Source organism: Thauera sp. AutoDN2, from assembly GCF_051280715.1.
Lineage (GTDB): Bacteria > Pseudomonadota > Gammaproteobacteria > Burkholderiales > Rhodocyclaceae > Thauera.
Genome location: NZ_JBNCAR010000016.1, coordinates 1 through 57,671 on the forward strand (window position 1 = coordinate 1; position 57,671 = coordinate 57,671).

A 57,671-nucleotide genomic window follows, 5' to 3' on the forward strand; every position below is an offset into this window, starting at 1 on the left:
CTCGCCCGAGAACGCGATGTATGGCTTCGCGGTGTTCTACGCCATCTGCGTGGTCATCAACTGGTGGTTCTACCTGCGCAAGGACGCGTATATCAAGAATCCTTAAGGAACAAATCCGTAGTTTGGACTTCGTACAGCAACCGATTTTCTGCACCAGGAAAGGAGCGGCAAGATGAGTCACTTCCTCGATCGACTGAAGTACTTCACGAACCCCAAAGAAGCCTTCTCGGGCGACCATGGCCTCGTCACCGGCGAGGACCGCACTTGGGAAGATGCCTACCGCAACCGCTGGGCGCACGACAAGATCGTGCGCAGCACGCACGGCGCAAACTGCACGGGCTCCTGTTCGTGGAAGATCTACGTCAAGGGCGGGATCGTCACTTGGGAAACCCAGCAGACCGACTATCCGCGTACGCGCCCGGACATGCCCAACCACGAGCCGCGGGGTTGCCAGCGTGGCGCGTCGGCGAGTTGGTACCTGTATTCGGCCAACCGGGTGAAGTACCCGATGGTGCGCAACCGCCTGGTGCAGATGTGGCGCGATGCGCGCCGCACGATGGACCCGGTCGAAGCCTGGGAGAGCATCGTCACCGACGAAGCCAAGCGCCGCGACTACCAGAAGGTGCGCGGCATGGGTGGTCTGGTACGTTCCACCTGGGACGAGGTGAACGAGATCATCGCTGCGGCCAACGTCTACACCATCAAGAAGCATGGCCCCGACCGTATCTACGGTTTCTCGCCGATCCCGGCGATGTCGATGGTGTCGTATGCCGCGGGCTCGCGTTACCTCAATCTGATCGGTGGCGTGCCCGGCAGCTTCTACGACTGGTACTGTGACCTGCCGCCGGCCTCGCCGCAGGTGTGGGGCGAGCAGACCGACGTGTGTGAATCGGCCGAATGGTTCAACTCGAACTACATCATGGCCTGGGGTTCGAACATCCCGCAGACGCGTACTCCGGACGCCCACTTCTTCACCGAGGCGCGCTACCGCGGCACCAAGACGGTGGCGGTCACACCCGACTATTCCGAAGTGGCCAAACTGTGCGACGAGTGGATGCACCCGAAGCAGGGCACCGATTCGGCGCTCGCGATGGCGATGGGTCACGTGATCCTGCGTGAGTTCCACTTCGGCGAGAGCCGGTCGGAATACTTCGACGACTACTGCCGCAAGTACACCGACCTGCCCATGCTGGTCCGTCTCGACGAGCGCGAGATCGAAGGCGGACGCAAGGTGCTGGCCGCTGGCCGCTACCTGCGTACCAGCGACTTCGAGGACCGCCTCGGCCAGGAGAACAACGCCGAGTGGAAGATGGTCGCCCTGGAGGAGGACGGCAAGATCGCCGTGCCGAATGGCTCGGGCGGTTTCCGCTGGGGCGAGCAGGGCGACATGGTCGGCAAATGGAACCTCGAGCAGCGCGACGCGCGTGACGGCAGCGAGTTCAAGCTCGCGCTCACCCTCATGGACATGCAGGACGGCGTGGCCGATGTCGGCTTCCCGTACTTCGGCGGCGTGCCGGCCGATTACCATCCGGGCAACGTGCAGGACGACGTCCTGGTGCGCAAGGTGCCGTATCGCACCATGCGCCTGGTGAACGAGAAGGGCGAGGCGGAGGAGGTGAAGGTCGCCTCGGTATACGACCTGATGGCTGCGCACTACGGCATCGATCGCGGCCTGGGCGAGGAGCCCAACCCCTGCGCGAAGAGCTACGACGACAACGTGCCTTACACGCCTGCCTGGCAGCAGCCGATCACCGGTGTGCCAGCCGAGACCGTGGTTCGCATCGCCCGCGAGTTCGCGCTCAACGCCGATCGCACACATGGCACCTCGATGGTCATCCTCGGCGCTGGCCTGAACCACTGGTACCACATGGACATGCATTACCGCGCCATCATGAACATGCTCATGATGTGCGGCTGCATCGGCGTGCCTGGTGGCGGCTGGGCACACTATGTGGGTCAGGAGAAGCTGCGTCCGCAGACGGGCTGGACCGCGCTCGCCTTCGCGCTGGACTGGGGCCGTCCGCCGCGCCAGATGAACTCGACCAGCTTCTTCTACGCCCAGACCGACCAGTGGCGCTACGAGAAGCTCGGGGTGGACGAGATCCTCTCGCCGCTCGCCGACAAGGCGGCGTTCGGTGGCAGCATGATCGACTACAACGTGCGCGCCGAACGCATGGGCTGGCTACCGAGCGCCCCGCAGCTCCGCACGAACCCGCTGCAGATCGCCCGCGACGCCAAGGCCGCCGGCATGGAAGCCAAGGACTACGTCGCCAAAGGCCTCAAGGATGGCACGCTGCAGATGAGCTGCGAGGATCCGGACCATCCGGACAACTGGCCGCGCAACATGTTCGTGTGGCGCTCGAACCTGCTCGGCTCTTCGGGCAAGGGTTCGGAGTACTTCCTCAAGCACCTGCTGGGTGCGCAGAACGGCGTGATCGAGACCGAACTCGGTCCCAACGACGCACGTCCGCACGAGGTCGTTTGGCACAACAAGGCGCCCGAGGGCAAGCTCGACCTGCTGGTGACACTCGACTTCCGCATGAGCACGACCTGCCTGTACTCGGACATCGTGCTACCGGCGGCAACCTGGTACGAGAAGAACGACCTCAACACCACCGACATGCACCCATTCATCCACCCGCTCTCGGCGGCCGTGGATCCGGCCTGGGAAGCGCGGACCGACTGGGAAATCTTCAAGGGCTTCGCGAAGAAGTTCTCCGAGGTATGCGTCGGACATCTGGGGGTTGAGGAGGACGTGATCCTCACGCCGATGATGCATGACAGCCCGGAGGAACTCGGCCAGGCGACCGATGTGCGTGACTGGAAGCGTGGCGAGATCGACGTGATTCCGGGCAAGACCGCACCACGCGTCAGCGTGGTGGCGCACGACTACCCGAACACCTACAACCGCTTCACCTCCCTCGGTCCGTTGATGGACAAGGTGGGCAACGGTGGCAAGGGCATCGCCTGGAACACCGAGGACGAGGTCAAGCTGCTCGCTGCGCTCAACGGCACCGTGCCCGAGGGCGAACCGATGGCGGAGCGTCCGCGCATCATGAGCGACATCGATGCGTGCGAGACCATCCTGATGCTCGCGCCCGAGACCAATGGTCACGTGGCGGTCAAGGCGTGGAAAGCGCTGTCGAAAATCACCGGTCGCGACCACACGCACCTGGCAATCCCGAAAGAGCACGAGAAGATCCGCTTCCGCGATGTGCAGGCCCAGCCGCGCAAGATCATCACCTCGCCCACCTGGTCGGGCATCGAGGCGGATGAGGTCTGCTACAACGCCGGATATACCAACGTGCACGAGCTGATCCCATGGCGCACGCTGACCGGTCGCCAGCAGTTCTACCAGGATCACCAGTGGATGCTGGCCTTCGGCGAAGGCTTTGCGAGCTATCGCCCGCCGGTCAACCTCAAGGCGGTCAAGCCGGTGCTCGGCAAGTACAGCAACGGCAACAAGGAGATCGTGCTCAACTGGATCACTCCGCACCAGAAGTGGGGCTTCCACAGCACCTACACCGAGAACCTGATCCTGCTCACGCTGAGCCGGGGCGGTCCCTGCGTGTGGATCTCCGAGGACGACGCCAGGGTCGCCGGCATCGAGGACAACGACTGGATCGAGGTCTTCAACGCCAACGGCGCGATCGCTGCGCGTGCGGTGGTGAGCCAGCGGGTGAACCCGGGCATGGCGCTGATGTACCACGCGCAGGAGCGCATCGTGAATACGCCGGCCTCCGAGGTCACGCATGCGCGCGGCGGCATCCATAACGCGGTGACCCGCATCGTCACCAAGCCGACCCACATGATCGGCGGCTATGTCCAGCAGGCGTACGGCTTCAACTACTACGGAACCGTGGGTGCCAACCGTGACGAGTTCTGCGTGGTCCGCAAGATGAGCAAGGTTGACTGGATGGACGGCGAAGCCGCCGCCACGACGTCGCGTTGAGCCGAATCCGACTGATTGGAGAGAAACGATGAAAGTACGCGCACAAATCGGCATGGTGCTCAACCTCGACAAGTGCATCGGCTGCCATACCTGCTCCGTGACCTGCAAGCAGGTCTGGACCAACCGTCAGGGTATGGAATACGCCTGGTTCAACAACGTCGAGAGCAAGCCCGGCATCGGTTATCCCAAGGAGTGGGAGAACCAGGACAAGTGGGATGGCGGCTGGGTGCGTCGCTCGGACGGCAAGATCGAGCCGCGCCAGGGCGGCAAGTGGAAGATCCTGATGCGGATCTTCGCCAACCCGGGCCTGCCGACCATCGATGACTACTACGAGCCCTTCACCTTCGACTATCAGCACCTGCACACCGCGCCGGAGCTGCCCGCCGCGCCGGTTGCACGGCCGCGCAGCCTGATCACCGGCGACCGCATGGAGAAGATCGAGTGGGGCCCGAACTGGGAAGAGATTCTCGGGGGCGAGTTCGCCAAGCGCTCGAAGGACAAGAACTTCGACCAGATCCAGAAGGACATGTACGGTCAGTTCGAGAACACCTTCATGATGTACCTGCCGCGCCTGTGCGAGCACTGCCTGAATCCCGCCTGCGTGGCGAGCTGCCCCTCCGGCTCGATCTACAAGCGCGAGGAAGACGGCATCGTGCTGATCGACCAGGACAAGTGCCGCGGCTGGCGCATGTGCGTGTCGGCCTGCCCGTACAAGAAGATCTATTACAACTGGAAGAGCGGCAAGGCCGAGAAGTGCATCTTCTGCTATCCGCGCATCGAGGCGGGCCAGCCGACGGTGTGTTCCGAGACCTGTGTGGGCCGTATCCGCTACCTCGGCGTGCTGCTCTACGACGCCGACCGCATCGAGGCCGCCGCCAGCGTGCAGCACGACCGTGACCTGTACAAGGCACAGCTCGACATCTTCCTCGATCCGAACGATCCGAAGGTCATCGCGCAGGCGCGTGCCGACGGCGTGCCCGACGCCTGGCTCGAAGCCGCGCGCAAGAGCCCGGTGTACAAGATGGCGGTCGAGTGGAAGGTCGCGCTGCCGCTGCACCCGGAATACCGCACGCTGCCGATGGTCTGGTACGTACCGCCGCTGTCGCCGATCACCACCGCCGCCAACGCCGGCCAGATCGAGAGCAAGGGCGAGCTACCCGACGTCAAGCAACTGCGTATCCCGGTCAAGTACCTTGCGAACCTGCTGACCGCGGGTGACACCGAACCGGTCGTGACCGCACTCGAGCGCATGCTCGCGATGCGCACCTACCAGCGTGCCAAGCACGTCGAGCGCCGCAAGGACGCGAGCGCGCTGGAGCAGGTGGGCATGAGCGTAGCCGCTGCCGAGGAGATGTACCGCGTAATGGGCATCGCCAACTACGAGGATCGCTTCGTGATCCCGACCACCCACCGCGAGTACGCCGAGAACGCCTTCGACGTGCGCGGCAGCTGTGGCTTCAGTTTCGGCAACGGGTGCTCGGACGGCATGGGCGAGACGAGCCTCTTCGGCGCGCCCAAGAAGCGCACCATCCCGATCAAGCTGGGGGAACGCGCATGAGCACGCGAAACGCAAGCCTATCGCTGCGTGTGCTCGCCCGGCTGCTCGACTATCCGACCGACGACCTGCGGAGCAACCTCTCCGAGCTCAGGGCGGCCCTTGACGAGGAGGGTGCCTTGAGCGCAGGGCGTCGCGCCGAGCTCGGCCGACTCATGGACGAGATCCGGCGCAAGGATCAGCTTGACGTGGAGGCCAGCTATGTCGACCTGTTCGACCGCGGCCGCGCCACCTCGCTGCATCTGTTCGAGCATGTACACGGTGACTCGCGCGAGCGCGGCCAGGCGATGGTCGATCTCCAGCAGACCTACGCGCAAGGCGGGCTGTACTTTGCCGACCGCGAACTGCCCGACTACCTGCCGGCGGTGCTGGAATTCGCATCGACGCAGCCGCCCGAGCAGGCGCGCGCCTTCCTCGGCGAGATCGCCCACATCATCAACGCACTGTTCGCTGCGCTGGAAAAACGGCGCAGCCACTACGCGGCGGCGATGGGGGGCTTGCTCGATCTTGCCGGTGAAAAGGCGACGCCGCTCGTGCTGCCGCAGGAGCCCACGCTCGACGAGGCCTGGGTCGAGCCCGACCCCTTCGGTGGTTGTTCCATCGACGGTCAGTCCAAGCCGGACCAGCCCCAGCCCATTCATTTCGTGCGCCACAGCGCGTCCCTGACATCCGGAGCCGCAAAATGAACGCCCTCGACAACTTCCTCTTCGGGATCTACCCCTACATCTGCCTCGCGGTATTCTTCCTCGGCAGCCTGATCCGCTTCGATCGTGACCAGTACACCTGGAAAAGCGATTCGTCGCAGCTCCTGCAACCGGGGCAGCTGAGGCTCGGCAGCAACCTGTTCCACGCCGGCATCCTGTTCCTGTTCTTCGGGCACTTCATCGGCATCCTCACGCCGCATGCGGTGTATGAGCCCTTCATCAGCGCCGGGGCCAAGCAGGTCCTCGCGATGGTGAGCGGCGGCATCGCTGGCCTCGCCGGTATCGTCGGCCTGACCATCCTGCTGCGTCGTCGCATGACCGAGCCGCGCATCCGCAAGAACTCGAAGACCAGCGACATCGTCATCCTGTTCATGCTGTGGGCGCAGTTCGCGCTCGGCCTGCTCACCGTCCCGCTGTCGGCGCAGCACCTCGACGGCAGCATGATGATGAAGCTCGCCGAGTGGGGTCAGCGCATCGTCACCTTCCGTGGCGGCGCGGTCGAGATGCTCGAAGGCGTGGGCTTCATCTTCAAGATGCACCTGTTCCTGGGCATGACGATCTTCCTCGTGTTCCCCTTCACTCGCCTCGTGCACATCTGGAGCGGTTTCGCCGCGCTCGCCTACGCGGCGCGTCCGTTCCAGCTCGTGCGTAGCCGCAGGCTGAACCTGCCGGCCAGCAACAACGAAGCCGGTCGTCCGTGAGGGCATGGTGATGGATGAGCGAAGCATTATTGCGATGCCGGTGGCCCGCGTGAATGGGATCGCACTGCATGTCGAGGGCGAGCAACTGCCCGCCGAAGCGCTGCGCCAGCGCGCCTGCACCGAGTTGCTGCGCCAGGCGGCGCAGCGCGAGGGCTTGCTGGGCGCCGAGGACACGCCCAGCAGCGATGGCGTGATCAGCGAGGCGGCAGCGAAGGCGATCGAGGACTTGCTGGAGCGTGAGGTCAAGCTCCCGGAGCCCTCGGACGAGGCGCTGCGGCGCCACTTCGAGGCACACAAGGCGCGTTTCGCGAGCGGGGAGAAGGCGCACCTGCGCCACATCCTGTTCGCGGTTACGCCGGGTGTCGATGTCGCCGCCCTGCGCGAGCGGGCCGAGCATGTCCTGCTCGACGTGCGTTGCCACGACGACAAGGAAGAGGGCGGTTTTGCCGCGCGCGCGCGCGAGTTCTCCAATTGCCCCAGCGGTGCGCAGGGCGGGGATCTGGGCGTGCTCACCGAGACCGACTGCGCGCCCGAGTTCGCGCGCGAGGTCTTCGGTCACGCCGAGGTGGGCGTGCTGCCGCGCCTGGTGCACAGCCGCTTCGGGCTTCACGTGGTCGAGGTGCTCGAGCGCACGCCCGGCGTGGTGCCGAGCTTCGAGGCGGTCAGGGGCGCGGTGCTGCAGTCCATGCACCAGACCAGCTATGTGACCGCCTTGCGCCAGTACCTGCGCCTGCTGGCCGGCCAGGCCGAGGTCGTCGGGGTGGATCTGGAAGCCGCGGAGACGCCGCTCGTGCAGTGATCACGCCACCGCGCGGACGCGCCCACGGCGGGCGCAATCGAAAAGGGGCATGACGCGGCTGTTGCGCGCCATGCCCCTTTTGCCTTGGCCGTGTCCTCAGGCCTTGAAGGTATCGGGCATCTGCACCGCGACGACCTCGCCGCGCGCCGTCATCACGTCGCCGGCCCACACTTCGGCTTCGACGACCACCTTGCGGCCCTTGATCTCCTTGACGCGGCCGCGCAGCACCAGTTCCGGCCCCATCGGCGTGGGCTTGAGAAAGTCGACGTGCAGCGATCCGGTCACGAAGCGGAAGGGCGGTTCGCTGTCCATCTCGCGGTTCTCGGCGCGGTAGGCAGCGGCGGCGGCAGTGCCGGTGCTGTGACAGTCGATCAGCGAGGCAATCAGGCCGCCGTAGACGAAGCCGGGAATTGCGGTGTGCTCGGGCCTCGGGTGGAAGCGGGTGACGGTTTCGTCGCCTTCCCAGAACGTCTTGATCTGGTGGCCGTGTTCATTGAGGCGGCCGCAGCCATAACAGTGGGCGACGTTCTCGGGGTAGTAGTCCTGGAATGCGTGCACGGGCTTGCTCCTTCAAGGGTCAGAATCGTGCGTGCATCTTAGGCCGGCTGCAGAGGCATTCCCATTGCGCGTTCCGACATCGATCGTGCAAATTGCGCCAGCTTGATGCTTGGTGCGAAAGCACCGTCTATCGGGAAGGGTGGCTCCGGTACAGCCCGATCAGGGCAAGCGTGCTGCTGTCGTGCTGGTCCGTTCGCGGCGGCGCCGTGGCGGGGTCGAGCTCGGCGAGTACGCGGGCAGCCAGTTGCTTGCCCAACTCGACGCCCCATTGGTCGAAACTGTTGATGCCCCAGATCACGCCCTGAACGAAGCAGCGGTGCTCGTAGGCGGCGAGCAGGGCACCCAGCGTGCGGGCGTCCAGCCGGTCGAGCAGCAAGGTGTTGCTCGGGCGGTTGCCAGGAAAGCTGCGGTGTGGAACCAGCGCGTCGATCCGCGCTGCGGAAAGGCCGGCAGCTTGCATCTCCGCGCGAGCCTCGGCGTGGGTGCGGCCGCGCATCAGGGCTTCGGACTGTGCGACCATGTTCGCGAAGGCGATCCGATGCAGGGCCGGATCCTCTTCGCCGGGCTCAAGGACGCCGATGAAATCGACCGCGACCGTCTGCGTGCCCTGGTGCAGCAGCTGGAAATAGGCGTGTTGGCCGTTGATGCCCTGCTCGCCCCACACGACCGGACTCGTGGGGTAATCCACCGCGGTACCGTTTTCCCGGACCGACTTCCCGTTCGATTCCATCTCGAGCTGCTGAAGCCATGCTGGCAGCCGGTGCAGGCGCTGGTGATAGGGTGCGATCAACTGGCTGGGCACCTCGAGGAAGCTGGCGTTCCAGATGCCCGTCAGGGCCATCAGCACGGGCAGGTTGCGGGTGAACGGCGTGCTGCGGAAGTGCTCGTCCATCGCCCGTGCGCCGGCGAGCAGGGCATCGAAGCGCGCCGGGCCGAGGGCGAGCAGGATGGACAGCCCGACGGCACTCCACAATGAGAAGCGTCCGCCCACCCATTCCCAGAAGCCGAACATGTTTTCCGGGTCGATGCCGAAGGCCTGCACAGCCTGCGCGTTGGTCGACACGGCCACGAAATGGTGCGCAACGGCGTCCGCGGCGCCCGCCTGCGCAAGCAGCCATGCGCGTGCCGCGCGGGCGTTGGCGAGCGTCTCCTGGGTCGTGAAGGTTTTGGACACGACCACGAACAGCGTCGTCGCAGGCGTGCAGCCTGCGAGCACATCGCCGAGCTGGACGCCGTCGACGTTGGAGACGAAATGCACGCGCGGCCCTGCTCTCCCACGTTCGCGCAGCGCCTCGCACACCATCGCGGGGCCGAGGTCCGAGCCGCCGATTCCGATGTTCACCACGTCGGTAATGGGACGGCCGTCATATCCGCGCCAGTGCTCCCCGCGCACGCGGCGCGCGAAGTCATCCATGCGTGCACGCACGCCGGAAACCTCGGCGGCGACATCTGTGCCGTCCGCCATCCAGCGGGCGTGGGGTTCGCTGCGCAAGGCGACATGCAGGACGGCGCGGTCTTCCGTTCCGTTGATGTGCTGCCCCGAGAACATGGCCTCGATGCGCTCGCCCAGCCCGGAAGCCTCGGCAAGCGCCCCGAGCAGCGCCAGCTCCTTGTCACGCAGCAGGTTCTTGGAGAAGTCCAGGGTGAGGCCGCAGGCCGATACCCGCATGCACCGACCGCGATCAGGCGCTTGCTCGAACAGGTCGCGCAGGGTGTGTGTGGCGAGCTCGCGCCGGCAGTCGCGCAGGGCCTGCCAGATCCGGTTGTGCTGCGGGGCGTGCATGAGGGGACGGGGTGCGAGGGAGCGGAGAGCGGGCAGGCCGCGGATGGAGAATGCCGATGGGGCGAAAGCGGCGATCTTACCGGCCCCGCCGGGTGTTGTGTGCACCGCCTGCACCGCCGTCACAGCTCGGTACAGCGGCCGAAACGGCGCGCATGCCGCCCCAAGGCCTGCGCTATACTCGCGCTTCGAGCAATCATGCGAGATGCACGCAGGCATGCCGCAAAACATCCCCAATGCGCTGACCTGGGCGCGCATCGTTCTGATCCCCATCTTCGTCGGCCTGTTTTACCTGCCGGACGCGCTGATGCCGGTCGCGAGCAAGAATCTGATCGCAACCATTCTCTTCGTCGTCGCTGCGATCACGGACTGGTTCGACGGCTACCTCGCGCGTGCGCTGGGGCAGACCTCTGCATTCGGTGCCTTCCTCGATCCGGTTGCAGACAAGCTCATGGTGGCCGCGGCGTTGATCCTGCTCGTGCAGCTCGGGCGGGCAGACGCGCTGATCGCGGTGGTCATCATCGGGCGCGAGATCACGATTTCGGCTTTGCGTGAGTGGATGGCCCGGGTGGGGCAGTCGGCAAGCGTGGCGGTTGCCTACGTCGGCAAGCTCAAGACCGCGGCGCAGATGGTGGCGATTCCGATGCTGCTGTTCAATGCATCGCTCTTCGGTGTCGATGTGCGCGCGATCGGAAATGTGCTGATCTATGTCGCCGCCGCGCTCACGCTGTGGTCCATGGGCTACTATCTGCAGCGGGCAATGCCCTTGCTGCGCGAGAAGGAGTGAGATCCAGGGGTCGGGTGGCCACGATTGTGGTGTGCACCGTGGTTTCGAGGCAGGCGGCTCCGTGCGCAGCTTCAAGAAGTCGGGGTCAAAAGTTGGCGCTAAAAGTTGACGTCCTGAAAAAACTGCCTATAATGGCGGTCTTTCCCGGGCGGGAATAGCTCAGTTGGTAGAGCGCAACCTTGCCAAGGTTGAGGTCGCGAGTTCGAGACTCGTTTCCCGCTCCAAAGAATTCGAAAGGTCAGGCTTGGGCCTGGCCCGGAGGCTCCGGAGCCCGGGGCAGCCGGCCGAAACGGTCGTGGCGCGATGGCAGAGTGGTTATGCAGCGGCCTGCAAAGCCGTGTACCCCGGTTCGATTCCGAGTCGCGCCTCCAGTAGTTGAAGCAGTTTGCAGTATTGCGTCAGGGTGCTCGAGTCGATATACTTCGCGCCCTGTCGTCAAAGCGGGAATAGCTCAGTTGGTAGAGCGCAACCTTGCCAAGGTTGAGGTCGCGAGTTCGAGACTCGTTTCCCGCTCCAGATTACGAAGCCGGATGAATGCTCAGCGTTCATCCGGCTTCTGCTTTTGAGCGCCGCTTCCATGCAGACGCCTTCCATTCCCTTCCCGCTTCCGGCTGAAACCGTGCTGCCCGATTACGGTGCGGGCGGCATTTTTGGGTTCGCGCGGGGGTTGCGCAACTGGTTGCACGACCGGGATGCCGCTTGGCCTGCCGGTGGGGTTCCATCCAGCAGCGGCACCCTCGTGGTTGTACTCGTCATCGATGGCCTGGGCGACCGCTTCCTGTGTAGCGAAGGCGTCGGCTCCGCGCTGCATTCTGCACGGCAGGGGGCGCTCACATCGGTTTGCCCGAGCACGACGGCGAGCGCCGTGACGACATTGCTCACCGGCGTGGCGCCTGCCGAGCACGGTCTGAACGGCTGGTTCATCCACGACCGGCGCTTTGGCGGTGTGATTGCACCGCTACCGCTGGTACGGCGTGATGGAGAGGCGGTGGAGGCGTTTCGCCTGCTGCCTCGCCTGTGCCCGGTGCCGCCGATGTTCTTCCATGCTTGTCGGCCGGTGAACCTGATCTCCCCGGTCGAAATCGCGGGCTCGCGCTTCACCCGTCATCATGCGCGGGGGGCACATGTCGAGCCCTACGATGGTTTGGCGGATCTTGGCGCAGCAATCGTCGACATGGCGGACGCCCTCGCTGGCAGCGGGGGGCTCATTCATGCCTACTACCCTGGATTCGATGCCGTGAGCCATGTGCATGGCTGCCGTTCGCCCGAGGCGCTCGCGGAATTCTGGCGGGTCGATGCGATGTATTCCGCGCTCGTGCGCAGTCTTGCCGGGCGGGGCGTACATCTGGTGGCCACGGCCGACCACGGCTTCATCGACGCACCGCCCGAGCGCCGCATCGACATCGCACCGGAGGGCAGCTTGGCGCAGATGCTGGCGGCACCCTTGTTCGGTGAGCGTCGGCTTGCGCTCTGCTGCGTCCGCGAGGGCGCATGGGGTGAATTCGAGGCTTGGGCGGCCGAGGCGCTCGCAGGCCGGGCGGTGGCGGTCTGCGCGGCGGACTTCCTGGCGGCGGGGCTGCTTGGGCCGGGTAGGGCGCATCCGCGCCTCGCCGAGCGTGCGGGCAGTCATGTGCTGCTGATGGAGCCCGGCTGGACGATTGTCGATCACGTGTCTGGCGAGCGCGTCCATGACATGGTCGGCGTGCACGGCGGACTCAGCGCGGACGAAATGCTGGTGCCGCTGATCACGACGTACTGCTGAAGCCGCCTCGTCCTGCGCTCATGACGCGGTTGCGGCGACCGCAAGGGCCCGTAGATCAATGAACGACTCGGCTTGCCTTTATTTCCTTTCAGCTTGCTCGACGTTTTCCGGCGCGTTCGGGAGGATGGCAGCGCACATGGGCCGGTGCGGCGCCAGCGCTGCTTGGCGTTGTTCGGTGTCCCGCGAGCGCTCACCGTGGACGCTGCCGCGGTGGCCGCGCTCGGCGATCCTCAATCCTTGAACATTGCGCGGAGTTGCTCCACGTTTCGATGCCAATCGCCCAGTGCATCCGGATCATCGACGAGGTCGACGATCGTACGCCTGGCTTGGATGGGCTGCTGTTCCTGTGCGACATGCGGTGCGGGTGGATTGCCGGACACGCTCGGAACAGTGCCCGTGGCCTTCGGGTTCATCGTGGAAGTGGTCCAGACGGGATGGGTTGGCGGTGTCGGTCTTGTCCGCACGAATCAGGTTCACCACGATCTTCTTGAGCAGCGAGAGGTTCTGCGGCGCGTTGTCCTTGCGGATCATGCAGTCGTCTTCACTGAAGCAGACGTCGAGCATCCAGTGCAGGCGATTCTCGATGGCCCAGTGCGCGCGCACGGTCTTGGCCAGTTCTTTAGCGGTGAGTTTGCGCGAGCTGATGTAGTAACGCTCTTCGAGCTCAGCGGCCCTGTCGCCGACCACGCGTTGCGAGATGACGCAGCCGACCGTCTTCACATCGCCTCTGGCACTTTCCCATAGTTGCCTTCGCCATTGGCTGCTCTTTCCAGTCGATCCGCGGTGTATTTCTCGCCTCCCAATCTTGCCTGCTCTTTCGACAACGTAGGCGAGCCCGCCCCCTCGGTCGTCTTGACTTCCCAGACCTTGACCTCGCCAGTCTGGCTGTTGCGCCCGATCAGATTAGCGACTCGCCGCACTTGCCTTTCTCGACCGTGTTCTTCGGCTTCCCCTTGTCCTTCCCGCCGCCGCTACCCCGGGCCTTCTTCGCCCCCGTCTCGGAAGTCTGCTGGGCGGCTTCCTTGCCCGCGGTCTGCGCAACTTCCCTGCCGGCTGTCTTTCCCGCCGCCTCGATGGCGGCCCCGGCGGCCTTCCTGCCGAGCTTGGCCCCCGTGGCGGCCATGCCGGCGCCGGGGATCATCGCCGCGGCACTGATGGCCGCGTTGACAGTATCACCCTCTGCAAGATCGATCAGCGCATTGGCCCCGTCGGCGATCTCGCCCAGGCCGGGGATGAGGCCCACGACATCGAGGCCGGTGTGCGCCGCTTCGCCCCACTTGCCCCACCAGCTCTTCTCCTTGGGCGTGGGGGTGATCGGCGGCGCGCTGTTGCCGTGGGGGTTGGGCACGGTCTGCGGGACGATGATCCCCTGCGTGTTGCCGATCGGCCCTGGCTTGGGCGGGTTGTTGGGCTTGACCTGGGCGGAGACGGTCGAACGCGGGGCGCTCATGGCTCTTTCCAGTCCATCCACGCGGCCTGGCCTGTGTGCATGATCTTGACGAAGTCAGAAAAATTCTTGTCGTGCCGCGGCTATTTCCGGATTGCCGGGGTGGATGATTCGGACCGGTGTTGGAGAAATGCGAGGTCTCATCGCTTGTGACCGGGCGGCACCGCCGGCGTAAGGCCCTGGGCGCGCATGCGCTCGCGCACCACCTCCGGCGGGTCGGGCGGCCACTTCGCGCCCCTGGCGACCGTGAGGTCGCGCAGTTGTTCGAATTGCGAACGGAGTGGACTTGGTTGAAGCCCGTCCAAAGCTGTGTGGACAGACCATGTAACCGATACGCCGTTTGTACGGTGTGTCTCGACGTCAGCTCCTCGGCCGACCAGATACAGTGCTATCTCCGGCAGCCGAGTGTTGATAGCTTCGTGTAACGCCGTGCCGCCAATGCTGTCCCTGGCATTGATATCCGCGCCGCGCTGCAGCAGCAGCTTGACATGCTCGAGCGTGCCGCCGGGGCCGGCGGCTCTTTGCAATAGGGTTGAGCCATGGGGTTGCAGGTAATTGGGCGACAGCCCCCCGTCGAGCATGGCCTGCAAGAAGAGAAGGCCGGTTCGATCGTCGGGATCGCTGCGGGTGATGAAGGTGTATTCAAGTGCGCTGCCGATGCCTTGCGCGATCTGCGTCTCCGGATCCACCCCCAGCGACACCAGCGTCCTGACCGCTTCGTAGTTGGGGTGGCCGGGTGTGCCGGGCAGCATCGCGAACCACATCAGGGTCATGTTTCGGTTTCCCGGCGCGGACAGGTCGACACCGGGCGCGAGGCTGCGCACGGCGGTCATGTCGCCCGCCTCGATGGCGCGGGCGATTTCGAGTTTGCGCCCGACGAAGAAATCCTCCGCCCGGTAGCGCTTGATTCCGATCATGCGCGCGACTCCTGTGTCGTTGCACGCCGCCAGCGCCAGGCCGCCGATGACCAGCAAGGCGCGCCGCCGTGTGAGAGAGAATAAAGAATCGAGTGTCATCCGCAGTGTTTTCCCGTGGCCTGTGCGAGTACTTCCTGGTCGACGCGCTTTTGCGCCTCGATTGCCTCGATGACCTGGTCCATGCCATGGCGATCGAGCGGGGTGCCGTGCCCCGGCAACTCCAGAGGCAGCCCTGCGGCGTCCGGCATCACGCTTGCCAGGCCGACCTTGACGGCGGCGCCCAACGCGCCGAAGAGCCCGGCCGCCACGAGCGTGGCCCCGATGCCCTGCTCCTGGGTGCCTGTGAGCACATCGCCCTCGATGCGGTGGGCGATGATGTTCTCCCGAGCCGGAATATGGGGCGTGCCGCCGTAGCGGGCCACCGTCTGCGGATGCAGCCCGGCGGCGTTGAAGGTGTTGGCGGGCAGGCCGCTGGCGCGTGAAGCCGCCGAGGCCAGGCCGCCGCCCAGCGAGTGGCCGGTGATCGTGGCGTTGGAATTGGCGTCCTTGAGCTTAGTCCCGATACCCACCGCCCGATCGTAGTACGGGGAGTGCCGGTTCAGGCCCTGGGCGAGGTTGTTGTCCCAGTCTTCCGCGTTCTGCGTGCCCTTGAAGGCGATGGTCGGCTTCAGGTCGTTGCCGAAGACGGTGGGGTCGGGTTCATACACCTGTGCGCCGAAATTTGAGCCCTTGATACGCAAATCCTTCGATTTCAGACCATGCTGCGCCAGCTTTTGTGGATCGTTACTGATGTTCTTCCAGCCGGGGGGCGCCTCCCCCGGGCGGTAGGCGCTGTCGGACAGTCGTGCATGCTCGACGGCGACGTTGTTGCGCGCGAAGCGTCCGGTCGCCGCCGCCAGCCGGTCGCGCCCGGCCCCGGACGGCATCTGTGCGAGCTTGTCCCGGGCCGCGGCGATCTGCGCCTGGCGGCATTGCCAGCGTCGGGCCTTGGCCGCATCCGCGCCGGCTTCATCGGGTTTGTTCCAGTTCATCCACATCGAGTCGCCGGTACGCACGATCGGCTGGCCATTGACAAAGACATTGCTGCTCTTGCCGATGTTGTGGCTGATCTTCACGTGGGTGCGCGAGACCACGCCCTTGCCCGCGCCCGCCTCGTCGCCCGTGACGTGGTCGACGTAGCTCTCGTTGTGCAGATAGACCGGCTTGTCCTGCAGGAAGACGCTGGGCGAGCACTGGCGGCTCTGGTCCATCGTGTGGGTGATGGGGTAGGGGACGGGCTTGCCCTTCTTGCTGGGGGTGATGCACACATCGGGGGCGAGGCTCACCAGCCGAAAGCGCGCGTCCTGGGCGACGATGTTCTCATCGGCCATGGGGGCGCTCCGGGGCGAGGCTCGCGCGGGTGCCGGGCGGCCAGGTGCCGAGCTCGAGGGCGCGCAGCCCGGTGCGCGCGCTGACGGTGGCGCGGCGCACCACGGTCAGGGTGGCCGCTTCCGGGTCGATGATGACCGTGTCGATGTGCATGGGCGCGAAGAGGAGCGGCCCGGCTGAGAGGCGCAGCAGCAGCTGCAGATCCTGCCTGGGCAGCGCGAAGCGCATCGTGTCCCCGCCCGATCCGGCCGGGGGCGTGAGGTGGATCAGGGCGACGGTCTCCCCGCCCTGGGGGTAGGCGATCTGCTGGTCCTCGGGGGCGCAGTTCCAGTAGCGGTAGTCGTGATCGCGCGGCGAGCGCGGCCACTGGGTGGCCTTCCAGGCCTCGCCGTGGGTGCCCGTGAGCGCCAGGCGGGGTTGCCACCAGCGGCCCATGGGCCCCAGGCCGACCACCGGGTAGTCCGCCTGGCCGATGAAGGGGGTGTCGAGCGCCTCGATCTGGGGCGCGGCCCGGTAGGTGCGCTGCACCTGGGCCCAGTCGAGCCCGCGCTGGGCCTCGAGCAGCGCACGCACGCCCTCCAGGGCGCGCAGCAGCGGCTCCGGGTCGCGGCCGCGGCCGATCGGATTGTTGGGCGCGTGCTCGGGCAGCTCCTCGATGGCCTGGGCGACCCGGGCCTCCTCGGCCGGCCCCAGGTGGGGTGCCGCCGCCAGCTCGTCGAGCGCCTGCTGCGCGCTGACCGTGTTGGGGCCCCCGAACGCCAGCTCATACACGATGGGGACCTGGGTCACCGGCTCGGGAGCGCTCAGCTGCCAGCCGAGCAAGCCCTTTGTGCGCTCGCGCGGGCCGGTCACCTGAAACACCTTGCGGATGGCCTCGCCGAAGCCGAAACCCGCCTGCCAGCGCGCGCTGGGGCGGCCCTTCGGGCTGTAGGCGCGCGCATTGACCACCAGCACATCGCACTTGGGCTTGTAGGGGGCGAGGTCGCTCTCCTGGATCACGCTCGAAGCGTTGATGGCCGCGCGATACTGGTCCGCCTCGCACAGGGGCGGCTGCTCGCCCGGCGGCAGGAGCACGGGCTCGAAGGCCTCGCCGTCCGCGCCACCGCGCTGCGCGAGGCGGTAGGTCGTGCGGCAGACCATGACGTGGAAGATCTCGTCGAAGGGATCGACGTGCTGGAAGTACTGGCTGGGCCACGGGGTGTGGTTGGTGACTTCGGGCAAGGGGGCCGCTTCGAGCGGCGCGGGCAGCGGCAGGTCGGGGCCGTTCATGCGGGCGTTCTTTGTGGGGGTTCAGTTCAGGTCGATGCGCTCGGACTCGACCCCGACGTGCTGGCTGCCGACGATGTCGATATTGGCGCCATTGACGGTGACCGTGCCGTCGGCCTTCATCACGAGTACGCTGGCGCCCACCCGCAGCGTGATGCTCTCGCCGGCCTCGAGGGTGTAGTGCTGGCCCACGGTCGTGCGCTTGTTCTGTCCGACCTGGGCCGTCTGGCTCATGCCTACCACGGTGTTCATGGCGAGCCCCACGTTCAGGCTGTAGCCCAGGCCCACGTTCTCCATGCGGCCCATGCCCACGTTCTGCATGTAGGCCATGGCGATGGTCTCGGTCTTGAACTTGCCGACCTTGACCGACCAGCTCGATCCGATGCGGTCGGTCTCGTTGCGGTCGATGGTTTTCCTGCGGCTCTTGTGGACGGTGACCGCCTCGTTGCCGTCCACGGCCTCGGTGCGGTTGCCGTGGATGGCGATGGTCTCGTTGCGATCCACCGTCTCGGTCCGGTTCTGGTGGATGGTGATGGTCTCGTTGCCGTCGACCGTCTCGGTGCGGTGGCGATGGACGAGGGTGGTCTCGTCGCGGTCGATGGTCTTGGCGCGGTCCTGGCCGACCCAATGGGTCTCATCAACTTCCACCTCTATGTCCTGGTTGCGCTCGGCGTGGATCCACAGCTGCTCGGCGCCCTTGAGGTCTTCGAAGCGGATGGCGTTGGCGTTGGCCGGCCCGCCCCCCTTGCTCGAACGGGTGAGGATGCCCGACTGGGTCTTGTTGGCCGGCAGCGCCCAGGGGGGCATCTGCGCCGCGTTATAGACGCGCCCGGTGACGATGGGCCGGTCCGGGTCGCCGCCCTCGTGGTCGACGATCACCTCCTGGCCGATGCGCGGCAGGTGGATGGCCCCGAAGTTGGCCCCCGCCCAGGGCTGGGCCACCCGGATCCAGCAGGTGTCGGTGCCGTCCTTCTTGCCGTAGCGGTCCCAGTGGAAGTGGACCTTGATACGGCCGTACTCATCCGTGTAGATCTCCTCGCCCGGCGGGCCCACCACCACGGCGGTCTGCACGCCGCGGGTGCGCGGCACGGGGGTGACCAGCGGTGCGCGCCAGGGGCGGTCGGCGGGCACGGTCTCCACCGCCACCCGGAAGACGCTCTCGTTGGCACCCGAGGCGGCCTCGTAGTCGTTGTCGGCGATGTCGTAGGTAGCGGCGACCACGACGAACTCGCGGTTGAGCTCGGCGCGCGGGTGCTCGGTGAGCGCGAAGCGGTAGCCGGGGGCGGCCCCGCGCACCCGCCCGGCCAGCTCGATCCGCTCCTGCTCGCGCTGCAGCCGCTCCAGCGTGTCGGCCGCGTAGTGCTTGCCGTCGGCCGTCTGCACGTAGTTGCCCGGCCAGGCGAAGCGGGCGTAGTGGTCGAACAGATGCCCGCGCGGGTCGTTGTGCTCGGTGGTCAGATCGGCCGCCGGGCGCTTGAAGTCGTAGTCGGTGTGGGTGATGCGGCCCGTCTCGACCTGGCGCGACAGGCGCCAGAAGTCGAAGTGGTCCGCGTCGGCGCGGGCCTCGGTGCCGTCGTAGTAGGGCACCGAGGCGTAGCCGGGAAAGACCGGGTGGCTGGTGAAGTGGTCGGCCAGCACCATGGTCTCGCCGTCCGGGCCGTGCTCGAACCAGAAGAAGATGCCTTCGTGCTCGAGGCGGCGGCAGATGAAGTCGAGATCCGTTTCGCTGTATTGCGTCAAATATTCCCAGCGCTTGTACGTAGCCTTCAGGCGCATGTCGAAGCGCACCGCGTTCTCCCCGAGCACCTGGTAGAGGATCTCGGGCACGGTCTTGTTCTGCCAGATGCGAAAGTCCGAGCGGCGCGAGGCGTGCCACAGCTTCGGGGCCACCGTGGCCTCGTACACCCAGTGCCGGCCCTGCCGCCCGATGGCCGAGAAACGCACCATCTGCCCCGCCAGAAACCGCTTGCCGCGCCGGTCGGCTTCCAACTCGATCGCGCAGCGCTCGCCGATCATCGCCTGGCAGTCCAGGTTCGGGTCCAGGGACTTGAAGCGCACGTCGAACCCGTACAGCGAGGACATCGCCTCGCGTCCGGCGAGGCTCACCGCCCACAGGGCGTCGCCCAGGGGGGTGTGGGCTATGAGAAGGCGGTTCATGATCGAGTCGTAACTGTCATCAGAGCATTGCTGGGACGCGCGGGCAGGGACACGAGGTCACTGCGCGGGGAGGATGAGGATGTCCACGCGGCGATTCACTGCACGCCCCTCGCGGGTGTCGTTGGAGGCGATGGGTTCGGTCTGACCGCGCCCTTCATACTGGACGCGCGACGGATCGAGCCCGGCCTGGATCATCTGGCGGGAAGCCGCTTTTGCGCGCGCGGTCGATAACTCGACGTTCCGAGCCGCGCTGCCGCTGGTGTCGGTGTGGCCGACGGCGCGCACGATGTAACCCTCGTGGTTCCGCATTACTCGGGTCACGTGATGGAGAGCAGCCTTGAGATCGTCACTCGGGGTGGCACGTGCCCGAGCGAAGGCATCGGCCGAGCGAATTTGGACGAGGATGGTGGCGTCCTCCTTTTCGCTGACGCTCAGGAAGGGGCTCGTGCGCAGGGCCGAGATCATCTGGGCGCGTATGACGACCGTTAGGTCGGGAGTCGGGGCCTGGGGCGCGGCCGGGTCGGTCGGGGCGTCCGGCACCGTTGCGCAGGCGGAAACGAGCAGGCAGGCAAAGCCGGCTAGAGCGACGGTGGTGAACTTGTAAAGGTAGTGCATCAGAGGGCTCCTGGTGGGGTGCTAGGGGCGTCGGGGGCCCCGTTACGGGGGAAGGGCGCAGGCGCAGGTGCGCGCGTTCGCGGAGGGGAACTGGGCCTGGCAAGGGCACGGCTCAGTGTCCGCACCCTGACGTTCCGGGCGGCGCAAAGTCCGCTGGGGTGCCAGTCTCGATGCCGGGCGTGCCGCCCGGGGGGGGGGCGAGGTCAACGAAGCGCGCGTAGTGGAAGCGCGTGTTGCATTCGAGACCAGTGCTGTAGGCTTCGAGCGTGACGACGCCAGTGGCCCGGTAAGCGATGTCCCGGTCCTGGATGTTGTTCAGGGCGGCCGGGCCGAAGACGGTGGTGATGGCCTCGGCCTGAGTATCGTCGAGGTAGTCGAGTTCGATGGCTATGGTCATGGCGGGGGTTTCGTCCGAGACGAGCACCTTCGGCAGACGGCCGATCTGGTCGGGGGCGGGGATGAGCACCAGGTGGAGGTGCCGCTCGGTATCGCCGTCGATGGTGGAGGTGGTGGCGAACGCCACCAGTTCGCCGGCCAAGCTCACCCGGCCCTTGAAGGCCGTGAGGGACTCGTACCGGGGGGTGGCGTCCCGTTCCAGTGAGTAGCCCGGCGGCAGCACCACGGACTGCTCTGCGGCGCAGCCGGCGAAGGGCAGCGAGAGGGCCAGGGCGGCGAACAGCGCCGCCGCGGTTTGCCAGGCTTTGCGCACTATCGGAAGTCCTCCTCGATGACCAGCGAAACGTTCTCGATTCCCCTGGACCTGAAAAACTCGATGAGTTCGGCCAGCATGGCCCGGCTCGAGCCGACGCTGTCCTTGGTGAAGGTCTTGCCGGGCAGCAGGCAGCCCTCGGTGTCGGCGGCCGTGTTTCCGGCGTGGATCAGGATGTAGCGTTCTCTGGGGACCTGCTCGTTGTACAGGTGGGGAAGGGTGGCGCGGAAGCGCGGGCTGGTGTGCCAGCGCAGCGTGTAGGTGCCGGGGGGGATCCGCCGCTCCTGGTTCGGGATCCGGGTGGACGGGCCCCTTTCCTCGAGGATGTAGCCCGTGAGCGTGTTGTCGCCGGCGGTGAACTCGGAGACCGTCGAGACGACGCTCTCGGTCCGGCGCACAATCTTGATGACATTAGAGTCAAGTGACATGTCGACTTCCTCGAAGGCGGGATGGGGGCAGGCGACCGCCTGCCCGCGCCCTGCGGCGACTTAGACCATGTTCTTCTTGACGTCCCAGGTGCCGGTGACTGCGGCGCCCATGGAGCCGTCTGCGTTCTGCTCCTTCACCTCAACCTTGATCTTCGAGTACGAGATGCCAACCGACTCCGTGACCCGGGCGTCGGAGGTGGAGCCGGACGGGCCGGCGTGGGTGATGATGCAGTCGGTCATGGTGACGCGCATGTATTCCTGCGAGCCGTCACCGACCTTGCAGCAGGAAACTTCCACTGTCCCCACGTGCTTGCCGGAGGCGCAGTACTGCATCAGATTGGGGGTGGCCTTGTCCACGTAGTGGACGAAGTTCAGGGTGTCGAAGCTGGCCTTGCCCACGCCGCCGCCGCCGCCGGTGAACATGGACGAGGACTGGGATACGCCGTAGCCGAAGGACAGCACGTCGATCCAGCCAGTATGTTTAGAATCCTTGGATTCGCCGTCGATGCCGGCGATCTTGATGAAGAAATCCTGCAAAGAAGCCATAGTCGTGTTTCTCTCGGGTTGCAAGTGGGGAGGTGGGCGCAGCGCAGCTGCCTGTGCCCGGTGGGGTCAGGTCGTACCTTCCGGCTTCAGGGATGGCAGCCGCGACACGAGTCGCAGGCTCATCGTGAGGCCCTCCAACTGGTAGTGCGGCCTGAGGAAGAACTTGGCGGTGTAGTAGCCGGGGTTTTCCGCGACCTCCTCCACCATTACCTCGGCAGCGGCGAGGGGTTTGCGTGCCTTGGTGTCCTGGCTGGAGTTCGCCGGGTCGCCATCCACGTAGTTCATGATCCAGTCGTTGAGCCAGCGCTGGACGTCGTCGCGCTCCTTGAAGCTTCCGATCTTGTCGCGCACGATGCACTTCAGATAGTGCGCGAAGCGGCAGCAGGCGAAGAGATAGGGCAGGCGCGCCGAAAGGTGGGCATTTGCCGTAGCGTCGGGATCGTAATATTCGGCCGGTTTCTGCAGGCTTTGGGCTCCGATGAATGCGGCCATGTCGGTGTTCTTGCGGTGAATCAGGGGCATGAAGCCGTTCTTGGCGAGTTCGGCCTCGCGACGGTCGGAGATTGCGATCTCGGTGGGACACTTCATGTCCACGCCGCCGTCGTCGCTGGGGAACGTGTGGCAGGGCAGACCCTCGACTAGCCCCCCGGATTCGACGCCCCGGATGGAAGTGGCCCAGCCGTAGTACTTGAAGCTGCGGTTGATGTTCACCGCCATGGCGAAGGCAGCGTTCACCCAAAGGTAGCGGGAGTGGTCGTCCCCCTCGGTGGACTCCTCGAAGTCGAACTCGTCCACCGGGTTGGTGCGGGCGCCGTAGGGCAGGCGGCCCAGGAAGCGTGGCATGGCCAGACCGATGTAGCGCGAATCGTCGGAGTCGCGCAGGCTGCGCCAGGGGGCGTACTCGGTGTTTTCGAAGATCTTGGTGAGGTCGCGGGGGTTGGCCAGTTCCTGCCACGAGTTCATTTGCATGACGCCGGGGTCGGCGCCGGCGATGACGGGGCAGTGCGCAGCGGCCGCGATCTTGCTAATCTCGCCAAGCAGCTCCACATCCGGCGCGGAGTGGTCGAAATAGTAGTCACCCACCAGGCAGCCGTAGGGGGCGCCGCCCAACTGACCGTACTCCTCCTCGTAGATCCGGCGGAAGATGGGGCCCTGGTCCCAGCCGATGCCCTTGTGGCGGCGCAGATTGCGGTGGAGGTCCTTCTTGGAGATGTTCATCACCCGGATCTTGAGCATCTCGTCTGTTTCGGTGCTGTTGACGAGATAGTGCAAGCCGCGCCAGGTGGATTCGAGACGCTGGAAATCCGGCTTGTGGATGATCTCGTCTACCTGCTCGGAGAGCTTGCGGTCGATTTCGGCGATGATGGCCTGTATTGAGCGGTAGGCGTCGCCGGATAGCTGGACGGCCGAGTCGAGGGCCTGCTCGGCGAGCGTACGCACGGCAGCCTCGACGGCGGTTCGCTGCTCGTCGGTCTTCGGCTTGAATTCCTTCTCGAGAAGGTTGGCGAGATCGGACTGCTCCGTGACCTGATGGGCGCCGGCTTCTTGCAGTCTTGCTTGCGTCATTGCGAGGCGGCCTCCGGTTTCGGTTCTGCGGATGGCAGCTCTTGTGCAGCCTTTGGCAGGGTGGCCAGCGCCTTTAGGGTGGCCGGGTCGCGCAGCAGTTCGGCAAGCAGGTTCTCGGCGCCGGTCTTGCCGTCCATGTAGCTGAGGAGGTTGTTGAGCTGAGTGCGCGCCTCGAGCAGGCGGCGCAGGGGCTCCACCTTGCGGGCGACCGCGGCGGGGCTGAAGTCGTCCATGTTCTCGAAGGTGATGTCGACCGCCAGCTCACCTTTACCTGTGAGGGTGTTTGTCACGGGAAAGGCGACCCGAGGCCTCACGGCCTTCATGCGCTCGTCGAAGTTGTCGATGTCGATCTCGAGGAACTTGCGGTCGGCGACGGTTGGAAGCGCTTCGGCCGGATTGCCGGAAAGGTCGGCCATCACGCCCATGACAAAGGGAAGCTGGACCTTCTTCTCTGAGCCGTAGAGCTCGACGTCGTATTCGATCTGTACGCGGGGGGCGCGGTTGCGGGCGATGAACTTCTGCCCGCTCTTGCCCTTCGGTATGTCGTTTCTGATTGCCACGTGTTTGCTCCTTGGAATCGTTCGGTGTCGGAAAGGGGCGCTAGGCCCGGGAGCCGGCCAGATGTTCCAACTGGGCGAGCCCTTCGGGCACCAGCTCGGCGAGGATCTGGGCGAAGTCGAGGTCGCTCAGGCGCTCGATGCGGCGGATGAGCAGCGGCGCCGGGTGCGACGGTTCGTGCGCTTCGAAATAGGCTCGGGCGATGGCGAGGGCGCGGAAGGCGTCGGCGCGGCTGTCCACCCGCGGAGGCAGCGCAGCGGCAGGCGGCCGCGCTGCAGGCGCGGGCGTGCCTGCGGCGGCGGGCGGCTCCGCCGCGTCCGCCTGCGGGACGCCGTCGGCCTCTCCGGGCGGGGCCACGGCCGCCTCGACGCGGGCGAGGACCTCCGCAAGGGGGGCCAGCTCGGGCCAGTAGTCGGCTTCCACGCGCCCGCGCCAGGTGGCCTCGATGGTGGCCAGGGACTTGCGCGCCTCGGCTAGCAGGGCGATGCGCACGGCATTGCGCTCGCGCTCAGCGCTGACCAGCCGGGACAGGTGATCGGCGGTGGAGACGGTGGCGCTGGCCGGCACGGGTCGGCCGCGCAGGACGAGGTCGGCCTCCCCCACGGTCACGGTGCCGGCCTGGGATTCCAGGAGTGGGGCGGCGCGGACCGCCCGCATCATGCCTTTCGGGTCGGCGAGGGAGGCCAGCGCGTTCATGCGCGGCAGCGGGTCGCGCTCTCCGTCGTACACGAGCAAAGGATGTAGCGCCTCCCAGTGCTCCTCCAGCCACCCGCGGACCAGACGCAGTCCGATGGTGAGACCGGAAAGTCCGTCGAGCTCGGTGGCTGCGAGTGTCACGGTCACCAGCACCCGCAGGTCCCGGGTCTCGTGCAACAGTTGCGCGCCGCGGTCGAGCACCTGGTTCCAGTCGGGCTCCTGGGCCGGGAGGATGCTGTCGCCGAGTTGCTGCTCGGCGCGTCCCCGGGCCTGGGTCATGAACTCCAGAAAGGCGGATGAATACTCTAAGTCCGGACCGCACGGGCTTCCGTTCGGCATATTTCCTGCAGCACTGAGTCGGTCGAGAAGCTTCGAGGTCATGGGGTCTGCGTCGGCGAGGGGGGCGGAATGCAAGTGTCGGCCCCGATAGGCCATAGTCATCAATGGTGTTTCAATGTCGCGATTGTTGTGCATGACGATAGGATATGTCAATGCACTTTTAAGTTGTCTATGGAATATACTCTCGTCTTGTTCGCCTATAGGAAATCGACAGGGATGGCCGGTATACACCCCGCGACGTGTGCTTGCCCCGGCGACAAGGGGGCGGGACGCCGGGTTTTTCTTTACTGCGGTGCAGCCGCTTTCGCGCTGGCCGCTGGCTGTTCGACCATCTCGCGGCGGGAGCTGCCGGTGCCCCTGGAGCTTTTCATAGCTGCCTCGGAACGGCTCAACCCCACGGAGCAGGGGAGGCCCTCGCCGGTGCTGGTGCGCATCTACGGACTCAGCCAGCGCGGGTTCTTCACTTCGGCTGACTATTTCGCCTTGCTCGGTAGCGGGGGGTTGCCTGGCAACGGTGAGGTGGTGGACGTGGAGGAGTTCATGCTCATGCCGGGCGAGGTGCGGGTGATCCGCCGCCGCGCGGCGCTGGACGTCCGCTTCATCGGCGTCGCGGCCGGCTACCGCGACGTGGGGGAGAGCGTGTGGCGCGCGATCGCGGCAGTTCCTGCGCCCCATCGGGCCGGCCGCCTGTGGGCTCGGGACAGCTCGCCGGTCCGCAAGTACAGCCTGATGATCGGCGAGCGCGCGGTCGTGATCGAGGAGAGTGAAGAGTGACACGGAAGCCCATGGTTGGGCCGGCAGGGCAAGGCAATCTCGGGAGCGATCGGTGAGCGGCGAGCACAAGGTGGTCTGGTCTGAGGGGATGTTCCTCCGGCCGCAGCATTTCCAGCAGCAGGAGCGCTATCTCGAGGCGCTGGTGCGGCGCCGGACGGTGGCAGTGCTCGAGCTCGGCTGGGGGTTCTCCGCCCTGGAGGTGGACGAGGATGCCCTGTCCCTGGGGCGGGTGGTGATCCGCGCCGCCTCGGGGGTGATGCCCGACGGCACCCCGTTCCACCTGCCGCGGGACGCCTCCGGGCTGTTGAGCCTGGATCTGCCCGCGACGGCGCGCGACACAGTGGTGTGCTTGGCCGTGCCCCCCGCAGACAGTGGCGGGGACAGCGTGCTGTTCGAGGAGGACGCGGCCAGCGCGGCGCGCTGGCTGGCGGTCGTGGACGAGGCGCGGGATGCGAACCGGCCGGGGGCCGGGGGCGCCGAGATCCAGACCGGGCGCATGCGCTTCCGGCTGTTCCCGGCGGCCGAGGTGCCCACCGGATGGATCGGGCTGGGCGTGGTCCGGGTGGCCGAGTTGCTGGCCAGCAACGCGGTGCTGCTGGACCGGGACTACATCCCGCCCATGCTCGCCTGCAAGGGGCATCCGGTGCTCGACGGGTTCGTCCGGGAGGTCGCCGGTCTGCTCAGCCAGCGTGCCGACGCCCTGGCCAGCCGGCTCACGGCCGGCGGGCGCGGCGGTGTGTCGGAGGTGGCGGACTTCCTGCTGCTCAAGCTCGTGAACCACTGGCTTCCGCCCATGATGCACCTGGACAGCCGCGACGCCGTGCACCCCGAGCGGCTCTACAGCAAACTGCTGCGGCTGGTGGGCGAGCTGGCGACCTTCTCGAGCCAGCGTCGCGCGAGCGTCTATCCCTGCTACCGCCACGACGCCCTCAAGGAGAGCTTCGCGCCCGTCATGGCGGACCTGCGGCGGGCCCTGTCCCTGGTGATGGAGCAGACGGCGATCCGGGTGCCGCTGGAGGAGCGCAAGTACGGAATCCGCATGGCGGTGGTGCCGGACCGGCAGCTGCTGCGCAGCGCCTCCTTCGTCTTCGCCGCCCACGCGGGCCTGCCGCCGGACCAGCTTCAGGCGCAGTTTCCCGCGCAGGTCAAGGTGGGGCCGGTGGAGAAGATCCGCGACCTAGTCAACCTCCACCTGCCCGGCGTACGCCTCAAGCCGCTGCCCATCGCGCCTCGGGAACTGCCCTACCACGCCGGCTACCAGTACTTCGAGCTCGACTCCCACCATGAGCTGTGGCGCGAGCTCGAGCGCAGCGCGGGCATCGCCGTGCACATCGCCGGCGAGTTCCCGGATCTCGATCTCGAATGCTGGGCGATCAGGCGATGACGGACGCTTCGAACCGGGAACGCCCCGAGAGCGCCCCCGGCCCCCAGGGCGTGGAGCGCGTGGAGGGGATGGACAACTTCGACGCCCTCGCCGAGGGCGGGTCGGCGCGGCTCGGGCCGGGCCGGGGGGATGGCTTGCGCGACGAACGGCCCGAGCGCCTGCAGGCCGCGCCCTCCTGCAGCGACAATCCCCTCGTGCGCGCCGCCTTGCGCGTGCTCAACCTGCTGCCGGTGCTGCGCACCATGACGGCCCAGGAGGATCCCGCCGGCCTGCACCGCGTGCTGGCCGACGAGGTGCGCTTCTTCGAGCAGCAGGCGCTGGCGGCCAACGTGTCCCGGGACGAGGTTATCGCCGCCCGCTACTGCCTGTGCACCGCGCTGGACGAGACCGCCGCGCTCACCCCTTGGGGCAGCCGCGGCGTGTGGGCCCGGCACAGCCTGCTGGTGGCCTTCCACAACGAGACCTGGGGCGGCGAGAAATTCTTCCAGCTGCTCGCCCGCCTGGCCCAGCACCCGGAGCGCCACCACAAGCTGATCGAGCTGCTCTACCTGTGCATGGCGCTCGGCTTCGAGGGCAAGTTCCGGGTCCAGGGCGACGGGCATTCCCAGCTGGAGATCCTCAAGCGGCGCATCGCGGCGCTGCTGGAGCAGAACGCCGGCGGGCACGAGGGGAGGCTCTCGCCCCACTGGGCCGGCGTGGCCTCCGTGCGCGAGGCCTGGCGCACCGTTCCGCCCTGGGTGGTGGCGACCATCTGCGCCGCCATCGCCTTCCTCGTCTACGCCTGGTTCACTTTCTCCCTCGGGCCGCGTTCCGATGCGGTCTACGCGCGGCTGGCGGGCCTCGAGGTGCCGCCCCTGGTGCTCGCCACGCCTCCGCCGCCGGCCCCGCCCCGCCTGCACCGCTTTCTCGAAGCGGAGATCCGCGCGGGCCTCCTGGAGGTGATGGACCTGCCCGACCGCAGCGTCGTCACCCTTCTGGGCGACGGCCTGTTCGATTCCGGCAGCGCCGAGCCCCGCTCCGCCTACCTGGCCGTGCTGGGCCGCATCGCCGACGCCCTGGACGAGGTCGATGGTGAGGTGCTGGTGACCGGCTACACCGACAGCATTCCCATGCGCAGCGTGCGCTTCCCGTCCAACTGGCACCTTTCCCAGGCCCGCGCCAACTCGGTGTCCGACCTGCTGGAGGGGCAGATCGCGAGGAAGGGGCGCATCCGCTCCGAAGGCCGGGGCGAGGCCAACCCGCGGGCCGACAACGGCAGCGCGGACGGCCGCGCGCGCAACCGCCGGGTGGAGATCGTGGTGATGCTGCGGACGAGCGAGATCCAGCGTCAGATCAACCGCGCCGGCATGCCGCCCGCGAGCTCCCCGGGAGGCGTACGATGATCGGCTCGGCCCTTTACCGTCTCTTCAGCATCCTGCTGTCGCGCGCCTTCTGGACCTTCGTCGGTCTGGTGGTGGCGGCCCTGCTGATCTGGTTCATCGGCCCGCTCATCGCCATCGGCGACTGGCAACCCCTGGTCGGCACGTGGGCCCGCTTCTGGACCATCGTCGCCCTGGTGGCCCTCGTGCTCCTGCGCATCCTCCTTCGCCGCTGGCGTCGCAGCGCCACGAACGCCGGAGTGACGGAGCGCCTGCGCGAGGTGCTCGCCACCCGGCGCACCGAGGAAAGCGGCGAGATCGTCCTGTTGCGGCAACGCTTCGACGAGGCGCTGGCGATCCTGCGGCGCACCCGCTTCGCCGGAAAGGCCTCGTCCTTCATGGGCCGGCTGCTGGCGCGCGGACGCTATCTCTACGAACTGCCCTGGTACATCATCATCGGCGCACCGGGGGCGGGCAAGACCACCGCGCTGCTCAACTCCGGGCTGGGCTTTCCCCTGGCCAAGTCCCACGGGCGGGTGGCGATCAAGGGGGTCGGTGGCACGCGCAACTGCGACTGGTGGTTCACCGACGAGGCGGTCCTCATCGACACCGCGGGGCGCTATACCACCCACGAGAGCGACGGCGCGGCCGACAAGGCCGAATGGCGCGGCTTCATGGGGCTCCTGCGCAAGACCCGCGCGAGCCAGCCCATCAACGGCGTGCTGGTGGCGGTATCGGTCACCGAGCTGCTCGATGCGGGGCCGGACGGGCGGCGCGCCCACGCCGAGATCCTGCGCGAACGCCTGGACGAACTGCGCAACGACCTGGGCATCGCCTTCCCGGTCTATCTGCTGGTGAGCAAGTGCGACCTGCTGCGCGGCTTCGACGAGTACTTCGCGCCGCTGGACCGGGCCGGCCGCGAGCAGGTCTGGGGCGCGACCTTCCCTTACGTGGAAGGGCGCACCATGGCCCACGACGGCAAGGCCGTGAGCGAGGAGCTGGGGCTGCTCATGAGGCGCGTCGACGCCGGGCTGGTGGACGCCCTGCAGCGCGAGTCCGAGCTCGTCCGCCGCGAGGCCCTGCATTCCTTCCCCCAGCAGTTCGCCCTGCTGTGCGACAGCGTGCGGGAGCTCAGCGAGCGCCTGTTCGCCGATTCGCGCTTCTCCGCCGCGCCGATGCTGCGCGGGATCTACTTCACCAGCGGAACCCAGGAGGGCACGCCCCTCGACCGGGTGGTGAACACCCTTGGCGCCAGGCCCCAGGCCACCGAGGGCGAGCGGGTGGGCAGGGAAACCGGCAAGAGCTACTTCCTGCGCGAGCTGCTGAGCCGCGTCGTGTTCGCCGAGGCGCACCTGGCAGGGCACAACCGCAAGGTGAACCGCCGGTCCCGCGCGCTGCACTATGCCGCCTACGCCGCGAGCGTGCTGCTGCTGGTCGGCGCCATCGGCGCGTGGACCACCAGCTATCGCAACAACCTCACCTACATCGCCGAGGTGGACGCGAAGGTCGACCCGCTGGGGGTCAAGCTCATCGAGCTGCCGCCGACCGTGGATGGCAACATCTACGCCCTCCTGGAGCCCCTGAGCGCGGCCGAGACCCTGCCCGACAGCGTCCGCTTCCGGGCGCCGGATCCGCTCACCCCCTGGACCTTCGGGCTCTACCAGGGCGGCAAGCTGGAGGCCGGGGCGCGTCCGATCTACGAGGACCTGCTGCGCACGCGCCTCGCGCCCACCCTCAAGCTGCGCCTGGAGAGCCTGCTGCGCTCGGTGGCCCTGGAGGATCTGGAGTTCGCCTACGAGATCCTCAAGGCCTACCTCATGATGCACCAGCCGGAGCGCTTCGACCCCGAGGCGTTCAAGGGCTTCGTGCTCGCCGATTGGGACTACAACATGCCTGCGGGCTCTGCGCCCGAGGAGCGCCATGCGCTGGAGCGCCACGTGTCGGCCCTGATCGCGCTGGGGGCGGTGTTCCCGGCCTCCGAGCCCGACAGCGTGCTGGTGGCTGAGACCCGCGCCCGGCTGAAGCAGTTCACCCTCGCCGAGCGGAGCTACCGCCGCCTGGCCCGGGCGATGGAACACAACCAGCTGCCGGACTTCTCGGTGGCCCAGGTGATCGGGACCGCCGCCCCGTCGGTGTTCCGGCGCAAGAGCGGGCTGCCCCTCACGGACGGCGTGCTCTCCCTGTACACCTACCGGGGGTACCACGAGCTCTTCTCCCCCGAGGTGGACAACGTGCTGCGCTACGTGGGCCGTGACGACGGGTGGGTGCTCGGCGTCGATGAGTCGGCCGTGCGCGACAGCGCCCAGGCGATCGCCGGCGGCAAGCTGGGCCTGGAGGTCAAGCGGCTCTACATGTGGGACTACGTGGCGAAGTGGGAGCGCTTCATCGACGACGTCACGCTCGTGGACGTGAGCAGCCTCAACGAGGCGGCCGAGCTGGCGCGCCTGCTCTCCTCTGCGGATTCGCCCCTCGCGTGGCTCATGCAGGCCGTGGTGAAGGAGACCACGCTGCTCAAGGACACGAACCAGCGCACCGGGTCCGACCAGTCCCTGTTCGACCGGGTCAAGCGGACCGCCCGCGCAACCCAGGACGACGTGACGCGCGTCATCGGGCCCAGCCGCATGCCGGGCCGGCTCGCGCCCACCGAGCGTCCGGAGCTGATCGTGGACAACCGCTTCGAGGCGCTGCGCCGCTCGGTGGGCGGCACCGGCGAAGGGGCTCCCAGCGGCCCCATGGCGAGCACCCTGCAGACCCTGTCCGAGCTGCACCTGATGCTCGGCTCGGTGGCGGCGGCGCGGGCCGGAGGCTATGCGCCCCCCGCGAGCGACCTGCCGGTCCGCCTCAAGGCCGAGGCCAGCCGCATGCCCCCGCCCACGCGCCAGCTCCTTGAGTCCATCGCCGATGCCGGCGGCGAGCTCGTCGCCCGCGAGGCACGGGTGGTGAAGGGGCGCGAGATGGTCGGCACCGTGACGCGGATGTGCCGCGATTCCATCCAGGGCCGCTATCCGCTCGTGCGCGGCGCGACCAACGAGGTCGCCGCGGACGACTTCACCCGCATGTTCGGTCCGGGCGGGGCGATCGACGGCTACTTTGAGCGCGAGCTGGCGAACGTGGTGGATCGCTCCTCCAGCCCCTGGCGGCTCCTACCGGGCGCCCAGGGGGGGCGCGGGGCGGGTGCCGCCCTGGCGGAGTTCGAGAAGGCGAGCGCGGTCAAGGACGTGTTCTTCCGCGGCGGCGCCGGCGCGCCGACGGTGACGGTGCTGATCAAGCCCATCGAGATGGATGTGAGCATCACCAACCTGGTGCTCGACATCGACGGCCAGACGCTCCGCTACCAGCACGGTCCCCAGGTCGGGCAGACGGTGCGCTGGCCGGGGACCCGCGGCAGCCAGCAGGTGCGCCTGGTGCTTGAGCCGGCCCTGGAGGGCATGACCTCCGCGGTGGTCCTGGAAGGCCCGTGGGCGCTCCATCGGCTGTTCGACCAGGCGCGGATCGTACCCGGGAGCAGCCCCCAGAGCTTCCGTGCCACCTTCGACGTGGGGGGGCGCAAGGCAACCTTCGAGGTGACCGCCGGCAGCGCGAAGAATCCCTTCGCCCTGCGCGAGCTGCGGGAGTTCTCATGCCCGGCCGGACTGTGATGGCGGGCCGCCCGAAGGCGCGCGGACCCGCCGCCGCGCACGGGGCCTGAGGGACGCCATGGACGCCCGTTTTCTCGACTACTACAACCGCGAGCTCGCCTACCTGCGGGAGATGGGAGGCGAGTTCGCCGACGCCTTCCCCCAGGTGGCCGGCCGCCTGGGCATGCAGGGCGACACCGTCGCCGACCCCTACGTGGAGCGCCTGCTGGAGGGCTTCGCCTTCCTCGCCGCGCGCGTCCATGTGAAGCTCGATGCCGAGTTTCCGCGCTTCTCCCAGCGCCTGCTGGAAGTGGTCTACCCCCATTACCTGGCGCCCACGCCGTCGATGGCCATCGCTGCCCTCGAGCTCGGGTCCCACGACCCCGCCGGGGAGCTGGCGCCGGGCGAGTGCCTGCCCCGCGGCACCCGCATGCAGGGGGATGTCGCGGGCGAATGCAGCACGCCGTGCACCTTCGTGACGGCCCACGACGTGGAGGTGTGGCCCATCGAGATCCTCGAGGCCCGTGCCGAGCTGCCGGGCAGTGGCACGCCGGCCGCCTGCACGGAGGCCCGGATCCCCGTCCGGGGCGTGATCCGCCTGCGCCTGCGCCTGCGCTACCCGCCCCGGGGCTCGGCTGAGCGGGTGATGCCCGATCGGCTCGTGTTCCACATCGCCGCCGACGAGCCCGCAGCGAGCCAGCTCTACGAGGCGGTGCTGGGCCATGCCCGCGGCGTCGCGGTCGGACTGCCCGGCGGTGCCCGGGAGGTCGTCGCGGCCCGGGACACGATCCGGCCGGAGGGGTTCGACGCAGGGCAGGCCCTGCTGCCCATCGACGCCCGGGTGTTCCAGGGCTACCGCCTGCTGCACGAGTACTTCGCCTTCCCGTCCCGCTTCCATTTCTTCAGCCTGAACGGGATCGGTCACGCCCTTCGCCGGCTCGGCAGCGAGACCTTCGAGATCGAGCTGCTCCTCGACCGGGACCCCGCCACGGTCAAGCCCTTCGTGTCCCGCAAGAGCTTCGCCCTCAACTGCGTGCCGGTGGTCAACCTGTTCCCCTCCGTCGGTAATCGGCTGCACGTCCTGCCTTCCGCTTCCGAGCATCATGTGGTGGTGGACCGCACCCGCCCCATGGACTTTGAGGTCTATCGCGTGCATTCGGTGGCGGGATTCGACCGTGCCAACGACCGGGTGCGCACCTTCCACCCCTTCTATCGCCAGGTGGGCGACGAGCGTGAGGCGCGCAACGCCTACTTCTCCACCCGCCGTGAGCCGCGGCGTATCTCGGACAAAGTGCACCGGAGCGGCGGCCGGTCGGGCTACCTGGGCTCGGAGGTCTTCGTCTCCCTGGTGGACACGCGCGAGGCGCCCTGGCCCGAGCGCATCGAGCAGCTTGAGGTGGAAATGCTGCTCACCAACCGCGACCTGTCCCTGCTGCTGCCCACCGGTGCCCCCCTCGCCATCGAGACCAACCTGTCCCTGAGCCGCGCCCGCATCATCCGCGGGCCCTCGCGGCCTCGCTCCCAGGTAGCTGAGCGGGAGATGACCTGGCGGCTGATCAGCCACCTGTCCCTCAACTACCTCGCCCTGCGCGACCTGGACGCGGGCAGTGGGGCGGCCGTGCTGCGGGAGTTGCTGGGGCTCTACGCCTCCCTCGCGGATCCGGACGTGGCGCGGCATGCCGACTCCATCGTGGCATCCGACGCGCAGGCGGTGAACCGGCGCCTGCCCGTGGCCGGTCCGTTGGTGTTCGGCCGCGGCGTCGCGGTCACACTGACCGTGGACGAGCGGCAGTTCGCCGGGTGCAGCCCCTATCTCTTCGGGGCGCTGCTCGAGCAGTTCCTGTCGCGCCACGTGTCCATGAACATGTTCTGCGAGTTCGCCCTGGCCACGGTCGGCCGCGGCAGGCTGGCTGCCTGGCCGCCTCGCTGGGGAGGGCGCCCGGATGTCTGAGGCCAGACAGGTCCACGCCGCGCCCGGAGCCCGCCTGGAGCAGCAGTTGCGCGACCGGCCGTGGAGCGTGGACTGGTTCCTCGCCCTGCGCTGGATCGAGGCGCGCCGAAGCGACCTGCCGCGCCTGGGCCACGGTATCCGCCCCGAAGAGGAGCCGGTGCGGGTGAGCCACCCGCCGTCCCTGCGCTTTGCGCCGGCGGCCCTCGCTGGCTTCGCCCGCGACCGCGCCGGCCGCCCCAGGATCGCCCAGCTGGCCTTCGGCCTGTTCGGTCCCAACGGCCCGCTGCCCCTGCACCTGACCGAATACGTCCGCAGCCTGCGCGAGCTGGAGCGGGACGAAGCCCTGCAGGCCTTCCTGGACATCTTCCAGCATCGCGCGTCCATGCTCTTCTACCGAGCCTGGTCGAGTGTGCAGTCCACCAACAGTCTGGACCGCCCCGGTGACGACCGCTTCTCGGACTACGTGGGCAGCCTCGCCGGCTACGGGGAAAAGGTCAGCTCCGGCCATGATGCGATCCCCGACCATGCACGCCGGCACGTCGCCGGACACCTCGTGCGGGCGACGCGCAACCCGGAAGGCATGGCGGCCATCCTGGGCGCCTACTTCGGCGCGCCCTTTCGGGTGGAGGAGTGGGTCATGAACTGGCTCGCCCTGTCGCCCGAAGACCGCAGTACCCTGGGCGGCCATACCGATGCCTCGCGCCTGGGGGTCGGCTCGGTGTGCGGCACGGCGGTGCCCGACCGCCTGCACCGCTTCCGCCTGCATGCAGGGCCCCTCGACCTGCAGGCCTACCGGCGCTTCCTGCCCGACGGGGCCTGGTACGTGCCCGTGCGGGACTGGGTGCGCCACTACACCGGCTTCGAGCTGGCCTGGGACCTGCGGCTGGTGCTGCGGGGCGACCAGGTGCCCCCGGCCCGCCTCGGGGCCCAGACCCAGCTCGGCTGGACCTCATGGATGGGCGGCAACCCGGGAGGCGCCGACCGCGGTGACCTCGTCCTCGATTGCGAGGCCGCGGCTGCCGGCCCCCGACAAGACTCTCCCACTTCAGGTTCATCATGACGAAGATCAGCAGAGCATCCCTTTTCGGCAAGCTCGACCCCACCCTCTACCGAAGCATCGAAGGGGCGACGGTGCTCGCCAAGCTCCGGGGCAATCCCCAGGTGGAGCTGTCCCACTGGATCTACCAGCTCATGCAGCTCGAGGACAGCGACCTGCACCGCATCGTGCGGCGGCTCGAGATCGACGAGGGCAGCCTGGTGGCGGACATCCAGCGGACGCTGGAGCGCCTGCCCGCCAACGCCACCGCCATCGAGGACCTGAGCCCGGACATCGACCTCGCGGTGGAGCGGGCCTGGCTGCTCGCCTCGGTCAACTTCGCCGCGCCGGCGGTGCGCAGCGCCCACCTGCTGCTCGCGCTCCTGGACGACCGGCGCCTGCGGGAGACCGTGCTCAGGATGTCGCCCGCCTTCGTACGCATCGACGTGGCGGCGCTGCAGGCCGTGCTGCCCCAGACCATCGCCGGCAGCCCGGAGGACGGCGGGGCCTCGGCGGCGGCGGCCTCCGGCGGCGAAGCCGGGGTGCCGGGCGAGAGCTCGGGGGCGATCAGCCCCGCGGCGCTGGGCAAGGCCGAGGCCTTGCGCAAGTACACCGTGGACCTCACCGCACGCGCGCGCAGCGGCGAGATCGACGAGATCACCGGACGCGACGACGAGATCCGCCAGATCGTCGACATCCTGATGCGCCGCCGCCAGAACAACCCCATCCTGACCGGCGAGGCCGGCGTGGGCAAGACCGCAGTGGTGGAGGGCTTCGCCCTGCGCATCGCCCGGGGCGAGGTGCCGCCGCCGCTGCGCCACGTGGAGCTGCGCACCCTGGACATCGGGCTGCTGCAGGCGGGCGCCAGCATGAAGGGCGAGTTCGAGCAGCGCCTGCGCTCCATCATCGACGAAGTCCAGCACGCCGACCGCCCCGTGATCCTCTTCGTAGACGAGATCCACACCCTGGTGGGCGCCGGCGGGGCTGTGGGCACGGGCGATGCCGCCAACCTGCTCAAGCCGGCGCTGGCCCGCGGCACCCTGCGCACCATCGGCGCCACCACCTGGTCCGAGTACAAGAAGTACATCGAGAAGGACCCGGCGCTGACCCGGCGCTTCCAGCTGGTCCAGGTGGCTGAGCCCGACGAGGCGCGGGCCACCGCGATGCTGCGCGGCATGGTCGGCGCCCTCGAGACCCACCATGGCGTGAGCATCCTCGACGAAGCGGTGCGTGCCGCGGTGTCCCTGTCCCATCGCTACATTCCGGCGCGCCAGCTGCCCGACAAGGCGGTGGCGCTGCTCGACACGGCGGCGGCCCGCTCGGCGATCAGCCAGCACGCAGTGCCGGGCGAGCTCGAACGGCATCAGCGGCGGGTGCAGACCCTGACCGTGGAGCGCGACCAGCTCGCGCGGGAACAGGCCGCCGGGGCCGACCACCAGGCCCGCATCGAGGCGCTGGAGGGCGAGCTGGGAGCACTGGGCGTGGAGGTCGCGGCCCTCGAAGCGCGCTGGATCGAGGAGAAGGCGATCGTCGAGCGCCTGGCGCAGGTGCGCCGCGAGCTGGTCGCGGCGGCCGGGCAGGGCGGCCGGGAGGCGGCGCCCGAGGCCCCGCCGGAGGGCGTCGCCGAAGCGGCGGACCTGCCCGGCGAGGCGCCGCCCGCGAGCGCCGAGGAATGCCGCCGGACCCTGGTGGAGCTGGAGGGGCAGCTCCGGGAGATCCGCGGCGAGCGTCCCCTCGTGGCCGAGGTGGTGGACGAGCACGTGGTGGCGGCGGTGGTGGCGGACTGGACCGGCATTCCCGTGGGCCGCATGGTTCGCGACGAGGCCCAGGCGGTCATCGAGCTGGCCGACAGCCTGCGGCGCCGGGTGATCGGGCAGGACCATGGGCTGGAGGCCATCGCAAGCCGCATCCAGACCTCCCGCGCGCGCCTGTCGGACCCGAACAAGCCCATCGGCGTGTTCCTCCTCTGCGGGCCGTCCGGCGTCGGCAAGACGGAGACCGCCCTGGCGCTGGCCGAGCAGCTCTACGGCGGCGAGCAGAATCTCATCACCATCAACATGAGCGAGTTCCAGGAGGCCCACACCGTCTCCACCCTGAAGGGGGCCCCCCCGGGCTACGTGGGCTACGGCGAGGGCGGCGTGCTGACCGAGGCGGTCCGGCGCCGGCCCTACAGCGTGGTGCTGCTCGACGAGATCGAGAAGGCCCACACCGATGTGCACGAGATCTTCTACCAGGTGTTCGACAAGGGGCGCATGGAAGACGGGGAAGGGCGGGAGATCGACTTCCGCAACACCGTCATCCTGCTCACTTCCAATACCGGCAGTGATGTCATCGAAGCGGTCTGCGAGCAGGCGCGGAGGCCGGTCCCGGTCGAGCGCCTGTGGGAGGACGTGCGCCCGGCGCTGCTGGAGATCTTCCCCGCGGCGCTGCTCGGGCGGGTGATCGTGGTGCCCTACCTGCCGCTCACGGACGAGATGCTGACTACCATCGTCGAGCTCCAGCTCGGGCGCGTGTGCGAGCGCGTGTCCCGCGCCCACGGCGCCAGCTTCGCCTACGACGAGGCGGCCGTGCAGGGCGTCATCGAGCGCTGCAACGCGGGCGAGACGGGGGGGCGGATGATCGACGCCGTCCTCACCAACACGGTCCTGCCGGAGATCAGCCGGCGAGCCCTCGAGGCCATGATGGAGGGCCGCGCCATCGAGCACATCAGCCTGTCCGCGGGCGAATCCGGCTTCGCGACCGACGTGCGCCTGAAGGCGGACCCCGCAGGCCCCGCTCCCGCGCAGGCGGAAGCGGAAGGGCAGGACGACCGGCCGCAGCCGGAAACCGAAGTCGGTGAAGCGTTGATATGAGAGGTCGCCGCACGCCATGAACAAGTTGTCTCGAACCATGATCAAGCCGGTAAACGCCCTGTGGACCGGGGCGCGGCTGCAGGAATACGAGATCCGCTCCATCATCGGAGAGGGCGGATTCGGCATCGTCTATCTCGCCTTCGACACGCACCTGGAGCGGGACGTGGCAATCAAGGAGTACCTGCCCGTGAGCCACGCCTCGCGCGCGGAGGACGGCGTGGTCAGGGCCAACTCGACGCGCAAGCTCGAGGCCTTTGACAAGGGGCTGCGAAGCTTCGTGTCCGAGGCGCGGATGCTGGCGCGGTTCAAGCACCCCGCCCTGGTGGAAGTACTGCGCTTCTGGGAGGAGAACGGCACGGCCTACATGGTGATGCCCTATTACCGAGGCCAGACCTTGAGCCAGCTCATCCAGGGGGGGCGCCGGCTGCGGGACGAAAACGAGCTGCGCGCCTTCCTGTTGCCCCTGCTGAAGGGGCTCAGTCTGTTGCACGCGGCTGATTGCTACCACCGGGACATCTCCAGCGACAATATCCTGATGCTCGAGGGCAACGGCCCGCTGCTCCTGGATTTTGGCGCCGCCCGCAGCATGCTGATGAACGGCTCGGACTTGGCTACGGTGATCCTCAAGCCCGGGTTCGCGCCTATCGAGCAGTACAGCGAGGACACGTCCTTGGCGCCCCAGGGGCCGTGGACCGACCTCTACGCCCTTTGCGCGGTTGCCTACCAGGCCATCACCGGGAGCATGCCCATCGTCTCCGTCGCGCGCATCATCCGCGACCCTCTTGAACCCCTTACCAAGCTGGCGCCACCGGGCTTCTCGCGCTTCGTCCTTGCCGCCCTCGACAAGGGGTTGCGGGTGCATCCGGGCGAGCGGCTGCAATCGGTCGAAGAGTTCGAGTCGTTGCTCGCGGCCCGCACCTCGGGGGTGCTGACCCCGGCCGAGCATTCCGCCGCGGCGGCTGCGCCGGCCCCCGGCACGGTCCTGCGGGCCCCCGCCGTCGAGCCGCCGGCCGCCGTCCAGCCGCGTGTGGCTCCGGCTCCCGCTTCGGTGCCGGAAGTGTGGTCGGAGGCGGCCCGCGCTCAGCTGCCGCCACTTCCCCCAGTGCCGGACCCTGCGCCCCGGCAGGATGGGGCGCAGGTCGCTGCCGCGCCCGCGGTGCCGCCCCTTGCCCGCCTGCCCCGGCCTGCGCGCTGGCAGGCCTTCGCGGCCGCCGTACTGGTGGGCGGAGCGGCGCTGGCCGGCGTCCTGGGCACCGGCGACGGCGCAGGCGAGGCCTCGAGGCCCCCCGTCCAGACCCCCGACTCCATGCCCTACTCGCTCCCTCCGCCCGGTGCGGCCGGGACCGAATCGGGCCCGAATGAAGCCGTGGCGGGCGGCTCGGCCCGGGCCGGCGACTCTGCCGCGGCCGGTGGTATGGCCGAGGCGACCCTGCCCGAGCTGGCCGACGCGCCGTCTACCGGGCAGGCCCTCCCGCCGGAGCCGCCGGTCGCGGTCGCGGTCGCCGGCGGTCCGCCTCCTGCGACGCCCGTGCCGCCAGAGGCGCCCGCAAGCGGGGCCGCCGAGACGACCGGAGTCGTGCCGCTGCCGGCTCCACCCCCCATCGTTCCGGACCCAGCCCTTGTTCTGGACCAGGCTCGCGCCCCGGGCGAAGGCCCGGCCGAGGCCAGGGGGGCGCAGAGGGCTGCCGCCCCGCCCAGGAAGGCCATGGTCGATGTGCGCGTGGCCCCCTGGGGCAAGGTCTTCGTGAATGGCAGCCTGGCCGGCGTGGCGCCGCCTTCCCTGCGGTTGCCGGCTGAGCCCGGGGCCATGCACATCGAGATTCGCAACGAAACCCATCCTCCCAAGCACTTCCTCATCGACATCGAGGCCGATCACGTCTATCGCATCAGTCATGTCTTCGGGGCGGAATGAGGCCTCCGCCCGCGGGGGGCGGGCGTCCGCCGCAGGGGTGCGCGGGATGGCCGGCGTCTTGCTCGCCCTGGCCCTGTTCGCCTCGGCCGGCTGCTCCATCCTCCTCGACACGCCCTCGGCCGAAGGCGTGTCCGTGGCCCAGTCCCGGGAGGTGCTGAACGAGCTCGCCCGGCGCGAAGCCGAGGCCGCCGCGGAGCCGGCCCGCGAGGCGGCCATCGAGCGGGTGGCGCGGATGGGGCAGGAGGCCTCCAGCTATCCGGAGCGCACCATTGTGTTCGGCCCGAGCGGGGGCGAGCACGATCCGCTCGGGCGCAGCGGCCCGGTGATGGTGGTGAGCTGGCGGGGTGGGGCGGGCGCCGAACTGGTGCTCGAGAGTCCCATGCCGGGCCTTGTGTTCCTGGACGAGAACGGGATCGGCCTGGTGCAGGACGGCTCCGTCCGGGCCATGAGCCTGGAGCCGGGCCAGCACAGTATCCGTATCGAGCAGTCGGCACTTCCCCCCATGGTGGTCGATTTCTTCGTCGACGAGGGCGAGCGTGCGACCTTGCGCTGGCAGTCCCATTAGGCATTTTGAATAGAGACCCTTATGCTTCAAGTAGTCGCACTCACCTACAACGAATTGGCGCCAGTTTTGCCCATCGGGCGCTGTCTGCCGCCCGAGGGCGGGACCATCGGAAGGGATTCCGACAACGCCGTCGTGCTGCCGGATCCCATGCGGCTCGTGTCGCGCCGCCATCTGCAAGTCGCACGGGAGTCCGACGGCAGCTACTGGCTGGCGAACATCAGCGAATCCAACCCCGCGCTGGTCAACGACTCTTCTCTGGAGCCGGGCAGCCGGCGGCCCCTGGTCGTCGGCGACGAGGTGCGCGTCGGCTGCTATCTGCTGCAGGTTCGCGAGGCGGTGGAAGGGGGGACGGACGGCGCATCCGTCCTCGCGGCGGACGCCGCGCAGCCGGCTGCGGCCGCCATCGACGCCGGGCTGCTGGAGATGCTGGGCGAGGGGGCTCTGCCGGTCGGCGCCGCGCCCGCCGCGGAGCGCGACGAGGCGTTCGCCCCGGACCTTGCGCTACCCGCCCCCGAAGCGGGTTCACCGGTGACGGCCGAGGCGCCTTTCCCGCCGCCGCCCATCCTAGATCCGGAGCCGGAGTCCCTGGACATCGACCGAATCCTCGATCTGAAGGGCGCGGGTGGGGTATCGCGCGGATTCGGCCTGGAGGTCGGGCAGCACATCGAGCTAGCTGACCTGGACAAGGACAAGGCGCGCCTGATCCGGGACGCCGTCCGTGTGGGCGACGGCGTCGAGCAGATGACAGCCGATCCCCTCATGGGGGGCGCGGCCGCCATGGAGGACCCGTCCCTGGATCCCCTGCAGTTGTTCAGGGCCGGCCGGGACGAGGAGCGCCCCTTCGATCTCCTCGAGTCCGCCAGCGACTCCCGGGAGAGCCACGGGATTAACCACCGCGCCGAGCTCAACTCCCCCTTCCAGTTGCCCGTCATGCTGGAGGATCCGGCCGCGCCCGAGGCGGCCCGCGGCGGGGCCGTGCAGCCGCCGCCCGCGCCCGTGACCATCCCCGACGACCTGGAACTGGACGAGCTGGTCCACGGCACGACGGGGGCGCGGTCCGCCGGCCCGCCCGGGGTCTCGCCCGCCCGCCCGGCCGAGCCCCGGCCGCCCGCGGCGGCGCCCCTGGTCGAGCCCGCCCCGCCGCCGCCGCCGCGCCAGGCCGCCGCCGCCGCCCCCGCTCCCGCCCCGGTCCGGGCCGGCACATCGGCGGACCCATCGGCGGACGCGCTCTATCGCGCGCTGCTCGAAGGGCTCGCCGTGGAGGCCCTGCAGGACCGCAAGGGCCTCGACGAGGATTTCATGCGCCTGATCGGGACCCTGCTGAGGCAGAGCGTGGAAGGGGCCGTACGGCTCATGACGGCGCGCGCCACGGTCAAGCGCGAGGTGCGGGCCAACGTCACCCTGATCGCGCCGGAGCGCAACAACCCGCTCAAGTTCTCGCCCGATGGCCGGGTGGCCCTGATGTACCTGCTGGGGCGCCGCTATCCGGGCTTCATGGAGGCCGACGAGGCGGTTCAGGAAGCCTTCGCCGACCTCTACGACCACCAGGTGGGCGTGCTCGCCGGCATGCGCTCGGCCCTCAGCCACGTCTTCGAGCGCTTCGACCCGGAGACTATCAGCCGCAACGCCAACGACCACGGCGTCATCGAGAGCATCCTGGCGGTGGGGCGTAAGGCGCGCCTGTGGGATGCCTACGGACGCTATTTCGAGAACACGCGGGACCAGGCGATCGATCGGTTCCAAGACTTTTTCGGGGCCGTTTTCGTGGACGCCTACGAGGAGGCGTCCGCCAAGGCAGACGGCCAGAAGCAGAGGGAGCGGCAGGGATGAACCTTTCCGTGGCGTACTGCTCCGCCTTGGGCGGACGCGAGGAGAACGAGGACTGCGTGGGCTTTTGCGCCGACGAGCGCATCGGCTGCTTCGCCCTGGCCGACGGCACCGGCGGCGCCAAGGGCGGCGCGCTGGCGGCCCGGGCTGTGGTGGGCGAGGTGCTGCGCAGCTTCCAGCAGGTACCCGGCGTGCGCAGCTGCAACGTGGACTGGACCCTCGCCGCCGCCCGCCGGGCCCTCGGGCTGGCACGCCAGCGCCATCCCGACTGCGCCCAGATGAACACCACCCTCGCCACCCTGGTGATCGACACCCTGGCGGCGACGGCCTCCTGGTGCCACCTGGGTGACAGCCGCATCTACCTCTTCCGCACGGGCAGGGCGCGTATCCTGACCCACGACCACAGCGTGCTCCAGGCCATGCTGGACGCGGGCCTCGCCCGTGGGGAGGTGCGGGCCAGGCCGGAGCGCAGCGCCCTCTACGCCACGGTCGGCTCGCGGGACATCCCGCCCACCGCCATGTGCGCCGGGCCGCTGAAGCTGATGTCGGGCGACGTGTTCCTGCTGTGCAGCGACGGCTTCTGGGATTCGGTGGACGAGGGGGCCATGGAGGAGGCGCTCGACGAGGCCGCTTTCCCGGAGACCTGGATGGATGGAATGCTCGGCCGGATTCCGGACCTCTCCGCTTCCCACATGGACAACGCCAGCGCCGTCGCGGTCTGGGTCGGGCCCCGCATCGAGATGACCCGGGTCATGCGTGCCCCCTGCGCCGACGCCCACCGCGCCGGATAACCGCCTAATGGAACTGCCCTTCATGCGCCGCAAGGAGGAGCCCCTGGCCGGCTGGTTCGGGAAGCTTCCCTCGGTCGGGGACTTCGTCGGCCGCGGCCTGCCGGCGGCCCTGTGCGAGCTCATCCACGGTTGGATCGCGGAGGGGGTCGCGGAGCTGCCCCGTCAGGTGGGCGAGGACTGGCGGGACGCCTACCAGCTTGCCCCCCTGTGGCACTTCGCCATGACCCCCGGCATCTGGGAGGCACGGGCGCTCCTCGGTTGCGTCGCGCCGAGCGTCGACCGGGTCGGTCGCTGCTCGCCCGTGATCGCCCTGCGGACGGTCCATGCGGAGAACCTAGAGCTGTATCTACCACCCAGGAGCCAATGGCTCCACGAGGTCGACGCCCTGCTGCGCCGGGCCATCGCCGGCAGCAGCGCGCCAGACGCCGTGCAGTACGCCTTGGAGTCTGCCTCGGTTCGGGAGGGGGCGGCGGATGCCGATACCGAGTCCGCAGGGGAGATCCTCGCCGAGCTTGGCATCTCGGGCTCGGTCAAGCCCGGCACTTATTTGTCCTGGCCCAACCTAGTGCAGATTTTCCGGGAAAGGCCCCGCCGCAGTTTCTGGTGGTGTGAGCGTTCGCCCCGCGAACCGCCCCGCCAGGTGACCCACAGCGGCGATCCGGACGCCGACCTCTTCGTCTTGCTGCTGAGCGTGCGGAGAGAGGCGTGAACGCCAAGCGTTTGGGCGGAGTTTTCCTCCCCACCTTGCTGGACCGGCTGATCGAGCATCCCGACGGAGCGCCGGGGCCGGCTTCCCGGGCCGCCTATGAGGAGGCGGTCCTGCGGGACCTGCGTTGGCTGCTCAACTCTACCGCCGTGCTGTCGGAGGACGCGCTCGAGCCCAATCCCTGGGTCCGCACCTCCGTGCTCAACTTCGGCATCCGCAGCAACTACGGATCTGCCCTTTCGGGAGACAGAATTAGGACAATGGCGTCCGAGATTAAGACCGCAATCCTTGCGTTTGAGCCGCGGGTGTTGCGCGATAGCGTGTCGGTATCGCCTGAAAGCGAGATTGAAGATGGGCGCTCGGCCCAGGTGACATTCAAAATTAACGCCACCTATTGGTACGAGCCCTATCCAATCGAACTTTCAATGTGGGCGAGGTGGGACATCGATTGTGGCTTGTTGGCACTTGACACGGAGAGGTGATGCTTCCCCATTCTCACTGAGCGGTCTGCATAGCAGTGACCGGCCGCCCGTAGGTTGTCGGCGATGTGGCCGAGGGACGGCCCGAACAGCTTGGACCCGCCGGTGTCGATCAGCACGAGATTACTGCCGGTTTTGACCAGGTAGGCGTTGATCGCGGCCTCCATGCCCGACCCCTTGAGGAAGGCGGGCGCCAGGAGCCTGCGCATGTCCCGGGGCCACAGCGGTTCTTGACTTCCATGTCCATCAGGCGCTGAGCCACGAAGGCGATCATGTCGCGAACGATATCGTCGGCGCTGGCCTTCTCAAGCAACTCGGACGGTTACGTCCATGGGTCGATTTCCTGTTCAATGCACAGGGCGAGGACGTGGTGAGCGGGCGACGCAGCGCGCTCGGGCACGATGAGCTTGCCTCGGTCGCACCGGCTGTCTGGCAAGCGCTGCTTGAGCTTGTGGGCTTGCTCGAACGCAACTTCGGGGACATGCAGGACTTCGAGTTCACCGTGCAACATGGGCAACTCTATCTGCTGCAGACGCGCAACGGAAAGCGGACGCCGCTCGCGGCAGCGCGCATTGCGCTCGATCTGATGGACGAGGGCGTGATCGACGCCGGTACGGCGGCCCGGCGGACACACGGCCTCGACGCTGCCGCATTGACGCAGCGGCATGTCGCCGCGAGCGATGGCACCTCGATCGACCCGGTCGCGCGAACCTTGACACTGGCTGGGCGGCTGTTGCACGAAGGGGCTCTGGTCACGCTCGATGGCAATGAGGGCACGATCTACCTGGGCGCAACGAAGATCGTCGAAAGCGTCCCACAGGAGATCCTCACCCGCCTCGAAGGCTTGCGTTGCGGGCAGTCGATGGCGTCGGGTGGGTGATACCCGGTGTGCGTTTCGGTATCGACGTATCTGCCGGTCTGGTACGGGCGCTCGACGAGATCGACGCACGACCCGGAAAAGGTGTGCAGTGCGGGGATCGGGCAGGTCAGATGATGGAGGCAGGGTGGCGCAAGCCGGTGTCGATCCCCCGATCGACGTGTTCCGTCGCCTGTACCAGGATCCGGTCGAGGATCTCCGGCACCTCGAACAAAGCCCGGTTTTCCATCTGGCGGACGCGGGCCTTGAATGCATCCATGCCACTGAGAAGTTGGGCTACTGCGTGCTCGATGGTGCGGAAGCTGCCGTGGACGATGCCCACGCCGTTCTCTCGCACCCATTGTGCGTTGTAGCGCTCCTGCGGCATGGTCCATGCGTTGTCGACGACGATCACCGGGAGGCCCTGCTGCACGGCCTCGCTGATGCTGCCCGGCCCCGGCTTGCCGATGAAGAAGTCGGCAAGTTGCATGTAGTAGGGGATGTCCGAGGTGAACTCGACCACCCTTCTTGGTGCGATCACGGGAAGCTGGCGCAGGCGTGCGGCGAGCGCCCTGTTATGGCCGCAAATCAGGATGAGCTGCGTCGTTGCTGCCAGGCGCTGCGCGATGCCGAGCATCGCCTTCGAGCCGTGGCCGCCGAAAAGCACCAGGCCGGTAGGGCGTCTGGGGTCCAGACCGGGGCGCAAGCGTTCTTCCGCACGGTCGACCTTGGCGGGTGCATAGAACTCCGGGCGGATGATCATCCCCGAGGTGAGATGAATGCGCCTCGTGTCGTGGCCGAGGATCCGTGCCTGCTCGGCGGCCCGGGGCGTACCGCAGATGAAGTGCTGTAGCTGATCGGGTTCGATCCAGAAGCTGGGCGGCAGATCGGCCAGATCGGTCAGCAGCGTGACATAGGGCACCCCCGGAAGGCTTGATGCAAGGCTTTCGTGGAGCGCCCGGTTGAAGTTCGGTACGAGCGAAACGACCAGATCGGGCTCGGTACGCAGCCAGTGCTGCTGCAGGGACCGAAGCAGCAGGGGGTGGGCGAAGCGTATCGCCGCCTGCAGCAGCTTCAGTTCCTGCGCCATCCCCAGCGTCCAGCCGCGGGAGAGGCGCTTGTTGTACCAGTCTTCCGGGCCGCTGCCGGTAATGGACCGGAACTTGTCCTGCGGATCGAGCACTTCGAACAGGTTCACCAGGCGTACCTGCCAGCTGGGCGCCTGGCGGTGCAGCGCCGCCTCCAGAGCCAGCGCCGAGGCGCGGTGCCCGCCACCGGCATTGAAATAGATCAGATCGATCTTCGTCGTCATGCGCCTCTTCCTACTGCGTCGCCGGGGGCCGGATCGGGGTGGGTTTCCATCTCCAGCCCGATCGGAGGGAGAAGGTCTTCCAGTGCGAGCGTGTGCAGCAGTTTCTCCCTGAACTCGGTTGGTGAGGCATGGATGAAATCCTCCGGGACGCCATGCGTTTGGCGCAGCCGGCTCCGGTCCTCTGCGCCGTAGGCGACGATCAAGGGATACATGCCGGCACCGATGGCCGCGAGGTAATCGCTGAACTCGTCGCCGCAGGCATAGCAGCGCGCCGGGTTGATGCCCAGGCGCACGCGCGCATCGCGGAAGGACGCCGTCTTGTCGCCGCGCAGGGGAATGCATGCGAAGTGATCGAACGCATCGATGTCGATGGCGTGGCGTGCGAACAAGCGCCGGAGCGTCTGTTCCGGGTCGATCGTCACATTGCGCGTCACCATGCCGATGCGAACGTGCGGCGTGGCGATCAGGGTCTGCAGCAGGGCTGCGATGCCGGGGTAAAGAACGGCTTCGTCGCGGTAGAAGTCGGTCAGCGTCTCCAGCAGGCGCTTCCGATTCTGCTTGCCGAACTGCTGGCGCAGGTTGTTTGGGAACTCGCGCAGCCCGCCCAGATACTTGAACAGCTTGCGCCGTCGCTGGAAGCGTTCGAGATCGCCGATGGCCATGCCATGGCGCAGAAAACTCTGCTCGATCGCATGGAAGGCGTCGATGGTCGTGCCGTCGGCGTCGAAGATGACCAACTGATCTCGGTTTGGGTAGGGGCCCATGCAGCAAAACTAAGCGAACATTGCGACGAACGCGTGACAGTCCTGTATGTAGCGCTGCTACAGGCCCGGTTCGTTTGCTCAAGCAGGAACAGGCAAGGATCGGATGGCGTCCAGGGGGCGGCGTGACTCCTGACACAGCTCCAGCCTCAGGCGTCTGGTTGTAAGGATTTGCCAGCGCCTCCGACCAAGGAACAAACCGACCCGGAGCAATGCAATGCGCGATACCTTCCCCCTGTTGGTCAAGACCGACTTCCCCGCGCTCACGCGCGGCCGTCTCGAAGTGCTGCAGGCAAACCTTGGCTATCGCTGCAACCAGGCCTGTCTGCACTGCCATGTGGCAGCCAGCCCGCGCCGCACGGAAGAAATGAGCTGGGACACGATGGCGCTGTTGCTCGAGGTCGCCCGCCGACATCGGGTGAGCACGCTGGACCTCACCGGCGGCGCGCCGGAGATGAATCCCAACTTCCGGCGGCTTGTCGCCGAGGCTCGGGCGATGGGGCTTCATGTCATCGACCGCTGCAATCTCACCATCCTGGGCGAGCCGGGCTATGAAGGACTGGCCGATTTTCTGGCCGCGCAGCGGGTCGAGGTCATTGCCTCGTTGCCGTGCTACCTGGAGGACAACGTAGATGCCCAGCGGGGCGAGGGCGTGGGCCGGCAAAGCATGGAGGGTTTGCACCGGCTCAATGCGCTCGGCTATGGCCAGGCGGACTCAGGGCTTGTGCTCAACCTGGTCTACAACCCGCTCGGCCCCAGCCTGCCGCCCGACCAGCAGGGACTGGAGCAGGCGTACAAGCGCGAGCTGGCGGCACGTTACGGCATCGTATTCAATCAGCTCTTCGCGCTGGCCAACATGCCCATCCAGCGCTTCGGCAGTCAGCTCGTTTCGCGCGGGCAGTTCGATGACTACATGGCATTGCTCAAGGGCGGCCACCGGCAGGAGAACCTGGGCGGGGTGATGTGCCGCACGCTGGTGTCGGTCAGCTGGCAGGGGCAGGTGCACGACTGTGACTTCAACCAGATGCTCGGGCTGCCGCTCGGCGCCCGGCCACAGGTCACGCATCTGTCGGATCTTCTGGGCGATGGCCTGGAGGACGGAGAAATCCGGGTTGGCGAGCATTGCTACGGCTGCACCGCCGGGCAGGGGAGCAGTTGCGGCGGCGCGCTCGAGCATTGAGCGAATCGGCAGGCATCCGGATGAATCCGCGCAAACTCGTCGTGCTGATGGTTCTCGCTGCCGCGATCGGCAGCTTCTTCCTGTTCGATCTCGGCCAGTACCTCAACCTGCAGACGCTCAAGACGCACCAGGCCGCCATTGCGGATTATCGTGACCACAACCCGGTCTCGAGTGTCGCCCTCTACTTCGTCATCTATGTGCTCGTCACCGCCTTGTCCGTACCCGGCGCGGCCTTGCTGACGCTGGCCGGCGGTGCCGTGTTCGGGGTGCTGTGGGGCACCGTGATCGTCTCCTTCGCGTCCACCCTGGGTGCCACCGCGGCTTTTCTCATCGCGCGCTTCCTGCTGCGTGACTGGGTCGGGCAGCGCTTCAGCCAGCGCCTGACGGCCATCGACGAGGGCATCCAGCGCGAGGGTGCGTTCTACCTGTTCACGCTGCGCCTGGTGCCGGTGTTTCCCTTCTTCCTGGTCAACCTGCTGCTCGGCCTGACGGCGATGCGCACCTGGACCTTCTTCTGGGTCAGCCAGCTGGGCATGTTCGCAGGCACCGTGGTGTATGTGAATGCCGGCACCCAGCTCGCGCGCATCGACAGCCTGGGCGGCATCCTGTCGCCTGCCTTGCTCGGCTCGTTCGCCATCCTCGGCGTGTTCCCGCTGCTTGCGCGGCGCGTGGTGGAACGCATCCGCCGCAACCGGGTCAATGCGCGCTGGCCCCGGCCGAGGCGGTTCGATCGCAACCTGGTGGTGATCGGTGGTGGCAGCGCAGGTCTCGTCACGTCCTACATCGCCGCGGCGGTCAGGGCCAAGGTGACGCTGGTCGAGCGCCACAAGCTTGGCGGCGACTGCCTCAACACCGGCTGCGTGCCGTCGAAGGCGCTGATCCGCTCGGCGAAGTTCCTGTCGCACGTCTCCCGCGCTTCCGAGTTCGGCATCGCCGCGGCCGATGCGCGCTTCGACTTCGCCGAGGTCATGGAACGCGTGCAACGCATCATCGCCCAGGTCGAGCCGCACGATTCGGCCGAGCGCTACGCCGGGCTGGGGGTCGAGGTGGTGCAGGGCGCTGCGCGCATCGTGTCGCCGTGGGAGGTCGAGATCGACACCGCCGACGGCGAGCGCCGGCGCCTCACGACGCGCGCCATCGTCATCGCCACCGGCGCGCGGCCGACGGTGCCCGCGCTGCCGGGCATCGAGGACATCGATTACCTGACCTCCGACACCGTCTGGTCGCTGCGCACGCTGCCGCGCCGACTGCTGGTGCTGGGCGGCGGACCGATCGGCTGCGAGCTCGCCCAGGCCTTCGCCCGCTTTGGCGCCCAGGTCATTCAGGTCGAGCGCGGGCCGCGGCTGCTGCCGCGCGAGGACGCGGATGTGTCCGAGCTGGTGATGCAGCGCTTTCGCGACGAGGGCATCGACCTGCGCCTTCAGCACCAGGCCAAGGCTTTCGTGAAGGAGGGCGAGCAGAAGATCCTGATCGCCGAGCATGCGGGCGAGGAGGTACGCATTGCCTTCGACACCGTGCTGATCGCCCTCGGGCGCAGCGCCAACCTGAGGGGCTACGGGCTGGAGGAACTCGGCGTGCGCTGTGGTCGCACGATCGAGACGAACGCGCTGCTGCAGACCAACTACCCGAACATCTACGCCGCGGGCGACGTGGCGGGGCCTTACCAATTCACCCACACCGCGGCGCATCAGGCCTGGTATGCGGCGGTCAACGCCCTGTTCGACCCGATCAAGACCTTCAGGGCGGACTACCGCGTCATCCCGTGGGCCACCTTCATCGAGCCCGAGGTTGCCCGGGTCGGACTCAACGAGCAGGAGGCCCGCGAACAGGGCATCGCCTATGAGCTCACCACCTTCGGCATCGACGACCTCGACCGCGCCATCGCCGACAGCGAGGCGCACGGCTTCATCAAGGTGCTGACGGTGCCGGGCAAGGACCGCATCCTGGGCGTGACCATCGTCGGTGAGCACGCGGGCGACCTCATCGCCGAGTACGTGCTGGCGATGAAGCACGGCATTGGGCTGAACCGCATCCTCGGCACCATCCACATCTACCCGACCCTGGCCGAAGCCAACAAGTACGTCGCCGGCAACTGGAAGCGGGCACATGCACCCGAGCGCCTGCTGCAATGGGTGGAACGCTTCCACACCTGGCGCCGGGAGGGCTGATGAAGAGAGCGCGCGCCATCGTGCCCTCGCCAACGGCTGCAGATCTCGTTGGTGGGCTGTCGATCGTGATGCCAGTGCTCGATGAGGCCGCCGGCATCGTCGCGCGCCTGCAGTCGCTGCGGCCGCTGCGCAGGCAGGGGGTCGAACTGATCGTCGTCGACGGCGGCAGCCAGGACGACACCGTCTCACTGGCGGAGCCGCTGGCCGATCGGGTCGTGACCACGGACAGGGGGCGCGGGCGGCAGATGAACGCCGGTGCCGTCTGCGCCCGCGGCAACGCGCTGCTATTTCTCCATGCCGACACCGTGCTGCCCCCTGATGCGATGTCGGCCGTGCGCCAGGCGCTCGCCGGCGGTGCCGCGTGGGGGCGCTTCGATGTTCGGATCGTGGATGGGCCTGCGGGCGTCGCGGTGGTCGCCTGGGCGATGAACCTGCGCTCGCGCATCACCGGGATTGCGACCGGAGACCAGGCGATGTTCTGCACACGCGAGGCCTTTTCAGCGGCGGGTGGCTTTCCCGAGATCGCGCTGATGGAGGACATCGTGCTCTCGCAGCGGTTGCGTGCGATCTCGCGTCCCGCCTGCCTGCGCCAGCGGGTGGAGACGTCCGGTCGGCGCTGGGCGCATCATGGGCTGGTGCGCACGGTGCTGACCATGTGGTGGCTGCGGCTGCACTTCTGGCTCGGCGCCTCGCCGGACGCGCTTGCGCGCGCCTACGGATACACCCCCCGATGAACGCCGACAACTCGACGCGCATCGAGCTGGCAATCCTGGCCAAGGCGCCGCTGCCCGGCTTGTGCAAGACCCGGTTGATTCCGCACCTCGGCGCGGCTGGCGCGGCGGCGCTGCAAGGCTGGCTGCTGCAGCGCACCGTGGCCACCGCGGTGACCGCCGACATCGGGCCGGTCAGTCTGTGGTGTGCCCCTGACGAGACGCATCCCGACTTCCAGCGCTGCCGGGCTTTCGGGGACGTCCGTCTGCTGCCCCAGCCACAGGGCGACCTTGGCGCGCGCATGCATGCCGCCGTTGCCGCATCGCGCACACCGGCGGGCACGCTGGTCATCGGCACCGACTGCCCGGTGCTGACGCCCGACTTGATCCGGCAGGTGGCCGATGCCCTCGACCGTCACGATGCGGTGCTTGTCCCGGCCGAGGATGGCGGCTACGTGCTGATTGCGCTGCGTCGCGCAGATCCACGGCTGTTTGAGGCCATCGACTGGAGCACGGATCGTGTCATGGCACAGACGCGCCAGCGCCTGCGCGCGCTCGGGCTCGACTGGTACGAGACAGCCGCTTTGTGGGATGTCGACCGCCCGGCGGATTTCGAGCGGCTTACCGCACGCTTTCCGGCGCTGCGCTCGGTACTCGCCTCGTCGGGGCAGGCATGAAACGGCTCGTCCTTGCAGGCGCCGGGCACGCCCATCTGCACGTGCTGCGCGCGCTCGGCGAGGCACCGTGGCCGGGCGTGGAGGTCGTCCTTGTCACACCGTATCCGCGCCAGATCTACTCCGGAATGGTGCCGGGCTGGATCGCCGGGCACTACGGTCTCGACGAATGCGTGGCCCCCGTCCTGCCGCTGGCGGGCGCGGCGGGTGTGCGCGTCGTCCAGGATGCCGTGTGCGCGCTGGATGCGAACCGGGGCCATGTCACGCTGGCCGACGGAGGCACCATCGAATTCGACGTGTTGTCGTTCGACACCGGCGCACGTCTCGCCATGGATGCAGGGCTCGCGAATCACCCGGGGTTGCTGCCGGTGCGCCCGCTCGAGTCCTTCGTGGCGAAATGGGAGCAGGCGCTGCCAATGCTTCTCGGCGATGACAACGCGTGGGTGGCGGTAATCGGCGGCGGCGCGGCGGGTGTCGAACTCGCACTTGCGGTCGCGTACCGGCTGCGTCGTGAAACCGGCGTCACCGCGCCGCGGGTGATGCTTGCGTGTGGGGGTGGGCTGTTGCCTGGGCACGCGCCTGGCGTTGTCCGGCGGGCACGCGCGGCACTGGCAGGGCAAGGCGTCGAGCTTGTCGAGCAGCGGGTGCGGGCCGACGGATCCGCGCTGGAAACTGAGGCGGGCGTGCCGCTTGCCGCTGACTGGGTGATTGCGGCAACGGGTGTGGGCCCACCGGACTGGCTCCCACAATCGGGGCTGACGCTCGCGCCGGATGGCTTCATCGCGGTCGGGCAAGGCCAGCAGAGCGTGTCGCACGCGAACGTGTTCGCCGCGGGCGATGTGGCCTCGCGCATCGATGCACCCCATGCCAAGTCGGGCGTCTACGCGGTGCGCGCCGGACCGGTACTGACCGGGAACCTGCAGCGTGCGCTCGCGGGGCGTCCCCTCGAGCCCTATCGGCCGCAACGCCGCAGCCTCTACCTGCTGGCCACCGGGCCCCGGGAGGCGATCGTCTCCTGGGCGGCATTCTCCGCGAGCGGCCGGCTTGCGTGGCGATGGAAGGACTGGATCGACCGGCGTTTCCTGAGGCAGTATCAGTCGTCGACTCGCCGCGGGACACTCGCCGACAGCCGGAGCCGTAACTGAAACGCGTCTGCTGGCGTATGCGGGGCTGTGGCGCGTGGCTCCTGCGGAGTCCTCGTGCTGTCACGAGATCTTCATAGTGGCGTCGCACTCGCTCATCTATACTTCAAAACTTCTAAAAATATCGTTGTATTGGAGTGTGACATGAGAGTGGGTATCAACGGCATGGGCCGCGTCGGTCGTCTGGCGCTGCGCGCGGCGATGGGGGCGGCGGAACGGCAGGCGGACGATCCACGTGCGGGGAACCGGCTGGAGGTGGTGCACCTCAATGAACTGAAGGGCGGCGCCGCAGCGACCGCACATCTGCTGGCCTTCGACAGCGTGCAGGGCAGGTGGCGTGCGGACGTCCGTGCCGAGAGGGAAGATTCGATCCGCATCGAAGACCGCACGCTCTCCTTTTCCTCGCATGCCACCCCAGCCGACATCCCTTGGGGGGATCTGGGCGTGGACGTCGTACTTGAATGCACCGGCAAGTTCATCACGCCTGAAACCCTGCAGGGCCATCTGGATCGCGGCGCCAAGCGGGTGATCGTCGCCGCGCCGGTAAAGACGGGCGGCGTGCTGAACATCGTCGTCGGCATCAACCATGAGGCCTACGATCCCGCGCGCGACCGTATTGTGACGGCGGCCTCCTGCACGACCAACTGTCTCGCCCCCGTGGTCAAGGTGGTGCATGAGAGCCTCGGTATCCGCCACGGCCAGATCACGACCATCCATGACCCCACCAATACCAACCTGGTGGTCGATGCGCCGCACAAGGATCTGCGTCGCGCGCGCAGCTCGCTGATGAGCCTTGCACCCACGACGACCGGCAGCGCCACCGCGATTGCGCTGATCTATCCCGAGTTGAAAGGAAAGCTCAATGGCCATGCGGTGCGGGCGCCGGTGCTCAATGCCTCGCTGACCGACTGCGTGTTCGAGCTGCAGCGGGAGACCACGGCGGAGGAGGTCAATGCACTGTTCAAGGCGGCCGCGGAAGGTCCGCTTGCCGGCATCCTCGGTTATGAGGAGCGCCCGCTGGTGAGCGTTGATTACGCCCGTGATACACGCAGTTCGATCGTCGATGCGCTGTCTACGCTGGTCACCGACGGTACGCTGCTGAAGGTGTATGCCTGGTACGACAACGAAATGGGCTACGCCTGCCGCATGGTTGACCTCGCCTGCCACATGGAAGCCGTCGGCATCTGAATCATGAACAGGCCTGCACGCTCAACGCGTTCGCTACCCCCCGAGGGGGCTGATTCCCCCTTGGGGAGGCCCGGCGGAGGCCCGCACCACGCCGTGCGCAATTACGCCATCGTTACCGCTGCCTACTGGGGCTTCACGCTCACCGATGGTGCGCTGCGCATGTTGGTGCTGTTGCACTTCTACCGCCTGGGCTACTCGCCGTTCACGCTCGCCTTTCTGTTCCTGCTGTACGAGGCGGCGGGCGTGCTGGCGAATCTGGTGGGTGGCTGGCTGGCGACGCACTTCGGTATTGCGCGCATGCTTGCGGTCGGCCTGGTCACGCAGATCACCGGCTTCGTGCTGCTGTCGGCGCTCGATCCGGGGTGGACAGCGGCGATGGCGGTGGCCTGGGTGGTGCTGGCACAGGGGGTCTGCGGCGTGGCCAAGGACCTGACCAAGACGGCGAGCAAGTCGGCCATCAAGATCACCCAGGCGGAGGCGAAGGCCGAAGGCGCCGGCCAGCTCTTCAGGTGGGTCGCGTGGTTCACCGGCAGCAAGAACGCGATGAAGGGTGTCGGCTTCTTCCTCGGCGGCTTGTTGCTCGAGGTACTGGGCTTCCGGGGTGCCCTGTGGGCGATGTCGGGCTTGCTGGCCGTGGTGCTGTTGGGTGTGCTGTTGTCGCTGCCGCCGATGATGGGCAGGAAGAAGGCTTCGCGTTCGGTGCGAGAGCTGTTCGCGAAGAGCCCCGGCATCAATGTGCTGGCCGCCGCTCGCGTGGTGCTCTTCGGTGCGCGTGACGTGTGGTTCGTGGTTGGGGTGCCGGTGTTCCTGTATTCGGCGGGGTGGACTTTCACCATGGTCGGCACCTTTCTCGCCGCATGGACGATCGCCTATGGCCTGGTGCAGGCGCTGGCGCCGCAGATCGTTCGGCGCAGCACCGACGGCTTGAGCCGCGAGGTGCCGGCCGCACGCCGTTGGTCTGCTGCGCTGGCCGTGATTCCTTCCGCCCTCGCGGCGGCGGTGTGGCTGGAGGCGCCCAATCTGGAGTGGGTGGTGGTAGGTGGCCTCGGACTGTTCGGCTTTGCCTTCGCGGTCAGTTCATCTGTGCATTCGTATCTCGTGCTGGCTTATGCGGGCTCGGAGAAAGCGGCCGAGGACGTGGGTTTCTATTACGCCGCCAACGCGCTCGGTCGCTTCATCGGCACCCTGCTGTCGGGGCTGCTGTACCAGTGGGGCGGACTGCTGTATGCACTCATAGGCTCGGCGGTGATGCTGGTGTTGTGCTGGCTGGTGACGCTGGCGCTGCCGCTCGAACGACCTGCATTGACCCGGACGGTGCCTTGAGTGTCGGCCCAAGGAGAACGATCGATGGAAAAGAGCGCCGCCGTTCCGGTCTTCGAGGCTTTGTCCTCGGGCGTGCGACTGGATGTGTTCCGGCTCTTGGTGCGGGTGGGCCCGCAAGGCATGGTGGCCGGTGAGCTTGCCGCCGCGCTCGATCTGCCCGCGACCAACATGTCCTTTCATCTCAAGACCTTGACTCAGGCTGGGCTGGTCTCATCCGAGCAGGAAGGGCGTTACCAGCGTTACCGCGCCAACATGCCGCTGATGCGAGCGTTGATCGCCTATCTTACTGAAGAATGCTGTACGGGTATGCCCGAAGCCTGCGGCATCCCGCTGCGTCGCCACGATGTTTCCCAGACCAAACCGGAGTTTTCCATGTCGGACAAGACTTACAACGTGCTATTCCTGTGCTCGGCCAACTCTGCGCGCAGCATCATTGCCGAGGTCTTGCTCAATGAGCTCGGCAAGGGGCGCTTCAAGGCCTACAGTGCCGGGAGCCACCCGAGTGGCGCGGTGCATCCGCTGACCTTGCAGGTCCTGCAGGCGCAGGGTTATGAAACAGGGCATCTGCGCAGCAAGAGCTGGGAAGAGTTCGCCCGCCCTGATGCGCCAAAGATGGACTTCGTGTTTACCGTGTGCGACCAGACGGCCGGCGAGGTTTGCCCGACCTGGCCGGGCCAGCCGCTGACCGCGCACTGGGGATTCGCCGACCCGGTGAAGGTCGAGGGCAGCGAACAGCGCCGACTCGATGCCTTCAGCCTGGTGCAGAACCAGCTCGTCAATCGCCTGCGCCTGTTCCTGAGCCTGCCGCTGGAGAAGCTCGACCGCCTTGCGATCAGGCAGGAGATCGACCGCATCGGGCGGGAGCCGGTCGACACGGGGGCCTGAGGTGGGGGTATTCGAACGCTACCTGACGGTCTGGGTCGGCCTCGGCATCCTTGCGGGCGTAGGCCTCGGGCTGCTCGTGCCCGAGGCCTTCGGGCTCATTGCCGGGCTCGAGTGGGCCCGGGTGAATCTCGTGGTCGCGGTGTTCATCTGGGTGATGATCTATCCGATGATGATCCAGATCGACTGGCACGCAGTGAAGGACGTGGGCAAGAAACCACAGGGCTTGATCCTCACGCTGGTGGTGAACTGGCTGATCAAGCCCTTCACAATGGCTGCGCTCGGGGTGTCGTGTTGCCGCTGCCGGCCGGGATGGCGACGCGGCGCGTGCTGGAGCAGCGCTCGGCGCTCGCGGTGGGTGCGTTCGTCGGCCGCCTGATTGGTACCTCGAATTTCTTCGAGCTTGCGGTGGCGGTCGCGATCTCGCTGTTCGGGCTGAATTCGGGTGCGGCGCGCGTTGCGGCGCGAAACGCGCCCCCGGAGCCGAGGGAGTCGTTGAGGTTCGTAATATACGGTTGTATATTACGAACCTCAACGACTCCGAGGATGGCTCCATGGGGCTGCGCAGGATCACGAAAGAAGTGCTTGCGGCGATTGTGTTCGCTGCCGCGGCAGGGTGTGCACATGCGGGCGAATTGACCGTTTCCGCTGCGGCAAGTTTGACCAATGCGTTCAGGGAGATCGCCCAGGACTACGAGGCGCGGCATGCCGGTAGCAAGGTGCTGCTGAATTTTGGCGCCTCGGGCGCATTGTTTCAGCAGATGGCGAAGGGGGCTCCGGTTGACGTATTCGCTACTGCGGATCAGGAAACCATGGACGAGGCGGAGCGGCAGGGCCTGCTGGTTGCCGGGGCCCGACAGGACTTCGTGCGCAACACGCTGGTGGTGATCGTCCCCATCGAGAGCACGCTTGTTCTTGAGGACCTGCGCGATCTGCGGCAACCCGGTGTTGCCCGGGTTGCCGTCGGTAATCCCGCAAGCGTGCCGGTTGGGCGCTATGCCAAGCGTGCGCTG

Annotated in this window: 47 protein-coding genes, 3 tRNA genes and 1 pseudogene (1 of these 51 running past the window's edge); 34 read left to right on the top strand and 17 right to left on the bottom strand. The window is 67.7% G+C overall.

What is annotated here, in order from left to right:
• Window positions 1-172: 172 nt before the first annotated feature.
• From ACPT9U_RS10240 to ACPT9U_RS10260, 5 genes are read left to right on the top strand one after another with little or no spacing between them, the layout of a single operon-like run.
• On the top strand, window positions 173-3,952 hold the full coding sequence (locus tag ACPT9U_RS10240) for a nitrate reductase subunit alpha (protein ID WP_435750843.1): 3,780 nt from the start codon (window positions 173-175) through the stop codon (window positions 3,950-3,952).
• Between the two features lie 28 nt (window positions 3,953-3,980).
• Window positions 3,981-5,510, top strand: a complete 1,530-nt coding sequence (narH, locus tag ACPT9U_RS10245) for a nitrate reductase subunit beta (protein ID WP_435750844.1) — start codon at window positions 3,981-3,983, stop codon at window positions 5,508-5,510.
• On the top strand, window positions 5,507-6,193 hold the full coding sequence (gene narJ / locus ACPT9U_RS10250; RefSeq protein ID WP_435750845.1) for a nitrate reductase molybdenum cofactor assembly chaperone: 687 nt from the start codon (window positions 5,507-5,509) through the stop codon (window positions 6,191-6,193). Before narH ends, narJ begins: the two co-directional genes overlap by 4 nt.
• Window positions 6,190-6,912, top strand: a complete 723-nt coding sequence (gene narI, locus ACPT9U_RS10255) for a respiratory nitrate reductase subunit gamma (protein ID WP_435750846.1) — start codon at window positions 6,190-6,192, stop codon at window positions 6,910-6,912. The genes narJ and narI overlap by 4 nt, the downstream gene beginning before the upstream one ends.
• A gap of 10 nt (window positions 6,913-6,922) precedes the next feature.
• Window positions 6,923-7,711 (top strand): peptidylprolyl isomerase, encoded by a 789-nt coding sequence (locus tag ACPT9U_RS10260; RefSeq protein WP_435750847.1) that lies wholly within the window; start codon window positions 6,923-6,925, stop codon window positions 7,709-7,711.
• Window positions 7,712-7,807: 96 nt separating this feature from the next.
• Here ACPT9U_RS10260 and ACPT9U_RS10265 read toward each other — a convergent pair whose 3' ends face one another.
• Window positions 7,808-8,269: a PaaI family thioesterase gene (locus ACPT9U_RS10265; RefSeq protein ID WP_418362576.1), complete on the bottom strand. Its 462-nt coding sequence runs from the start codon at window positions 8,267-8,269 to the stop codon at window positions 7,808-7,810.
• Window positions 8,270-8,396: 127 nt separating this feature from the next.
• A complete protein-coding gene (gene pgi, locus ACPT9U_RS10270) occupies window positions 8,397-10,052 on the bottom strand; it encodes a glucose-6-phosphate isomerase (protein WP_435750848.1) in 1,656 nt (551 codons plus the stop codon).
• A 214-nt stretch (window positions 10,053-10,266) separates the two neighbouring features.
• On the opposite strand from pgi, the gene pgsA reads away from it, so the two are divergent.
• From pgsA to ACPT9U_RS10295, 5 genes are all read left to right on the top strand, one after another.
• Window positions 10,267-10,836 carry a CDP-diacylglycerol--glycerol-3-phosphate 3-phosphatidyltransferase gene (gene pgsA, locus ACPT9U_RS10275; protein WP_418362578.1) on the top strand — a complete coding sequence of 190 codons (570 nt, stop codon included), beginning with the start codon at window positions 10,267-10,269 and terminating at the stop codon, window positions 10,834-10,836.
• A 148-nt stretch (window positions 10,837-10,984) separates the two neighbouring features.
• A tRNA-Gly gene (locus ACPT9U_RS10280) sits at window positions 10,985-11,060 on the top strand.
• A 73-nt stretch (window positions 11,061-11,133) separates the two neighbouring features.
• Window positions 11,134-11,207 (top strand) — tRNA-Cys (locus ACPT9U_RS10285).
• Window positions 11,208-11,276: 69 nt separating this feature from the next.
• Window positions 11,277-11,352 (top strand) — tRNA-Gly (locus ACPT9U_RS10290).
• 61 nt (window positions 11,353-11,413) lie between these two features.
• Entirely contained in the window at window positions 11,414-12,598 is a 1,185-nt protein-coding gene (locus tag ACPT9U_RS10295) for an alkaline phosphatase family protein (protein ID WP_435750849.1), read from the top strand.
• A gap of 432 nt (window positions 12,599-13,030) precedes the next feature.
• On the opposite strand, the pseudogene ACPT9U_RS10300 reads toward ACPT9U_RS10295, so the two are convergent.
• From ACPT9U_RS10300 to tssA, 13 genes and pseudogenes are all read right to left on the bottom strand, one after another.
• Window positions 13,031-13,462 (bottom strand): annotated as a pseudogene (locus tag ACPT9U_RS10300) (ISAs1 family transposase); the annotation flags it as partial.
• Between the two features lie 34 nt (window positions 13,463-13,496).
• Window positions 13,497-14,048: a hypothetical protein gene (locus ACPT9U_RS10305; protein ID WP_435750850.1), complete on the bottom strand. Its 552-nt coding sequence runs from the start codon at window positions 14,046-14,048 to the stop codon at window positions 13,497-13,499.
• Between the two features lie 137 nt (window positions 14,049-14,185).
• Complete coding sequence (locus ACPT9U_RS10310) at window positions 14,186-15,061, bottom strand: ankyrin repeat domain-containing protein (protein WP_435750851.1); 876 nt, start codon at window positions 15,059-15,061, stop codon at window positions 14,186-14,188.
• On the bottom strand, window positions 15,058-16,332 hold the full coding sequence (locus ACPT9U_RS10315; RefSeq protein WP_435750852.1) for a PAAR-like domain-containing protein: 1,275 nt from the start codon (window positions 16,330-16,332) through the stop codon (window positions 15,058-15,060). Before ACPT9U_RS10315 ends, ACPT9U_RS10310 begins: the two co-directional genes overlap by 4 nt.
• Window positions 16,322-17,599 (bottom strand): DUF2169 family type VI secretion system accessory protein, encoded by a 1,278-nt coding sequence (locus tag ACPT9U_RS10320; protein WP_435750853.1) that lies wholly within the window; start codon window positions 17,597-17,599, stop codon window positions 16,322-16,324. Before ACPT9U_RS10320 ends, ACPT9U_RS10315 begins: the two co-directional genes overlap by 11 nt.
• A 21-nt stretch (window positions 17,600-17,620) precedes the next feature.
• Window positions 17,621-19,753, bottom strand: a complete 2,133-nt coding sequence (locus ACPT9U_RS10325; RefSeq protein ID WP_435750854.1) for a type VI secretion system Vgr family protein — start codon at window positions 19,751-19,753, stop codon at window positions 17,621-17,623.
• A gap of 57 nt (window positions 19,754-19,810) precedes the next feature.
• On the bottom strand, window positions 19,811-20,368 hold the full coding sequence (locus tag ACPT9U_RS10330; protein WP_435750855.1) for an OmpA family protein: 558 nt from the start codon (window positions 20,366-20,368) through the stop codon (window positions 19,811-19,813).
• A gap of 112 nt (window positions 20,369-20,480) precedes the next feature.
• Window positions 20,481-21,077: a hypothetical protein gene (locus tag ACPT9U_RS10335; protein WP_435750856.1), complete on the bottom strand. Its 597-nt coding sequence runs from the start codon at window positions 21,075-21,077 to the stop codon at window positions 20,481-20,483.
• Window positions 21,077-21,505, bottom strand: coding sequence for a DUF5675 family protein (locus ACPT9U_RS10340; protein ID WP_435750857.1), 429 nt, complete (start codon window positions 21,503-21,505; stop codon window positions 21,077-21,079). The genes ACPT9U_RS10335 and ACPT9U_RS10340 overlap by 1 nt, the downstream gene beginning before the upstream one ends.
• Before the next feature lie 60 nt (window positions 21,506-21,565).
• Window positions 21,566-22,051, bottom strand: a complete 486-nt coding sequence (locus ACPT9U_RS10345; protein ID WP_435750858.1) for an Hcp family type VI secretion system effector — start codon at window positions 22,049-22,051, stop codon at window positions 21,566-21,568.
• A gap of 66 nt (window positions 22,052-22,117) precedes the next feature.
• Window positions 22,118-23,617 (bottom strand): type VI secretion system contractile sheath large subunit, encoded by a 1,500-nt coding sequence (gene tssC, locus ACPT9U_RS10350; protein ID WP_435750859.1) that lies wholly within the window; start codon window positions 23,615-23,617, stop codon window positions 22,118-22,120.
• Entirely contained in the window at window positions 23,614-24,177 is a 564-nt protein-coding gene (gene tssB, locus ACPT9U_RS10355; protein ID WP_435750860.1) for a type VI secretion system contractile sheath small subunit, read from the bottom strand. Before tssB ends, tssC begins: the two co-directional genes overlap by 4 nt.
• Window positions 24,178-24,217: 40 nt before the next feature.
• Window positions 24,218-25,285 (bottom strand): type VI secretion system protein TssA, encoded by a 1,068-nt coding sequence (gene tssA, locus ACPT9U_RS10360; protein ID WP_435750861.1) that lies wholly within the window; start codon window positions 25,283-25,285, stop codon window positions 24,218-24,220.
• A 141-nt stretch (window positions 25,286-25,426) separates the two neighbouring features.
• Here tssA and tssJ point away from each other — a divergent pair, with 141 nt between their 5' ends.
• From tssJ to ACPT9U_RS10430, 14 genes are all read left to right on the top strand, one after another.
• Complete coding sequence (gene tssJ / locus ACPT9U_RS10365; protein ID WP_435750862.1) at window positions 25,427-25,984, top strand: type VI secretion system lipoprotein TssJ; 558 nt, start codon at window positions 25,427-25,429, stop codon at window positions 25,982-25,984.
• A 70-nt stretch (window positions 25,985-26,054) separates the two neighbouring features.
• The gene (gene tssK / locus ACPT9U_RS10370) at window positions 26,055-27,368 is read left to right on the top strand and encodes a type VI secretion system baseplate subunit TssK (RefSeq protein WP_435750863.1); all 1,314 of its coding nucleotides are present in this window, start codon (window positions 26,055-26,057) and stop codon (window positions 27,366-27,368) included.
• Window positions 27,365-28,750 (top strand): DotU family type VI secretion system protein, encoded by a 1,386-nt coding sequence (locus ACPT9U_RS10375; RefSeq protein WP_435750864.1) that lies wholly within the window; start codon window positions 27,365-27,367, stop codon window positions 28,748-28,750. The genes tssK and ACPT9U_RS10375 overlap by 4 nt, the downstream gene beginning before the upstream one ends.
• Window positions 28,747-32,364, top strand: coding sequence for a type VI secretion system membrane subunit TssM (gene tssM, locus ACPT9U_RS10380; protein ID WP_435750865.1), 3,618 nt, complete (start codon window positions 28,747-28,749; stop codon window positions 32,362-32,364). Before ACPT9U_RS10375 ends, tssM begins: the two co-directional genes overlap by 4 nt.
• A gap of 58 nt (window positions 32,365-32,422) precedes the next feature.
• Entirely contained in the window at window positions 32,423-34,294 is a 1,872-nt protein-coding gene (tssF, locus tag ACPT9U_RS10385; protein WP_435750866.1) for a type VI secretion system baseplate subunit TssF, read from the top strand.
• Window positions 34,287-35,354: a type VI secretion system baseplate subunit TssG gene (tssG, locus tag ACPT9U_RS10390; RefSeq protein ID WP_435750867.1), complete on the top strand. Its 1,068-nt coding sequence runs from the start codon at window positions 34,287-34,289 to the stop codon at window positions 35,352-35,354. The genes tssF and tssG overlap by 8 nt, the downstream gene beginning before the upstream one ends.
• Entirely contained in the window at window positions 35,351-38,182 is a 2,832-nt protein-coding gene (gene tssH / locus ACPT9U_RS10395; protein WP_435750868.1) for a type VI secretion system ATPase TssH, read from the top strand. Before tssG ends, tssH begins: the two co-directional genes overlap by 4 nt.
• 16 nt (window positions 38,183-38,198) lie before the next feature.
• Window positions 38,199-40,094 carry a serine/threonine protein kinase gene (locus ACPT9U_RS10400; RefSeq protein WP_435750869.1) on the top strand — a complete coding sequence of 632 codons (1,896 nt, stop codon included), beginning with the start codon at window positions 38,199-38,201 and terminating at the stop codon, window positions 40,092-40,094.
• A gap of 46 nt (window positions 40,095-40,140) precedes the next feature.
• Complete coding sequence (locus ACPT9U_RS10405; protein ID WP_435750870.1) at window positions 40,141-40,659, top strand: hypothetical protein; 519 nt, start codon at window positions 40,141-40,143, stop codon at window positions 40,657-40,659.
• Between the two features lie 21 nt (window positions 40,660-40,680).
• Window positions 40,681-42,489, top strand: coding sequence for a type VI secretion system-associated FHA domain protein TagH (tagH, locus tag ACPT9U_RS10410; RefSeq protein ID WP_435750871.1), 1,809 nt, complete (start codon window positions 40,681-40,683; stop codon window positions 42,487-42,489).
• The gene (locus tag ACPT9U_RS10415; protein ID WP_435750872.1) at window positions 42,486-43,277 is read left to right on the top strand and encodes a PP2C family protein-serine/threonine phosphatase; all 792 of its coding nucleotides are present in this window, start codon (window positions 42,486-42,488) and stop codon (window positions 43,275-43,277) included. Before tagH ends, ACPT9U_RS10415 begins: the two co-directional genes overlap by 4 nt.
• Before the next feature lie 7 nt (window positions 43,278-43,284).
• Window positions 43,285-43,986, top strand: a complete 702-nt coding sequence (gene tagF, locus ACPT9U_RS10420) for a type VI secretion system-associated protein TagF (protein ID WP_435750873.1) — start codon at window positions 43,285-43,287, stop codon at window positions 43,984-43,986.
• Window positions 43,983-44,465, top strand: a complete 483-nt coding sequence (gene tssE / locus ACPT9U_RS10425) for a type VI secretion system baseplate subunit TssE (RefSeq protein WP_435750874.1) — start codon at window positions 43,983-43,985, stop codon at window positions 44,463-44,465. Before tagF ends, tssE begins: the two co-directional genes overlap by 4 nt.
• 367 nt (window positions 44,466-44,832) lie before the next feature.
• The gene (locus ACPT9U_RS10430; protein WP_435750875.1) at window positions 44,833-45,342 is read left to right on the top strand and encodes a PEP/pyruvate-binding domain-containing protein; all 510 of its coding nucleotides are present in this window, start codon (window positions 44,833-44,835) and stop codon (window positions 45,340-45,342) included.
• Between the two features lie 106 nt (window positions 45,343-45,448).
• On the opposite strand, the gene ACPT9U_RS10435 is transcribed toward ACPT9U_RS10430, so the two are convergent.
• On the bottom strand, window positions 45,449-46,630 hold the full coding sequence (locus ACPT9U_RS10435) for a glycosyltransferase (protein WP_435750876.1): 1,182 nt from the start codon (window positions 46,628-46,630) through the stop codon (window positions 45,449-45,451).
• Complete coding sequence (locus tag ACPT9U_RS10440; RefSeq protein ID WP_435750877.1) at window positions 46,627-47,367, bottom strand: HAD family hydrolase; 741 nt, start codon at window positions 47,365-47,367, stop codon at window positions 46,627-46,629. Before ACPT9U_RS10440 ends, ACPT9U_RS10435 begins: the two co-directional genes overlap by 4 nt.
• Window positions 47,368-47,608: 241 nt before the next feature.
• Between ACPT9U_RS10440 and arsS the strand changes: the two genes are divergently transcribed.
• The 10 genes from arsS to modA all read left to right on the top strand — a co-directional run.
• Entirely contained in the window at window positions 47,609-48,571 is a 963-nt protein-coding gene (arsS, locus tag ACPT9U_RS10445) for an arsenosugar biosynthesis radical SAM (seleno)protein ArsS (RefSeq protein ID WP_435750878.1), read from the top strand.
• 20 nt (window positions 48,572-48,591) lie between these two features.
• Window positions 48,592-50,739, top strand: a complete 2,148-nt coding sequence (locus ACPT9U_RS10450; protein ID WP_435750879.1) for an FAD-dependent oxidoreductase — start codon at window positions 48,592-48,594, stop codon at window positions 50,737-50,739.
• Window positions 50,739-51,473, top strand: a complete 735-nt coding sequence (locus ACPT9U_RS10455) for a TIGR04283 family arsenosugar biosynthesis glycosyltransferase (protein WP_435750880.1) — start codon at window positions 50,739-50,741, stop codon at window positions 51,471-51,473. Before ACPT9U_RS10450 ends, ACPT9U_RS10455 begins: the two co-directional genes overlap by 1 nt.
• The gene (locus tag ACPT9U_RS10460; RefSeq protein ID WP_435750881.1) at window positions 51,470-52,126 is read left to right on the top strand and encodes a TIGR04282 family arsenosugar biosynthesis glycosyltransferase; all 657 of its coding nucleotides are present in this window, start codon (window positions 51,470-51,472) and stop codon (window positions 52,124-52,126) included. The genes ACPT9U_RS10455 and ACPT9U_RS10460 overlap by 4 nt, the downstream gene beginning before the upstream one ends.
• Complete coding sequence (locus tag ACPT9U_RS10465; RefSeq protein ID WP_435750882.1) at window positions 52,123-53,268, top strand: FAD-dependent oxidoreductase; 1,146 nt, start codon at window positions 52,123-52,125, stop codon at window positions 53,266-53,268. Before ACPT9U_RS10460 ends, ACPT9U_RS10465 begins: the two co-directional genes overlap by 4 nt.
• A gap of 141 nt (window positions 53,269-53,409) precedes the next feature.
• Complete coding sequence (locus tag ACPT9U_RS10470) at window positions 53,410-54,453, top strand: ArsJ-associated glyceraldehyde-3-phosphate dehydrogenase (RefSeq protein ID WP_435750883.1); 1,044 nt, start codon at window positions 53,410-53,412, stop codon at window positions 54,451-54,453.
• A gap of 3 nt (window positions 54,454-54,456) precedes the next feature.
• A complete protein-coding gene (gene arsJ, locus ACPT9U_RS10475) occupies window positions 54,457-55,776 on the top strand; it encodes an organoarsenical effux MFS transporter ArsJ (RefSeq protein WP_435750884.1) in 1,320 nt (439 codons plus the stop codon).
• 24 nt (window positions 55,777-55,800) lie between these two features.
• Window positions 55,801-56,661, top strand: coding sequence for a metalloregulator ArsR/SmtB family transcription factor (locus ACPT9U_RS10480; protein WP_435750885.1), 861 nt, complete (start codon window positions 55,801-55,803; stop codon window positions 56,659-56,661).
• A gap of 1 nt (window position 56,662) precedes the next feature.
• Complete coding sequence (locus ACPT9U_RS10485; RefSeq protein WP_435750886.1) at window positions 56,663-57,037, top strand: arsenic resistance protein; 375 nt, start codon at window positions 56,663-56,665, stop codon at window positions 57,035-57,037.
• A gap of 175 nt (window positions 57,038-57,212) precedes the next feature.
• Window positions 57,213-57,671: the 5' portion of a molybdate ABC transporter substrate-binding protein gene (gene modA, locus ACPT9U_RS10490; RefSeq protein WP_418362593.1), read on the top strand. 303 nt of this gene lie beyond the right edge of the window; only the first 459 of its 762 coding nucleotides appear in the window; it begins with the start codon at window positions 57,213-57,215; its stop codon lies off the right edge, out of view.

Bases quoted from the DNA above. Each gene is read 5' to 3' on its own strand.
- ACPT9U_RS10260 (WP_435750847.1), top strand. From the start codon at position 6,923: ATGGATGAGCGAAGCATTATTGCGATGCCGGTGGCCCGCGTGAATGGG.
- ACPT9U_RS10295 (WP_435750849.1), top strand. From the start codon at position 11,414: ATGCAGACGCCTTCCATTCCCTTCCCGCTTCCGGCTGAAACCGTGCTG.
- arsJ (WP_435750884.1), top strand. From the start codon at position 54,457: ATGAACAGGCCTGCACGCTCAACGCGTTCGCTACCCCCCGAGGGGGCT.
- ACPT9U_RS10340 (WP_435750857.1), bottom strand. From the start codon at position 21,505: ATGTCACTTGACTCTAATGTCATCAAGATTGTGCGCCGGACCGAGAGC.
- ACPT9U_RS10325 (WP_435750854.1), bottom strand. From the start codon at position 19,753: ATGAACCGCCTTCTCATAGCCCACACCCCCCTGGGCGACGCCCTGTGG.
- ACPT9U_RS10330 (WP_435750855.1), bottom strand. From the start codon at position 20,368: ATGCACTACCTTTACAAGTTCACCACCGTCGCTCTAGCCGGCTTTGCC.
- ACPT9U_RS10305 (WP_435750850.1), bottom strand. From the start codon at position 14,048: ATGAGCGCCCCGCGTTCGACCGTCTCCGCCCAGGTCAAGCCCAACAAC.
- ACPT9U_RS10320 (WP_435750853.1), bottom strand. From the start codon at position 17,599: ATGAACGGCCCCGACCTGCCGCTGCCCGCGCCGCTCGAAGCGGCCCCC.
- arsS (WP_435750878.1), top strand. From the start codon at position 47,609: ATGCGCGATACCTTCCCCCTGTTGGTCAAGACCGACTTCCCCGCGCTC.
- ACPT9U_RS10240 (WP_435750843.1), top strand. From the start codon at position 173: ATGAGTCACTTCCTCGATCGACTGAAGTACTTCACGAACCCCAAAGAA.
- tssC (WP_435750859.1), bottom strand. From the start codon at position 23,617: ATGACGCAAGCAAGACTGCAAGAAGCCGGCGCCCATCAGGTCACGGAG.
- ACPT9U_RS10345 (WP_435750858.1), bottom strand. From the start codon at position 22,051: ATGGCTTCTTTGCAGGATTTCTTCATCAAGATCGCCGGCATCGACGGC.
- ACPT9U_RS10460 (WP_435750881.1), top strand. From the start codon at position 51,470: ATGAACGCCGACAACTCGACGCGCATCGAGCTGGCAATCCTGGCCAAG.
- ACPT9U_RS10405 (WP_435750870.1), top strand. From the start codon at position 40,141: ATGGCCGGCGTCTTGCTCGCCCTGGCCCTGTTCGCCTCGGCCGGCTGC.
- narJ (WP_435750845.1), top strand. From the start codon at position 5,507: ATGAGCACGCGAAACGCAAGCCTATCGCTGCGTGTGCTCGCCCGGCTG.
- ACPT9U_RS10315 (WP_435750852.1), bottom strand. From the start codon at position 16,332: ATGGCCGATGAGAACATCGTCGCCCAGGACGCGCGCTTTCGGCTGGTG.
- ACPT9U_RS10375 (WP_435750864.1), top strand. From the start codon at position 27,365: ATGACGGACGCTTCGAACCGGGAACGCCCCGAGAGCGCCCCCGGCCCC.
- narI (WP_435750846.1), top strand. From the start codon at position 6,190: ATGAACGCCCTCGACAACTTCCTCTTCGGGATCTACCCCTACATCTGC.
- tssM (WP_435750865.1), top strand. From the start codon at position 28,747: ATGATCGGCTCGGCCCTTTACCGTCTCTTCAGCATCCTGCTGTCGCGC.
- ACPT9U_RS10480 (WP_435750885.1), top strand. From the start codon at position 55,801: ATGGAAAAGAGCGCCGCCGTTCCGGTCTTCGAGGCTTTGTCCTCGGGC.
- tssH (WP_435750868.1), top strand. From the start codon at position 35,351: ATGACGAAGATCAGCAGAGCATCCCTTTTCGGCAAGCTCGACCCCACC.
- pgi (WP_435750848.1), bottom strand. From the start codon at position 10,052: ATGCACGCCCCGCAGCACAACCGGATCTGGCAGGCCCTGCGCGACTGC.
- tagF (WP_435750873.1), top strand. From the start codon at position 43,285: ATGGAACTGCCCTTCATGCGCCGCAAGGAGGAGCCCCTGGCCGGCTGG.
- tssG (WP_435750867.1), top strand. From the start codon at position 34,287: ATGTCTGAGGCCAGACAGGTCCACGCCGCGCCCGGAGCCCGCCTGGAG.
- ACPT9U_RS10415 (WP_435750872.1), top strand. From the start codon at position 42,486: ATGAACCTTTCCGTGGCGTACTGCTCCGCCTTGGGCGGACGCGAGGAG.
- ACPT9U_RS10435 (WP_435750876.1), bottom strand. From the start codon at position 46,630: ATGACGACGAAGATCGATCTGATCTATTTCAATGCCGGTGGCGGGCAC.
- ACPT9U_RS10455 (WP_435750880.1), top strand. From the start codon at position 50,739: ATGAAGAGAGCGCGCGCCATCGTGCCCTCGCCAACGGCTGCAGATCTC.
- tagH (WP_435750871.1), top strand. From the start codon at position 40,681: ATGCTTCAAGTAGTCGCACTCACCTACAACGAATTGGCGCCAGTTTTG.
- ACPT9U_RS10400 (WP_435750869.1), top strand. From the start codon at position 38,199: ATGAACAAGTTGTCTCGAACCATGATCAAGCCGGTAAACGCCCTGTGG.
- ACPT9U_RS10450 (WP_435750879.1), top strand. From the start codon at position 48,592: ATGAATCCGCGCAAACTCGTCGTGCTGATGGTTCTCGCTGCCGCGATC.
- ACPT9U_RS10310 (WP_435750851.1), bottom strand. From the start codon at position 15,061: ATGACACTCGATTCTTTATTCTCTCTCACACGGCGGCGCGCCTTGCTG.
- ACPT9U_RS10470 (WP_435750883.1), top strand. From the start codon at position 53,410: ATGAGAGTGGGTATCAACGGCATGGGCCGCGTCGGTCGTCTGGCGCTG.
- tssF (WP_435750866.1), top strand. From the start codon at position 32,423: ATGGACGCCCGTTTTCTCGACTACTACAACCGCGAGCTCGCCTACCTG.
- tssJ (WP_435750862.1), top strand. From the start codon at position 25,427: ATGGCCGGTATACACCCCGCGACGTGTGCTTGCCCCGGCGACAAGGGG.
- pgsA (WP_418362578.1), top strand. From the start codon at position 10,267: ATGCCGCAAAACATCCCCAATGCGCTGACCTGGGCGCGCATCGTTCTG.
- narH (WP_435750844.1), top strand. From the start codon at position 3,981: ATGAAAGTACGCGCACAAATCGGCATGGTGCTCAACCTCGACAAGTGC.
- ACPT9U_RS10465 (WP_435750882.1), top strand. From the start codon at position 52,123: ATGAAACGGCTCGTCCTTGCAGGCGCCGGGCACGCCCATCTGCACGTG.